The sequence below is a fragment of the Caulobacter sp. GW821-FHT05F04 genome (genome assembly GCF_059419665.1).
Window position 1 is genome coordinate 505117 of the sequence record NZ_JBWKSF010000004.1, and the last position, 55933, is coordinate 561049.

Here is a 55933-nt window from a genome sequence, read left to right on the forward strand (position 1 = left end):
CGGCGACACCAGGCGAAAGGATCGCCAGCCCGCCCACCAGGACCGACATGATCAGGGCGACCTCGGTGGTCAACCCGGCGTCCGGCTCGGCGCGGGCCCGCCAATAGCTCAGGGCCGCCAGAACGGCGACTCCGGCCGTTACGACCGCCAGAAGCATCGGCCCGCCGACGGCCAGGCTGACCGCTCCGGCCAGGGAGGTGACCGAGAAAGTGCGGATCCCGGCCGCCGAGGACGAGGCTCGCGCCTGCTTGCGACGCTCGCGCTCGGCGCCGATCAGCAGACCGACTCCAAGAGCGACGGCCAGGTTCAGGATGGGGACATCAGGAATGGGGCTGGCTCCGATGGCGCGTGCTCAAGACTAGGATCGGTTCAGTGCTAGACCTTTCCCGCCGAAACGACAAAGGCCCGGCGGGGGTGTCCCGCCGGGCCTTGTCTCGTTCGGTGCGCTCTGGATCAGAAGAAGCGTTCGCCGATCCGGATCGTGTCGCCCGGCGCCACCTGGGTCGACGGCTCGAGCGCGCCCTTCGCCTCGGTCGTTTCGCCATTGTGCTTGATGTAGACGCTCTTCTTGTCGGCCCGGTAGGTGAAGCCGCCCGCAGTGGCCACCGCGTTCAGAACCGTCAGGCCGGCGGTGTAGGGATAGGTGCCCGGCTTTCCAACCTCGCCCAGGATATAGAACGGGCGGAAGGTCAGGACCTCGGCGCTGACGCGCGGCTCCTTCAGATAGCCGTCGCTCAGCGACTTCTGCACGGCGTCCTGGAACTGGCCGACGGTTAGACCGCCCGCCTTGATCTCGCCGATCAGCGGCAGCGACATCAGCCCGCTGCCGGTGACGAAGAATTCGCCCGACAGGGTGGGCTCGCCGTAGACGGTCACCCGGACTTTGTCGCCGGCGCCGAGCAGGTAGTCCATCGACTGCGTCGCCGGAATGGGCGTGTCGCTGACCAAGGGTTGCTGGGCGCGCGCCACGCCACCCCAGCCGCCGGCGGCGATGCAGACGACCAGCGCCAGCATCGAAAAGAGGCGCGAGAGTTTCGAAACAACGATCATCGCGAAGCGTCTCACCTTGAACGTTTAGAACCTGGGGACTTCTCAGGCCTGGAAATTAAAACGCCACATCGCACGTGACCGTGACATGAACAAGATCAAGACTCAGGTCGCGCGCGCTTTACTGAACTGAATGATCTTAGGCTCGCCGCCATCAAGTCTAACGGCGGTCAGGACGCCGGTCGCATAGGCGCCTGTATCGACATTGATCCGCTGGCGTCCGACGAAAGCCTCCTCGACCGGCGTGTGGCCGTGGACGACGGTGGCCTTCAGCCCGTGCGGGTTGTCGAGGAATTCGTTGCGGATCCACAGCAAGTCGGCGGCGACCTGGCGCTCCAGCGGCAGACCCGGGCGCACGCCCGCATGGACGAAGACATAGTCGCCATAGACGACCACCAGCTCCAGCTGGCGCAGAAAGGTCTCGTGGGCCGGTGGGAGGGCGGCGCGGAAGGCCTGACGGGCCTGCTCCCATACCTCCGGCTCAGCGCGGCCGACCGGGCGCTGCACGCCGTAGGACGTCAAGGTCTCGCCGCCGCCATATTCGATCCAGGAGGGTCCGGCCATCGGATCGTCGAGGAAGTGCAGCAGCGTCTCCTCGTGATTGCCCATCAGGGTGCGGAATTCGAAGCGGCCCTCGGCGGCCTGCGCTTTCAGCAGGATCAGCCGATCGATCACCGCCGAGGACTGAGCGCCGCGGTCGACATAGTCGCCCAGCATGACCAGCACCGGCGGGTCCTCGCGGCCCGTGGCGCGATAGTCTTCGGTCACCGCCCCGATCAGGCCGTCCAGAAGGTCGAGCCGCCCGTGCACGTCCCCCACGGCGTAAACCATTCGACCGCCCGTGGACGACGCGCGGCGCGGCTGGGATTTCGGACGAAAGAGGGACTTGAACATCGGACTCGTCAGGACGGCGATAAACGCCAGGACCAAGAACCCTGATTTTGCCCCAGCCGACGACGTAGTTCAACGACGCATTCAGCAGTTAATTCGCAATTCATCATGCTCATTTCCTCTCAATTTACCAAGTATATTTCTTGTTAATTGTAGTTAATTTTAGAATTACCACAGTTAAACATTCGAATTATACCATCTAAATTCAGCTCAAATTTGCACCCCAAATGAATACTGACCTCACGAACACAGCGAGGTCAGCATGTTCAAGGCACGTAACATTGTTCTGGGACTCGTCAGCGCCATCGCCATGATGACCGGTGCCAACGCTCAGGCCGGCTCGGCCCCGTTCATGCCGCGCGGCGAAGGCGTCGGCGCTCCGATGGGTTTCGCCGACCTGTGCCGCCGAGACGCCAACGCCTGCGGCGCGCCGGCGAGCCAGCTGGCCTTCTTGGGCGGCGCGGTCGGCCTGATCGCGACCTCTTCGGTGGGCGCGCCCTCGCAACATCATTTCGAGGCCGCCGCGTCGACCGCGTCGACCGACGAGGACGGGGCGAACCTGATCACGGTGGAGATCGTCCGGGCCTGGACGCCCGCCACGGTCGAGGACTTCGTCGCCGCCGGCCAGGCGCGGCCCGCCGCCGCCGCGGTCGTCACGACGCCCGCCGCCGCCGTGAACGCGCCCCAGGGTCTCGCCTGGACCACGCGCACCGACCGCGAACAGGTGAAGCTGCTGAATCAGGTCAACCAGCTGGTCAATCGCACGGTCAAGAAAGCTACGGACCAGGATCTCTATGGCGAGCTCGAATACTGGTCTCTGCCGCGACTGGTGAACGGCAAGCTCTACGGCGACTGCGAGGACTATGCGTTGGAGAAGCGCCGTCAGCTGATCGCGGCTGGCGTGCCGGAAACGGCCTTGTCCATGGCCGTCGCCTTCACGGCCCGCGGCGAAAGCCACGCCGTGCTGATGGTCTCGCTAGAGAGCGGCGACTGGGTGCTGGACAATCTGACCCCTTGGGCGACCCCCTGGGGAGACCTGAACTATCGCTGGGTCGAGCGCCAGATCCCCGGCACCGCCCTGTGGACCATGGTCACCTGATCGACCGTCAGGCCTGAATGCGAAAACCCCCGGACCATCAGGTCCGGGGGTTTTCTCGTTGAGCCTCTTCGCACGAACGAAAACGCCCGCTCGATGATGAGCGGGCGTGCGGACCAACCTTAGGATCGGCCTGGCGTGAATGGAGAGCCTAGAAGATGTGGGAGACGGTCAGCGCCAAGGCGCCCCACAGCCCCGCCGAAATGATCGCGCCCATGCCCAACCCCAGCAGCGGGGGGAGGCGTTTGGCGCGAGTCGGCGCGACGGCTTCGACTTGGGCAAACGAGATCTTGGCTTCAATCATCGATCACACTCCTGATACGATGACTGTAATGCGGCGCAGCTAATCGCCCGTGAATGAACAGAGTCTACGCGCGTTAAGCATATATATGAGGTCCGTGGATTTTTCCCGGCGACGCTTTACAGCGTTTGCGCTAGCCTGAGGTCGTCGGAACTGGAAACCAGTCGCGACGCGGTGGGGAACTCAGAGGGTTGTCTGGTGGACGGGGGAGCCCATATCGAATTTCTCTCGCCAGAATTGCATGGTCCGCTACCGCGGGTAGCCGTGGATCCCTGCAAGCGCGCGCTGGACGTCATGGCCTCCGCCTTGTTGTTGTTGCTGTTCGCGCCGCTCCTCCTGCTGGCGGCTCTGCTGGTCAAGCTTGAGTCCCCCGGTCCCGCCCTCTTCCGACAGACCCGTGGCGGCCTCGGCGGCGCGCGCTTCCAGATTCTCAAGCTGCGCACCATGCACTGTCGCGAGGACGGGCCCGAACTGACCCAGGCGCAGCGCGGCGATAACCGGATCACCCGGATCGGCCGCCTCCTGCGCGCCAGCAGCATCGATGAGCTGCCTCAACTGCTGAACGTGCTGCGCGGCGACATGTCCCTGGTCGGTCCCCGCCCCCATGCCGCGGTCCATGACGAATATTACGGCGTGCGCATTCCGGACTACTACGCCCGCTACCAGGCGCGGCCGGGCCTGACCGGCTGGGCTCAGGTCAAGGGCCTGCGCGGCGGCACAGAGACGGTCGAGGCCATGCGTCGCCGGGTCGAGGCCGATATCGAGTATATCCAGACCTGGTCGATCCTGAAGGACGCCCAGATCGTCCTTCTCACCATTCCCAGCCTGCTGATCGCCGAGAACGCCTACTGAGCCTTGGTCTGGGCCAGGGAAAGGCGTTCGGCGACGATCAGGAACGCCAGCGCGAGTCGGCCCGAAGGGCTGCTGATGGTGCTGACCACGCTCCTCAGACGCCACTCGCCGCCAGGCCGGCCAAACTCGATACGCGCCTGATAGACGACCTGATCGCGCACGGCGTCCGACAACTCGGGCCAGTGCTCATAGGCCAGGCGCGTTCGACTCCGGAAGAGGCTGGTCTGCAGCGGAGCGACGGCGAACGAACGGCCGAGCGCGACATTGGCCGCGGCGATGTCGCCCCGCTGGAAATCGACGGCCGCCTTCCGAAGCCACGCGGCGCCGGATCCAGGACGCAGGGCGACTTCGCGACGGCTGAGGCCTTCCAGACGCGCCCGCGCCGTCGACCCCGCCGGGGAGGCAAGACCGGTCTCGATGCTGCTCGCCAGAACCTCCGCCGAAGCCGTCGGCATGGCGGAGAGGTCGCCGCCGAACCGTGACGCCGCCAAGGGAAGGGCGAACAACAAGGAGATCACGAGGGCGACGCCCGCGAAAGCCGTCGTTCCCCAGTCAGCCTTTCGCTCGGCGCGCGCGCGACGCGGCGCCGAGGTCGCGGTCATCGCGCCGAGCCCCACGGCGAAGACCGCCTGCAGAGCCGGGACCTGAACGGCGAAATCCGAGAGGCCATGCAGCAGGACGACCACCGTGGCGGCGATCGTGGCGCGCGCCAGCGCTCCGATCGTGCCCGGCCTGATCGCGTCCTGTCCGACACGCCAGAGCGCGGCGAGCAGCCAGGCCAGCATGACGACGGAGCCGACGATCCCGCCCTCCTCCAGCCATTGGAGGTAGAGGTTATGCGTGGCGCGCACATCGAACAGGACGTTCAGGTTCCCAGTGGTGGTGATCAGCTGATTGACGACCGGAAAAGACCCGAGACCGAACCCGAACCAGGGCGAAGACTGGAAGGCCTGCCAGTGGGCCTCGAAGATCGCCTTTCGAACGGCGACGTCGCTGTCGAGGTGCTCCAGGCGCGCGGCCGTCAGATCGGCGCTGCGCATGGCCACGCCGATGACGATCAGCAGGGCCGCCGCGCCGCCAACGATCGCGATGGCGCGAACCCGTCGCCCCTGGGCCAGCACTTGCCATGTCAACAGCACCGCTAGACCGACCACGGTGGCGAAGATTCCGCCCCGCGAGGCTGTCAGCGCCAGGGCGACGGCGAAGACCGCCGCGGCGGCCAGGCTCAGGCTGGCGTTCAGGTCCATCCGGTCGAGACGCAGGGCGCCACCGGCGCGCTGGATGGCCTCGGAGAAGAACATCACGGCGAAGACAGCGCCTACGCCCATCAAGGTGGCGACGGAGTTGGGGCTGAACAGGGTCGCCGTCAGACGTCGCCCGGCGCGCAGGCTGACATGGTCGATGATCGCTATCGCCGCGAAGGCCGCGAGCCCGAGCAGCAGCCACCAGACCAATGTCCTGCGCCGGGTCTCCGACGCGCCGACAATGCGGGCCGCCAGGAACAGGCAGGCCAGGTTCACGAGGCTCACGAGATTGAGCATGAGGGCGGAGCGGTCGACGGTGATCGCACCGCCATTCCGGTCCAGATAGTTCCAGACGGGGTGCGCGCCGCCGGGCCCGAACGGCGTCAGGGGCCAGGCCGTGACGGCCAGCAAGCCGATGAACAGAAGGCCGGGCCAAGGCGCGGTCAGAATGCTTGGGACCTTTCGCGCCCAGCCGCAGGTTCGCAGCAGGATCAGGAGAAAGGCGGCCTGGAGCACGCCGAAGACAGCGGCCATGGCCACGTCACTGGCCCCGAATGCGATGATCTCGGCCAGGACCAGAACGACGAGGGCGCCGATCGCGACGCCCTCGGATGTCTGCAATTTTCGCGTCCTGGCCGCCCCGGGCGAGGACGCTCCCCCGCCCGTGCGTGTCCTAGTCCGCATAGTACTTTCGATAGTTCGCGTAATAATAATAGGAGTCGCCGTAGCCGTAGCGGGACTGGGCCTTGAGATCCATCTGGGTCAGGGCCACGCCGGCGATAAAGGCGCGCGTGCCCTGCAGCAGGGCCAGGGCCGACTGCACGGCCTTTACCGGCGTCTTCTTCCAACGGACCAGCATCACCACCGCGTCGGCGTGCGGCGCCAGGATGCGGGTGTCGGCGATGGCCAGCAACGGCGCGGTGTCCAGCAGCACGATCTCGTAGCGATCGCGCAGGTCCTGCAGCAGCTTGTGCATGGCCGACGAACCGAGCACGTCGCGCGGCGTGTAGGCCGACTTGGCCAGCGGCAGGATGTGCGCGCCGCTCTCATCCATGATCACGGCCTGATCCAGAGTGGCGACGCCATTGAGAACCTCCAGCAGACCGATCGAGGCCGGCTCCTTGAGGAACTGGCTGATCGCGCTCTGGCGCAGGTCGCAGTCGACCACCACCACCTTGGCTCCCGAGGTCGCCAGGGTGCGGGCCAGGCAGAAGGTCGTCGTGGTCTTGCCTTCGCCCGGCAAGGACGAGGTGACCGCGATGACCTTCACGGGCTCGCCCACCTTCGAGAACAGGATCGAGGCGCGCAGCTTGCGCAGGCTTTCGGCGAAGCTGGAGAGCGGTTTGGCCAGAAGATAGTCGGCCGGCGTCATGCCCTTCAGAATCTTGGCGTCGTCGACCGTGGTGCCCAAGGTCGGGACGGCGCCGAGATAGGGCAGGCCCAGACGGCGCTCGACCTCATCCTCGGTGAACAGGCCCGCCATCAGGATCTCGGCCAGGACGATCGCGGCCACGCCCGCGCCCAAGGCCAGAACCAGGCCGAGCGCTAGGTTCAGCGATGGTTTCGGATAGCTGGGGCCGGTCGGAATTTTGGCCGGCGACACCACCCGGGCGTCGGCCTGCTCGATGCCGTCCGAGGCCGTGGTCTGCTTGAAGCGGGCCAGCAGGCTCTCGTACAGGGTCTTCACCGACTGCGCCTTACGCTCCAGCTCGGCCAGGCCGATGCTGGCGCGGTTGTTTCCCGCCAGCGTTCCCCTCGAGGCGGACACGCTGGACGCCACCGAACCGGTCCGCTGACGTGCGACCTGGGCCTGGGCTTCCAGATTGGAAATGATACGGCGGATTTCGGCCTGGATCTGGCCGTCGATGTCGGCCAGCTCGCGCTTGGCCTTCAGCAGGTCCGGGTGACGATCTCCATAGCGTCCGCCGAGATCCGCCACTTGGGCGCTCTTCTCGGCCCGCTGCTTGCGCAGCTGCTGCACGACCGGCGAGTTCAGGGATTCACCGACATCCTCGCCCGTGCTGCCGCGCGCCAGTTGCTGGCGCGCGATGTTCAGGCGCGCATCGGTCTCGGCCTGCGCGGCGCGGCTCAGGGCCAGTTGCTGGTTCAGGCCGGAGATTTCCTGCTCGGTCAGGGTCGCGCCTTCGGCGCTGAGCAGGTTGTTGGCGATCTTGTACTGCTGAACCGCCGCGTCCGCCTGCTGGACCTGGTCGCGCAACTCGCCGACACGGGTGTCCAGCCATTCATTGGCCTTCTGGGTCGCGTCGAACTTCGCCTCAAGCTGTTCGGTCAGATAGAGGTTGGCGAAAGCGTTGGCCAGTTCGGCCGCGCGCTTCGGATCGGTATGGGTATAGTCGATCGCGATGAGATAGGTCAGGCCCGCGCGGCGAACCTTCAGCCCCCCCAGCACATTGTCGACGATACGTTCGCGTCGGCGCTGCAACTCGATCGGATCCGTCGGCGTGGCCGTTGTCGGCGACGCCGCCTTCTTCAACGAGGAGAACCAGGCCTTCGCCCCCTTGGCCTGCGCGAGGTAGGGATTGAAGTAGGGGTCTTCCTCGAGCTTTAGATCCTTGACGACGCGCCCCGCCAGGGAGCGCGACTTCAGCACCTCGACCTCGGTGTCGACGACGGACGAATCCGCCGGCAGGCCCGAGAGCACCGCGCTCATATCGGTGACCTGTTCCCTGCGGACATCCAGCATCACCTGCGCGGTCGCGGTGTAGCGCGGCGTCTGTTGCAGGGTGAACAACACCACCGCCGCGAACACCACCACCGCCACCGCCGCGAAGAGTCGGAAGCGTCGCCTGAACGTCGCGATCACGATGTTCAGGTCAAAAGACAACGCTCCGGTGTCATTCACCGGAGCGTTCGAAGTTTCAAAACCGGAGCCGTCCATGGATACTCTCAGTAATCGGCAAACCTTGCCGTTTTGTGGTCGTTGCTAGAACTGCAGCGCCACGGACGCAATCAGCTTGTTGTCCTTGAACGACGAAGCCTTGGCCAAGCCGCTCGAGTCCTGCTTCAGGTAGTTGTACGTCAGGAACAGGCCCACGCGACGGTTCAGCAGGTAGGTAGCTGTCGCCGAGAAGTTGTCGCGCTTGTCGCTGCGATCCACGCCCTTGTAGTTGTCCTTGCCGTGCGTGTAGGCGCCGGACAGCAGCACGTTACGCAGCAACTCGTGGTCGATCGACGCGCCGATGTTGTTGGAAATGAAGCCGGCCGAACCCGTCGCGGTCGATTCCTCGATCGTGCGCGAGCCGTTCAAGCCGACGGTCGTCAGCTGGGTCGGGAACCACTCCAGGCGCCCCGCGGCGCTGAAACCGCTGATGCTCTTGTAGAGGGCGCTGTTGTCGTAGGACTGCTTCATGTAGCCGACCTGAACGTCGCCACGCACCAGATCGGACGCTTCGAAGTTGGCGCCGACGCCCAAGAGATAGCCGTCCGACGAACGATCGGTCGCGCCGCTGAGATCATAGTCCTTCTTGTTGCCCGTGGCCGTCGCATAGACCGCCGTGTCCGGACTGACCGCGTATTCGGCCTTTGCGCCGTAGTACAGTTCGTTGCGGTCACGCGTATTCTGATTGAACGCCGCGCCCTGATCCTTGTAGTTGAAATCCTTGTCGTCAAGGCGGCCGGTCAGGCGCAGACGATTGAATTCCTTCACCGCAGTCAGGTTGGTGGTGGTGAGGTTGTACTCGACGGGCTTGGGCGTCGCGCCGGCGGGCGTGCCGGCCGTGATCGCCGAGCGCGGCTCGATCAGGCGCTGATACTGAGCCGAGCCGGAGATGTTCGAGCCCCGCACCACATCAATGCGACCGTTGGCCGCGAGCGTATATTCTTTGGCGTTTTCGGTCTTTTCGTCGCCATAGCGTATCACGTTGCCGCCCGCGAAGAAGCCGAGCGCGTTGCGCGACCAGTTCGACCGGACGGCCACTTCCGGCTTCACGCGCCAGATGTTGTCGTCGATCTTGCCCGCCGCCACGGCGTAGATGTTGTCGTTGTGCTCAAGGTCGACAGTCACGCGCGGATAGACGGTGAAACCGCCAGCCTTCTGGCCGGTAGCCTCATAGTCCGGTCGCGGGCGCTGACGAACGGAGACGTTCTTGTCACGCTTGAAGTTTGAACCGAGATCCTGCGCCTGAACAGCTTGTGGCGCGGTCAACGCGATACAGGCCGCAATGGCCGAGCACGTCAGAAGTCGCATAGCTTAATCCCCACCAAGGGTCGGTCGCCGCGCGTCGTGGCGCGCCAATCCGCCCGAATTTAAATCTTAGCCGCAGTAGGTCGCGATCACGCCCGCGCAGGGGTCGAACGCCGCCGGGGCCGTCGGGGCCGCCGCCGTCAGCCCGCCCGCACCGGGAGGATTGGCCGTCGGCGGGTTGACGAGGCTGGGCGCATCACCGCCCTGCGTCGTAGCGGCCGTGATGATGTTATTGACCTGCGTGACAACGGCCGTCGCGACCGCCGCCGGGACGGCGCCCGCGGCAACGGCGCTGTTGAGGGCGGCGCTAACGGCAGCCGCCGTCGCTCCCTTGCTGATCGCATCCTGCATCACGGCGGTGGTCGCCGCCTGAAGGATACCGGACTGCTTCGCCTTGGCCGCGTCGACCTTATCCTGAGCAGCCTTTTTCTCGGTGGCGGGCGCGGTGGCCGGAAGCGCGTTTAGCGCGGCCTGAGCGGCTGCGCCTTCATTCTGGGCGGCCACGAATTCCGGGGACTTGGTCGCGTTCGTTATGGCCTGGGTGACCTGCGCGGCAATCTGCGCCTGGGTCGGCGCGGCGGCGTTCGCGACAGACAGGAGGGTCGTCGGGCCCATAGAAAGCGGGGCAATCGCCATGATGGCGCCCAGGGTCAAGGCGCGTATGCGGTTAGAAGCCATGATTGCTCCCTCCAATTGAACGGCGTCCCTTTAGGACAACGTGAATAAATGCTCTAGCCCAGATAACGCGGTCTCGTCTTTTCCTAGCGACACCGTTCCCCGAAGAACACACTCAAGGCGCAATCTATGGGAGAAAGATAACTTGGTCGACGGTTTACACTTAAAAGTATGACGCGGTACCGCCGCCCAGCAGACGCACAGATAACATGCCGGGCGCATGGCTAGGCTTAGACTAACCATGTGGGACCGAGAATGGCAATGCTGCACTGCGAGAATCGGCGGCCGGCGCCGAGAATCTGATCGCTTTCGCGTCCGGGGCGATTAATTTGTCCGAATATTCCGCAATGGATCTGGTTAAGATTAAGCCGCCGCGACAGTCACGCCGGGAATTTGTCGCCGCTGCACAAGACATCCGTACCAGCCGAGACCGGCATAGGTCTCGTAGCCCGGCGTCAACGCATAGCCGACCGTGATGTCGCCGTCGGCGTAGCTGCCCATCGCACCGCTGGACACATCCAGCGGAAACACCTCGGTCAGGACGCCCTGGTTGTCGGAAGAGGCCAAGACGCGACCTTTCTGGTCCAGCAGCATGACGCGCGAACGCTCGCGCTCCTCCGGGGTCAGGCGAACGCCATCCACCACGGCCTGGGCCTGAGGCCGCCAGTCGAAATGGACGCCCAGCACGCCCAGGATCTTGCCCTTGGCCTGGCCGCCCTCGCGAATGGCCGTGGCGTAGGTGGCCACGGGCGCGTCGCCGAGGGCGCGAGCCTTCTCGATGTCACAGGCCACGAAGTCGTCGCCGGTCGCGGTGCGCATGCCGTCGCGGAACCACTTGGCGTCGGCGACGGACTGGCCGACCACGCCGGGATACTTGCCCGGCCGGCCATTGGCGACCACCCGCCCCTTGGTGTCGCAGATCCACAGGTCGAGATAGACGGTGTAGGCGTCGAGAATCACACCGAGGCGCTCACTGGCGTGACGGCTGGCGGCGGGATCGGCGTCGGCCAGGCAGGCGACCACCGCCGAGTCCGTGGCCCACCAACGGACGTCGCAGGTCCGCTCATAGAGATTGCGGTCGACGATCTCGATGGCGTTCAAAGCCAGATCGGCCAGGCGCTGGCCGCGCATGTGACCCAGGATCGCCCCGCCGATCGCCGAGAGCTCGTCGAGGTCGGCCCGCACCTGGCTTTCCAAGGCGGCGGCCACGGCGTCGATCTCGGTGGAGATCTTCTTGAATTCCTCGGCGACGATGGCGAAGCCCTTGCCGGCCTCGCCGGCGCGCGCCGCCACGATCAAGGCGTTGATCGACAACATCTTGGCCGCGCGGTTGACCCGGGCGATCTCGCCGATCTTGGCGCCCGCCACGCTGGACAGACGCTCCGACAAGTCCAGTATCCGTTCAGGACGAAGACTGACGTCTTGTTCCATCACAGGTAAGCCCCCACGCAAAACTTCCGTCCAATCGACTCACTTTACGCAAAATGACGCCCTCGTCATCGCCACGCGATGACACCGTTGGCCACACTCAAACAGGGACGGACTTCGTTAACGAGAAAACGCCGGATCGCCTTCGATTTGGGCGCCCGGCGCTTATAAAGACATCGCTCTTGGGCCGACTCATCCAAGCGGAGAACCAGCGCCGCTGATAATCCTCAGCTTTTCCATCCGCCAGTTCAAATCCGTTGAGACGCCTGGGCTCAGTCAGAATGAGGCCCGACATCCCCGACTGGCTGTTCACCCTGCCCGAGGCGGAATACCTGCGCCGCTGCGCGCCCGATCACATCGCCGCCGGATCACGAAGCCGCCCCTGCCGGACCGAAGGACAGCCAGCGTCCCATCAAAGGCTGCTGTTCCACGCCCGGCTTGGCATAGTCGCAGACGCCTTCGGGGAAGATCTCGCGCAGCTGCGCCAGCTCCTCGGGCTTTAGCGGCTTGACGTAGTCGGCCGGATCCAGTGGCTTCAACTGGCACTTGAGCACGTCGTTGGCCAGGGGCGCGCCAGCGACGATGTAGGGGTTGGCGTGCGGCGGATAGAGCCGGTTGCAGGCGGTGTCCTGTCCCCAGATCTGGCGCTCGGCGATCTTGCCGCCGTCCTTGTCGAAGCAGGCGTCGACCAGCGCGAGCGGCTTGGCGGCGACCACACGCTGGCGCGGTGTCAGTCCTGGCGGCGCGGCGCGCAACGCCCGCAGCCAGGCGTCCATCTGGTCGAGGGCTTCCAGCAGCACCGGATTGTTCAGACTGAACAGGCCCCTCCTGGAACTGTCGGTCAGCAACACCTGATTGTCGGCGTCGCCGTTGACGCGGATCAGGCGCTCGCGGAATGAAAACGAGTGAAAGCGCTGGTGGGGATCACCGTTGTCGAAGTCGGCATAGGCGCGGTAGTCGATGATCGGGACCGAGGCGAGACCGCCGCCGCCCGACAGGAACCGACCGCTGCGATAGCCCAGGGCGATCGCCGCCAGGTCGCCGCGCGTTCGCTCCGGGGTGAACTTCGCATCGATGTCGACCCCGCCGATGTTGCGATTCAGGTCCACGAACTGCGCCGCGCTGATCGCGCCGGCGTTGAAGGCGGTCAGCCCGTATTGCACCCCGACATTGTCCAGCGGTCGACGCGCGAAGCCGGTCGCGGGATCGACGCCAAAGCCGGCGCGGCCGTGGTCGTAGATCGAACAGCGCGCACCGCGCGGATTGCCCTTGGGATCGTACAGCAGATCCTTGGGCACGGCCTTGGGGCAAACGTCGGTCGGGTCGATACGATCGCCGCGATCACCCTGTTTCTCCAGCGAGGTGTAGTCGGGCAGGCCCGAGGCGGCGACGATCTGGTCCTGGGTCCAATCGGTCTTCGCCCCCGCCTTATAGTAGCGATAGACCAGCTTGGCGCCGAACGAATGGACGCTGACCGCCGCGTGGCCGACATCGGGAAAGCTGCAGCCCACGACGACGCCGTCCAGCAGGCCCGGATAGTTGTCGGCGATCTGCTCGGCCTGGTAGGAGCCGCCCGAGCAGCCCCAGCCGATCGTGCGCTCGGGTAGACCGAAATGCTCGATGAAGCGCTCCTTGACCATCATCATGGTCTCGGACGCCAGCAGGTCGTTGCAGTTGTTGCCGAAGACGTTGAGCGTCGAGGAAGCCACCGCATAGCCGCGCGCCAGCATCTGGTGCTCCAGCACCCCGCCGGTCGTCTTGCCCTGCACGTACATGCCGCCCGGACAGCCGCCGCCGAAGGTGTAGACCAGGCCTCGGTTCCAGATCCGCGGCGGCCGCGTGGGCGACAGCGCCGGTCCGCGCGGGTCGTGCAGCACCGCGATCTGGTAGATCGAGCGGTTCACGACGCCGGTCTCGACCCGCACGATATAGGGATGACGTCCGCCGGCCGCGTCGATGATCTCGTCGAGGTCGCCGGGCAGGCCGTCGGTCGGCAAGGCTTTGAAGTCGCCATCCTTCTGGCGATAAACATAGTCCACCCGGGTCGGGACATCGCAATCGGCGCTCAGCGCTGGACCCAGCTTCTCGCCCGTTCCCGCGAGGGTGAACTCCTCGGTCTGGCAGATGAACGGCGTCTCGTGCGGGCCCGAGATCACCGGTCCCTGGGCCGGCCAGTTGGTCAGGGTCAGTCGCGCCGGGGTCGCGCCGGGGCGGCTGACCTCGAGGATGTTGTCGCCCAGAGCCAGGCCCGAGACGACCCCGACCAGCGCCCCGCCCGATCCACGCTGGAAGGCCGCGTCGACCGGGCGGCCGTTCAGCGTCACGCGGACGCCGGAGGGAGCGCTGACCTCAACCAGGGCGTCGCCGCCCGTAACGAGGTCGTTGTGAGAGGAGAGCACGCGAATACGGGCCGCGTCGCCGGTCTGGACATGCTCGCCCGAGACATAGGGCTGAGCGCTGGCGCCCGCTCCCCAGACCAGAACCAGTCCCAGCATCATGCGCCAGAACATCGACCGCGGAATCCGCATGGTGCGCCCTCCCCTACTCCTCGCCCTAGCGACGCAGCCGCAGGCCGACCTTGAACATCGGTCCGATCACGTCGTACTGCGGCGAGGCGTTCAGGCCATAACCCCAGCCGAAACCCTTGGGTGGCTTGACGTTGAAGACGTTGTCGGCGTTGGCGAACACCTCGGCCTCCCCGCCCAGACCCTGGAACGTGTAGTTGACGTTCAGGTTGGTGTAGAGGCGCGCGGCGACGTGGTTGTCGTCGATCTCGTTGGGCGCCTTGAAGTCGTTGCTGACCACGCCGCTGGACAGGTAGCGATTGACCACCGTCACCCGCAGCGGACCGTTCTTGTAGAAGGCGCTGGATTGCACCGTCCAGTGCGGCTGGCGGTCGCCCAGCGAGCCGGCCAGGTCCAGAGCGGTGACGCCGTCATTGGTCTCGAACTTGCCGACATAGTTGGCCAGCATCCGCAGACCGACCTCGCCGTCCCAGCCGGAGACCAGGTTCGACACCGGCATGCGATAGGACGCCTCGATGTCCAGGCCGCTGGTCTCGAAGCCGGCCAGGTTCAGGTTGGTCGAGCGGATCTCGATGATGTCGCCGCCCAGGCGGGTGATCTGGCCGCACAGCTCCGCGTTGCCGTTGAAGCAGCGATCGACGATCTGCTGCACCGCCAGGGTCGAGATCGAGTCGCGGATCTTGATCTGGTAGTAGTCGACCGAGGCCGAGAAGCCGGAGAAGAAGCGCGGCTGGAAGACGACGCCGCCGGAGACGGTGTCGGCGATCTCCGGCGTCAGGGCGGCGTTGCCGCCACCGATCTGCTGCAGGTTGACGGTCACCGAACCCGGCTTGAACCGGTCGATGACGTTGGCGCGGGCCTGGGTCGCGCCGGTGTACAGTTCCTGCAGGCTGGGCGCGCGGATGTCGCGCGACCGGGTGAAGCGCAGGCGAATGTCCTCGATCGGCGTCCAGGTGACGCCGGCCTTCCAGGTCTCGACGCGGCCCGAGGTGGAATAGTCGGTCACCCGACCCGCCAGGTTGGCGTCGGCCTGGCCCAGGCCCTCGCTCTTGAGCAGCGGCACGACGAGTTCGCCGAAGGCCTCCTTGACGTTGTACGAGCCGCCATAAGGCTTGGGATTGCCGATGCCGAACGCGCTTTCCCGCGACAGCGGGTCGGAGACGGCCTTGATCTCCTCGCGGCGATACGAGGCGCCGGTCGCGAACGACACCGGCCCGGCCCAGGTTGAGAACAGGTCGCCTTGCAGCGAGCCTTCGATGACGTGCTGGGTGTAGCGCTGGCGGGTGAACTGTTCGCCCAGCACGTAGTCGATCGCCGCCTGCGAGGCCGCGCCCTGGCCGAAGATGTTCAAAGGCGCGCAGCCGTTGTTCGGATTGGTCAGGGTCGAGCGGCAGACTATCGTGCCCGGCGCGATGCCGGCGGCGTTGCCAGGCGGCGCGACCACCGCATCTACCGCCAGGTTGACGTTGCCCTGGGCGGTGACGCCGCCACGCGAGGTGATCAGGTTATCGTCGACCGTGCCGAAATAGGTGTTCTGGCCGAACTGGTAGTAGGCGTTCCACTTCCAGCCGCCGCCCAGCGCGCCGTCCAAGCCGGTGACGAAGCGGTAGGTGGTGTTGGTGTTCTTGATCCGCGAATTGCCGGTCCAGTCGTCGTTCATCCGGCCGATGTTCAGGAGGGCGGGCCCAGCCGGATTGCCGCCGCCGGCGCCCGACATCTGGGCCTTGATGCTGGCCGGCAGGAAGGCGTTGTCGGCGCTGACCGACAGCCAGGTCGTGGCGCTGGTGCCAAAGCGGTAGGGCGGCACCGAATAGGACGGACCAACATTGCTCTTGGTGTACATGCCCTCGACGAAGGCGCTGAAATTGTCGGTCAGCTTGTAGTCGGCGTGGCTGAACAGGCTGATCCGGTCCGACGGGTTCACCGCTTTGATATTGTCGTAGATCTGGGTGTAGTCGCCGTAGAGATCGGTCGCCGGGGCCAACATGTTACCGGTCGGATTGACGTAGGTCCCATAGATGAAGCGGTGGGTGGAGCCGCCCGGACCGAAGGCCGTGCCGGCCAGCGAGCAGTTCGGGATATTGGCGCCGGTCGCGGTGCGGCAACCATTCACGAGGCCGCCCGTCGACATATAGGCGGCCACGATATTGCCCGCGACCTTGACGCGGCGCGGCTGGCCGTTGGTCGCCGTATAGGCGGGATTGTTGATCACGCCGGGCCGCGCCGCCAGCCAGCCGCGGTCCATCAGGTTCTGCGGGCCGCCGACGAAATATTCCGCCGAGGCGATGATATGGCCGCGCGCGTCGGCGAACGAGCGGCCGACGGCGGCCGAGATCGTGCCTTCGCCGTTGTCGCCGTGGCTGGAAACGCCCGTGGAGATCTCGGCCTTGAAGCCGTCGAACTTGGTGTCGAGCACGAAGTTGACCACGCCGGAGACAGCGTCAGACCCCCAGGCGGCCGAAGCGCCGCCGGTCACCACGTCGATGCGCGAGATCAGGGCGCTGGGCAGGATGTTGACGTCGACGATGCCGTTACCGGTCGAGGGCACGACGCGGCGGCGGTCCAGCATGACCAGGTTGCGATTGGCGCCCAGGCCGCGCATGTCCAGGCTGCCCTGACCGCCATTGGCCGAGCCGTTGCTGCCGCTGCGCGCGCCGCCCTGATTGCGGAAGACCGGCAGGTTGCGGGAGACGTCGACCAGGCGCGTGACGGCCTGCTCCTTGAGCTGCTCGCCGCCGACGACGGTCACGGGAGTCGGCGCCTCGAAGCCGTCGCGAACGACGCGCGAGCTGGTGACGACGATGGTCTCGACCGAGGTCTCGCTGTCCGCGGCCTGAGTGACGGCTTGCGCTTGGGCGTTGGCCGCCGTGGCCATGGCCAGGCAGAGCATGGACGCACTGGTCCACAGAGTGTGTTGACGCATGTTTCGGCTCCCTTTTCCCCGGAGCTCTTGGCCGCCGCTTTCGCGGGTCGGTGAGCTCTTCATAGGGTTTGTTCTAGTGTGTGAACCTGACAGCAGCCTTGCGGCCCAAGCTCAGGCGACGAGAGGTCAGGCGATGAACGGAAAGGCTCCCACGAGGCCGCCCGCGATCAGCAGCACCAGCGAGGTGGCCACGGCCCAGCGGACCGTGAATTTCTGGTGCTCGCCGAACTCCACGCCGGCCAGGTTGACCAGCAGGTAGGTGGACGGGACGAGCGGGCTGAGCAGATGCAGCGGCTGGCCCACCAGCGAGGCGCTGGCGATGGCCTGGCGGCTGACCCCATAGTGCGAAGCCGTCTCGGCCAGGATGGGCAGCATCCCGAAATAGAAGGCGTCGTTGGAGATGAAGAAGGTCATCGGCAGGCTGATCAGGCCGGTGATCGGCGCCATGTAGGGTCCGAACGCGGGCGGGATAATCGCCACCAGCCCCTTGGACATGGATTCGACCATGCCCGTGCCGTTGAGGATGCCGGTGAAGATGCCGGCCGCGAAGATCAGCGATACAACCGCCAGGATGTTGGCCGAATGCGCCGCCACCCGCGCCTTCTGAGCGTCCAGATTGGGATAATTGACCACGGCGGCGATGCAGAAGGCCACCATGAACAGCACCGGCAGCGGCAGCAGACCGATGATCAGCACGACCATCAGGGCCCCGGTCAGAGCGGCGTTGAACCATAGCAGCTTGGGCCGGCGCGCCTCGGGATCGGACGAGACCGTGAACGCCCCGCCCGCGACATCGACAATCTCGGCGACGCCGGCGTCGCCCACGACGGTCTGTTCGAACCGCGGCGTGTCCTCGCCCAGCACCAGGCGGCCCAGCCGCTTACGCTCGAAGCGTCCATAGACGAAGGCCAGCCCCAGCAGCCAGACGAACGCGATGACCATGGCCGGCACCAGGGGCAGGAAGACGTCGGCGGCTTCCAGTTGCAGCGCACTGGCGGCGCGGGCGGTCGGCCCGCCCCAGGGCGTCAGGTTCATCACGCCGCTCGACAGCATGATCAGGCAGGCCATGATCAGCGGATTGAGGCCCAGGCGCTTGTAGAGCGGCAACAGCGCGGCGGCGGTGATCATGTAGGTGGTCGAACCGTCGCCATCCAGCGAGACGAAGGTGGCCAGCACCACCGTGCCCATGACGATCCGCACCGGGTCGCCGTGGACCATCCGCAGCAGCGCCCGAACCAGCGGGTCGAACAGGCCCGCATCGATCATCACGCCGAAATAGAGGATCGCGAACATCAGCATCACGCCGGTCGGCGCGATGCTCTTGATGCCCGACAGCATCATGGGCCCCAGGCCGGCGCCGAAGCCCGCCAGCAAGCCGAAGACGATGGGAATGAAGATCAGCGCCACCAGCGGCGTCAGGCGCCGCGTCATGATCAGCACCATGAACGTGGCGACCATCGCGAAGCCGAAGAGAGAAAGCATCAAAGCCGTCGGCGCCAAACCCCGCCCCTACCCTAAGAATCGTCCTGGGCTTCGGCGTGCCGGCCAGGGCTGTTTGAGGGCACTGTAGGGCGGTTGGCTTGCAGGAACCTGTCGTCATCAAATCGGCTGACGACGACGTCGCGCTGGCCCTACTATCGCGTCAGGGGGCGACAGAATCCCCCTGGGGGAGACAGCGCGGCCGTGGCCTTGTCGAACGTGATCGGCCTTCGCCTGTTCGGGCCGGAGGCCCGCCAGTCGGTCTTCGATCGCCTTCGCGTGATGCTGGCCGGCGTGTTCCTGATCGGCGGAGCCCTGGCGCTGGTCGCCGCCTTCCTGTTCTCCCGCACCGCCGCCAACGAGGCCTATGACCGCTTGCTGATCAGCGCGGCCCTGCAGATGGCCGAGACGGTGGCCGTCGGCGAAACCGGCGTCACCGCCAACCCGCCCGATGCGGCCTTCGAGACCCTGGCTCAGGCCAAGAACGACCGGGTGTTCTACGTCGTGCGCGATCCGCGCGGCCGGGTCATCACCGGTACGCCGAACCTGCCTGGGCTGGCGACCTCGCCGGAACTGAATCGCCCGCGGATCGGCGACGACGAGGTTGGCGGCGCGCCGGTGCGGACAGCGACCGTGGGGCGCTACGTGACCACGCCCGCCGGCGGCGGCTGGGCCAGCGTCGTCGTCGCTCAGACCCACCTGGCGCGGAACACCTTGGTCTGGTCGCTGATGCTGAAGATCGCGGCCCTGGTCATCTTCGTCAGCGCCCTGGGTTTCTTCGCCGCCCTGGCCGCCGCGCGGCGCGCGCTGCTCCCCCTGTCACGCATCGAACAGGCCCTAGCGGCGCGGGAAGCCAACGACGTGACGCCGCTGGAGGTGGAAAGTCCGCGCGAGACCCAGGCCCTGGTCGACGCCATCAATCTGGTCATGGCCCGGTTCGACGATCGGATGTCGCGTCTGCAGACCTTCGTCGGCATCGCCGCCCACCAACTGCGAACGCCGATCGCCGCCTTGATGGCCCAGGTCGAGCTGCTGGACGGCGATCGCGCGGCCGCCGCTCGCCACGCCAGGATCGAGCGGCTTCGCGAGCGCCTGATCGAACTGGGACGCCTGACCAACCAGCTCCTGGGCCACGCCATGGTCATCTACCGGGCGGGCACCATCACGCCGACGGTCGTCGACCTGTCGGACATCGCCCGCAAGGCGTTGAACGACGGCGTTCCCCGCGCCTTGGACCGCAATCTCACCCTGGCCTTCGACGCGCCGGATCCGGTCATGATCCTGGGCGACGAGGTCACCCTGCGCGAAGGCCTGACCAACCTCGTCAACAACGCCGCCCTGCATGGCGCCCGCGCGCGGCTGGAAGTCGGCGTCACCCACGAGAACGGCGAGGCCGTGGTCTGGATCTTCGACGACGGTCCCGGCATCGGGCCGGACGACTGGGCCGCGGCGCTCAAGCCCTTCACCAGTCCGCGCGGCGCGCGCGCCGGCGCCGGCCTTGGCTTGGCCATCGCCCAGGAGATCGCCGTCGCGCACGGCGGCCAGCTCGAACCCCGGCGCGGCCCGGACGGCTTCGAGATCCGCATGCGCCTGCCCGCCGTGGAGGCTCCATGAAGCGCGCCCTGCCCTGGCTGTTCGGCCTTGTCGTGCTGGTCATCGGCTGCATCCTGGTCTGGCGCCGCCCCGAACCGCTGCAGCCGCCCTATCCGCGCCCCAGCGTCGGGGCGCAGACGCTGTTTCCGGCCCGCGATCTCGGCGCACGGTTGCTGACCATCGAGGGCGCGACGGACGTCAGCTTCATGCGCCCGTTCATCGTCGCCTTCCAGGCCACCCACCCGGACGTCTCGATCCAGTATGTCGACATGCTGAGCAGCGAGCTGCTGACCCGGGCCCAGAAGGGTTGCGATCGCGTCCAGGCCCAGCCGGACCTCTATGTCACCATCGCCACCGATCACTTGGTGGCGCTGGCCAATCACGGTTGCGGACGCCCCGCGCCCAAGGCCGTGGCCGCCCTGGCCCCGGCCGCCGCGCAATGGCGGCGCGAAGTGATCGCCTTCAGCCTGGAGCCGGCCGTCTTCGTCTACGACAGCCGCGCCTTCCCCAAGGGCGAGCCGCCGTTGAGCCACTTGGCGCTGGTCGAGTCGTTGCGCGCCGATCCCCGGGCGTGGCGCGGCCGCATCGGCACCTACGATATCGAACAGTCCGGCCCCGGCTACAACTACGCCAGCTTCGACGCCCGCCAGGCGGCGATCTACGGCCGGCTGATCGAGAGCTTCGGCCGCAGCCTGGTGCGGACCTATTGCTGCTCAAACGAGATGGTCGACGCCGTCGGTCGCGGCGAGATCCGCATGGCCTATAATGTCCAGCTCTCCTACGCCTATGCCGGCCAGCGACGCTACGGCCATGTCGGCGTGGTTCTGCCGTCCGACTACCAGGCCATCCAGACCCGTTCGGTGATGATGAGCCGTGACGCCCGCAACCCCGGCGACGCCACGGCCTTCGTCCAGTTGCTGGTCTCGCCGCGCGGTCAGCTCATCGCCCGCGAGCAGGTCCAGCCGCCGCGAGGCGCGATCACCCGGGGCGCGCTGTCCGAAGCCGAGCGCGCCAGCCAGGAAGTGGTCGGCTCCTCGCTGCTGTCGCTGCGCGATCCGGCCAAGCGCGGCGCCTTCATCCGCGAATGGCGCCGGGCGCTCTATCCGCCGCCTGAGGCGCGGACGCCCTAGAGCATTTTCCGACGAAGTGGATACCGGTTCGTCGTCAGAAAATGCGTTAAAACAAGATGCTAGAGCATTTCACCGATCCAATTGGATCGGAAAATGCTCTAGCTGGCGGCGACGATCTGATAGCCAAGACCGCGATGGGTGCGGATCTCGGCAAGGGAGCCGGCCAGCTTGGGCCGCAATCGGGTGATGATGACCTCGACCGCGTTCTCGGACGGCTCGGCGGCGTAGTCGAAGATCTGGTCCAGGATCTGGGCCTTGCTGAGGATCTTGGCCTGGTTGGCCAGCAGCACCTCCAGCACCGACAGCTCCCGGCGTGTCAGGTTGATCGGCGCGCCCTTCACGGCCGCGATGCGGGCGGCGCGGTCCAGGCTGACGTTCTGGCAGGCCAGCACGTTGGTGCGGTCGCCGCTGCGCCGCCGCAACAGGGACCGCGCCCTGGCCTCCAGCTCGCGGAAGTCGAACGGCTTGACCAGATAGTCGTCGGCGCCGTGATCCAGCACGTCGACGCGGTCGTCGACGGTCGAGCGGGCGGTCACCACCAGCACCGGCGTCCCGCAGCGCCGGGCCCGCAGGTTTCGCAGCACCGTCACCCCGTCCATCTCGGGCAGGTTCAGGTCCAACACCACCAACTCGTAGGTGGCGTCATGCAGCAGGTCGTCGGCGCTGACGCCGTCCTGCGCCCAGTCGACCGCGTGGCCCATCCGCGCGATGCACGCGACGATGCCTTCTCCGAGGTCGGCCGTATCCTCGACGACGAGAACCCGCACGCTTCACTCCCTTTGTCCGGCCCTCGCTTCGTGGGGCCTTTTTATCAAGTCTGCCCAAGTCGCCTGGCGCGCGCCAGGCCTGGGAGACTCAATGCAAGGCAGACGATACCGCGCCAGTCTGACAGCTGGCTGTCAGGTTGGGGCGGCAGAGTGCTCGCCGCCGGGGGACAGGGTCACCACAACGAAGGACCTCGCCCCGGCGCGTCGATTGGGAGGCAGATTTGAAATTGACGAAACACCTGTTGGCCGCCGCATGTCTGGCGGCGCTGGCGCCCGTGACGGCCGGCGCCCAGACCGCATCGACATCGCAGGCGACCGTTCCCACCCCGCTGGCCCACGCCGCGCCCTATGCCGAGCACGTCAGCACGCCCTCGCGTCGGGCGGCGGTAGAAGCCGGCCGCAAGCGGATCGCGGACTACATGGCCCAGCGCGGCGTGCCGGGCCTGGCCATCGCCGTGTCGATCGACAATGTCTTCGTCTGGTCCGAGGGCTTCGGCCTGGCCGATGTCGAACAGGGCGTGCCTGTCACCCCATCGACCCTCTTCCGCACCGGCAGCGTCGCCAAGCCCATGAGCATGGCTATCGCCGCCCGTCTGCACGACCAGGGCAAGCTCGACTTCGACACGCCCGTGCAGAAGCTGGTCCCGACCTTCCCCGTGAAAAGCAAGCCGATCACCTTCCGGATGCTGGCGGGGATGCTGGGCGGCCTGCGCCACTACCGCCTGGGCAGCGACGACTTCTTCAACGCCGTCAAGTACGACAACCTGCTCGGCTACGTCGATACGTTCAAGGACGAGCCGCTTGCCTTCGAGCCGGGCGCGAAATTCAACTATTCCAGCCTCGGCACCAACCTGCAGGGCGCCATGACCCAGGCCGCCGGCGGCAAGCTCTTCCCGGATCTGGCCCAGGAACTGGTGTTCGAACCGCTGGGCATGGTCCACACCCTGCCTGACCGCAACGAGGAGATCATCCCCTACCGCGTCCGCTACTATGAGCGCACCGGCGGTGAGCACACCTATCGCATCCGCCAATCCTCGTGGGGTGACGGCGGACGCGGCGTGCTGCTGAACGCCCCCTACAGCGACAACAGCAACAAGTTTGCCTCCGGGGGCTATCTGACCACGCCCGAGGACCTGGTCCGCTTCGGTCAGGCTCACCTCGCGCCCGGCTTCCTGAAGGCGGCCACGCTGAAGGAGCTCTTCACCGAACAGAAGACCACCGACGGCAAGGGCGTCGGCTACGGGATGAACTGGTTCATCGACAAGACCCCCGCCGGCGACCCGATCTACTGGCATTCCGGCTCGTCGGTCGGCGGCAACTCGATGCTGCTGATCTATCCGAAGCAGAACCTGGTTCTGTCCATGCAGACCAACCTGACGGACTCCAACCTCAAGGGTCTGCCGCGCGAGCTGGCCCAGCTGTTCATGAAGTGAAGTCGACGCCATCGTTCAACGATTGAATGCACAGATCGCCGTCGCGGACGGTGATCATGGCGGACTGAAGGTGACGATTTGGCTTTGACCCAGACCTCAGTACAGGTGTCCAAATGACCACAGGATATCGCGTTCGCGAAGCAAGGATGTTGCGGATCTATTGCCCAGTCGAACGGCGGACGATCGTTGCTCTGGCCGGCGGAGACGCGTCGGCCATGGAGCGGGACCCAACTCTGGCGAAGATGCGCGGATTCTGCGCGCAGATGGACCTTTAGGCGATTTCGGAATCTACAAATCCGTGGCCGAGATCGTCGCTGGCTGGGAAATCTTCAGACCTGAAACCGGCGCTCAACCTGCATTCGGCGAACCCGGTCAACCAGCAGCGTCTCCGACGGTTATACTGACCACCTACTTCCCCTACGATGCGTCGGCGCATGCTGTGGATCGCTGCCTGGAAGCGATTATGCTTGCTCATCCCTGGGAAGCACCCGTTATCGAGCTTCGCGATGCGTCGCTGTTGGAACGAAGCTAGTTCAGCGACGGCGCCGAAGAGCATTTCGGGCGCCGCCGCCTTTGGCCCGCAGGTCAGGACAAGCCGAGCGGTCGAACAGGCCGGGTTCAGGTCGATGACGCCCCCGGTTGGGGCAAGATTCCATCGGCAAGAAACCGGTTCACTAAGCTCGACGGATTCCACCCAGCGTGGCTTACGCTCTCATCTGTCGTGGATCATTTCTCACTCTTGGTGAGCCGGTCCAACTCTCTACAGAGGCTTAGACATCGACCTCGGCGTCCAGGGCGTTTTCCTGGATGAACTCGCGGCGCGGCTCGACCAGATCGCCCATCAGACGACTGAACATCTCGTCCGCGTCGTCGGCGTGGTTGACGCGAACCTGCAGCAGGGTGCGGGCCTCGACGTCCAGCGTCGTCTCCCACAGCTGGTCCGGGTTCATCTCGCCCAGGCCCTTGTAGCGCTGGATGCTCAGCCCCTTGCGGCCGGCGTCCATCACGGCGGCGACCAGGTCCATCGGCCCCCGGACGGTGGTCGACTTGTCCTTGCGACGGAACACGGCTCGCCCAGAGAAGATCTCAGCCAGAGCCCCGGCCCGCTCGGCCAGGCGTCGGGCGTCGGCGGCGTGCAGGAGGCCATCGTCCAGCACGACGCTCTCGGTGACGCCGCGACGGGTGCGCTTGAAGACATAGGCCGTGTCGCCGCGTTCGCCGGTCCACGGTCCGTCGCCTTCCTCGGCGTAGAGGTCGAGGCGGGTCGCCGCCGCGGCGATGTCGGGGTTGTCGCCCAACAGGCCGGCCAGGGCCGACTGCTCGACGGCGAAGGACGGCGCGCGGGCGGCCAGGCGATCGATATTGCCCTTGGCCTGGCGGCACAGCTGCACCAGGGCCAGCAGGTCCTGGCCGGTGCGGCGCTCGCCCGACGGCAGGTCAAGCTCCGCCCCCTCGACGCCCTCGTCGATCAGGAAGGCGTCCATCTCGCTGTCGTCCTTCAGATAGCGCGAGGACTTGCCCTTGGCGGCTTTGTAGAGCGGCGGCTGGGCGATGTAGATGTAGCCGCGCTCGATCAGCTCCGGCATCTGCCGGTAGAAGAAGGTCAGCAGTAGGGTGCGGATGTGGGCGCCGTCGACGTCGGCGTCGGTCATCAGCACGATCTTGTGGTAGCGCACCTTGTCCGGGTTGAAGTCGTCGCGGCCAATGCCAGCGCCCAGGGCCGTGATCAGCGTGCCGATCTGGTCGGACGACAGCATCTTGTCGAACCGCGCGCGCTCGACGTTCAGGATCTTGCCGCGCAGCGGCAGGACGGCCTGGTTGTCGCGGTTGCGGGCCTGCTTGGCCGAGCCGCCGGCCGAGTCACCCTCGACGATGAAGATCTCGGACTTGGCCGGGTCGCGCTCGGAACAGTCGGCCAGCTTGCCGGGCAGCGAGGTGATGTCGAGAGCGCTCTTGCGGCGGGTCAGTTCGCGGGCCTTGCGCGCGGCTTCGCGGGCGGCGGCGGCCTCGGCGATCTTGCTGACGATGGCCCGGGCCTCGTTCGGGTGCTCCTCGAACCAGGTCGCCAGACCTTCCTGCACCAGGCCTTCGACGGCCGGACGCACCTCGGACGAGACCAGCTTGTCCTTGGTCTGCGAGCTGAACTTGGGGTCCGGCACCTTGACCGACAGCACGCAGGTCAGGCCTTCGCGGGCGTCTTCGCCGCCGACGCTGACCTTTTCCTTCTTGGTGATGCCCGAGCTCTCGGCATAGCCGGTGATGATCCGGGTCAGGGCCGCGCGGAAGGCCGACAAGTGCGTGCCGCCATCCCGCTGCGGGATGTTGTTGGTGAAGCACAGCATCTGCTCGTGGTAGCTGTCGTTCCACCACAGGGCCAGGTCGACCTCGACCTTGTCCTTGACGCCGCGCACCACGATCGGGGTCTTCAGCAGCGGGGTCTTGACCTTGTCCAGGTGACGGACGAAAGCCTCGATGCCGCCGTCATAGTGCAGCTTCTCTTCCCACGGCTCGGCGTCGCGCAGATCACGGAAATAGATCGTCACGCCCGAGTTCAGGAACGCCAGCTCGCGCAGGCGGTGCTCCAGGGTCTTCCGGTCGAATTCGATGAACGCGAAGGTGGACCGCGACGGGAAGAAGGTCACTTCCGTGCCCGACAGCAGCTCGCCGGCCTTAGGGCCATCCTCGCGCATCGGCGAGTCGCCCGTGACCTTCAGCGAGGTCACCGCGTCGCCGCGCTCGAAGCGCATCTGGTGGGCCTTGCCGCCCCGGTGGATCTTCAGCTCCAGCCAGTCCGACAGGGCGTTGACGACCGAGACGCCGACGCCGTGCAGGCCGCCCGAGACCTTGTAGCTGTTCTGGTCGAACTTACCGCCGGCGTGCAGCTGGGTCATGATGACCTCGGCCGCCGAGACGCCTTCGCCCTCGTGGATGTCGGTGGGGATGCCGCGACCGTCGTCGGTGACCGTCACCGAACCATCGGCGTTGAGGATCACCTGGACCTTCGTCGCGTGACCGGCCAGGGCCTCGTCGATGGCGTTGTCGACCACCTCATAGACCATGTGGTGCAGGCCCGAGCCGTCGTCGGTGTCGCCGATGTACATGCCGGGGCGCTTGCGGACGGCGTCCAGGCCCTTCAGCACCTTGATCGAGTCCGCGCCGTACTGGGCGGCGGCTTCCTCGGTGGTCATTTCGTGGGCCGGCGCTTCGGGAACTTGGTCTTCGGTGTTCTCGGTCATTCGTCTTCCAGGATGGTCAGGCCGGCGTCGCACACGCGAACACCTAGCGCCCGACCCTTGAGATGGTCGAACAGCGACTCGTCCGTGCCGGTGAGGAAGGCCTGGAGCTTGAGCGCCGTGAGTTCGTCGGCCAAGGCGGCCCGACGGGTAAGGTCGAGATGCGCGGCGACTTCGTCGAGCAATATTACAGGATTCGGCGCGGATTCCGCACGCGAAAGTCGCGCCGCCTGGGCCAAAACCAGGTTCAAAATCAGGGCTTTTTGCTCGCCCGTGGAGCATTCCGCCGCCGGACGGTCCTTGTCGACGTGGAAGATGGCAAGATCGCCGCGATGAGGGCCGGTCAGGGCCCGCCCGGCCGCCCCGTCTCGCGCGCGCGCGGCGGCCAGGGCGGCGGCCAGACGCTCTTCGATCTCCGCGAACGGAACCTCGTCCAGCGCCATCTTCTCCCACTCGCCGGTCAGGGTCAGGCGGGCCTGCGGGAAGGGGCGGTCGCCGCGTCCGTCGATCTCGTTCTGCAGGGCCAGCAGCGTGCGGGCGCGGGCCTGGGACAGCAGGGCGCCGGACTCCGCCAGCCGGGCCTCCAGGGCGTTCAACCAGGTCGCATCCGGCGCGCGCCCGGCCTCGGCCGCGTCGGTCAGCAGGCGCATGCGCTCGCGCTGGGCCTTGTCATAGGCGTTGGCGTTAGCCGCGTGGCCGGGCTCGCCGGCGAAGACCAGGCGGTCGAAGAACCGGCGGCGCTCGGACGCGGCCTCCAGAAACAGGCGGTCCTGGGCCGGCGTCAGCCAGATCGGCCGGACGTGGTCGGCCAGGCGGCCCGGCGAGACAGTCTCGCCCTCGATGCGAACGGTGCGGCGGGCGGCCCCGCCCTGCTCGACGCCGGTGCCGATGCGGAGGGGAGCGTCCTCACCGGACTCGACCTCGGCGGCCACGGCCCAGGCCCGGCCGACCGCTTCACCGGGCAACCGACGGCCGACCTCGGCCATGCTGGACCCACGCAGACCCTTGCCGGGGGTCAGCAGGCTGATCGCTTCGAGAAGATTGGTCTTGCCCGCCCCGTTGGCCCCGAACAGATAGACGCTGCGCCCCTCGGTCTCGAGGCGGGCGCGCGCGTACGAGCGGAAATCCGTCAGGGTCAGGGAAAGCAGTGCGGCCGACGCCATGAGCGCCTAATAGCATTTCGGGAGCGATGCGCAGCCCCGCCCTTCAGGCGAAGCTGTCGCGTCGCCCCAGCGCAAGGTGAGCCAGGGTGTGAACCTCGCCCCAGGCCAAGTGCAGGACATGCCGCCCGGAGACGAGCAGCAGGGTCCAGACACCCACGCTCAGCGCGACCGCACCAACGCGCTCCCAGGCGATACGCATGCTCATCTCCACGTCGAATTGGACGCGGGTTGCGCCCCGATAGAGACCGAAAGCGGTCCTAACCGGGGCGAAACTTGGCCGCGAAACCTAACCCAGCTTGTAGCCGCAGAGCTTGTTGCCATCCAGATCGCGGAAATAGGCGAAATAGGCCTTCGGCATCCGCGCGCCCGGCTGGCCCTCGTCCTTGCCGCCCAGTTCCAGGGCCTTGGCGTGGAAGGCGTCGACCTCCTCGACCGTGTCGAAGGCGAAGCCGCCCATCATGCCGTTGCCGACGCAGGCCGGATTGCCGTCATACGGGCCCAGCACCCCGAACATGCAGCCGTCGCCGCGATAGAGACGGCCGCCCGACGGGTGCTCGAACAGCGGTTTCATGCCGATCGAGCCCAGCAGGCCGTCATAAAAGGCCTTGGCCTTCTCCAGGTCGTTCGAACCGACCGTCACGTAGTTCAGCTTGGCCATGGGCCACCTCCCGTTTTCTTACGAAACGGACCTTAGCGCGCTTATGAGCGTTCGCAACATGACCCTCGCGTCAGGGTGGGCGTGAAGACCCGCCGCTTAACGCCTCCGCGGCGTCCCAGACAGCAGAACGGGCGCCCGAAGCGCCCGTCCTTTGTTCTTCAAGACTCTGTCGCGGGATCAGACCCGCAACGGCATCAGCACGTACTTCACGCCCGGATCGACCGGATCGACCACCAGGGTCGGGCTGGCCGGGTCGGCGAAGCGGAACTCGGCCTGCGGGCCGGCGATCTGGCCGCAGACGTCCAGCAGGTAGCGGGCGTTGAAGCCGATCTCGAAGGGCTCGCCGTCGTAGTCGACCTCGACCTCTTCCACGGCCTGGCCGGCTTCCATGTTGCGCACGGTCAGGGTGATGCGGCCCGGCTCGATGGCCAGCTTCACCGAGCGGCTCTTCTCGGCCGAGATGGTGGCCACCCGGTCGACGGCCTTGGCGAACAGATCGTTGTCCAGGGTCAGGATCTTGGCGTTGTCGCGCGGAATGACGCGCAGATAGTCCGGGAACGCGCCGTCGATGACCTTGGAGGTCAGGGCGGCCTGGCCGAACTCGAAACGGACCTTCTGGGGCGAGACCTGCAGGTCGACCGTCTCGCCGGCCGATTCCATCAGGCGGCGGGCCTCGGCGATGGTCTTGCGCGGCACGATCACGCCCGGCAGGCCGGCCGCGCCCTCGGGGGCCGGCATCTCGGCCAGGGCCAGGCGGTGACCGTCGGTGGCCACGGCGCGCAGCTTGGTCTCGCCGCCCTCGTTGACCGTGTGGACGTAGAGGCCGTTCAGGTAATAGCGCGTCTCTTCGGTCGAGATCGCGAAGCGGGTCTTGTCGATAAGGCGGATCAGCTCGTTGGTGTCGACCGCGATCCGGCTGGAGAGGCCGTCGCTGCTCATCACCGGGAAGTCTCCGGCCGGCAGCACCGGCAGGTTGAAGCGCGAGCGGCCGGCCTGGATCACCAGGCGCGGATCATCGCCGCTGAAGCTCAGCGAGACGTCGGCGCCGTCGGGCAGCTTGCGGACGATTTCATAGAGGGTGTGGGCCGGCGCGGTGATCTGGCCGGGCACGTCGATCTGGGCGAAGCCCTCGTCGATGATCTCCATGTCCAGGTCGGTGGCCGAGAAGGACAGGCGATCGCCTTCGGCCGACAGCAGGATATTCGACAGGATCGGGATAGTGTTGCGGCGTTCGACGACGCTCTGCACGTGACCCAGCGCCTTCAGGAGCGCCGCCCGTTCGATTGTAAGCTTCATAGTCCGGTCCAGATCGTGCGGGCGGAATGCAAGGAATCGCCCGCTACCCCCGTTGAGAATGGACCGCCGACATTATCGCAAAGCGCGCAGGGGGAAAGGGGGCGCGCCCGTCATTCGCGCGCCCCGGAGTCCGAAAAACGAAGCTTTCCGCCTCGTCAGGCTTTTTGATCGAACGAACCGCCCGCGTTGTCGCCGTCCGCGCCGGCGCCGGCATACGGATTGGCGCCCGACGACGACTCGTTGGTGGAAGGTCCGGTCGAGCCCTTGGCCGCCACGGCGACCATGGCCGGACGCACCAGGCGCCCCATCAGCTCGTAGCCGGCCTGCAGGACGGTGATCACGCCGCCAGCGGCGACGTCGGTCGCCGGCTGCTCCATCACCGCCTGGTGCAGGTGCGGGTCGAACTTCTCGCCCTTGGCCGGCGCGATCTGCTTCAGGCCATTGCGTTCGAAGGCGGCTTGCAGCTCCTTCTCGGTCATCTCGACGCCAATGATGAAGTTCTTCACCGCCGCATCGGTCGAGTCCTTGGGGCTGTGGGCCGTGGCGCGCGACAGGTTGTCGGCGACGCCCAGCAGGTCGCGGCCGAACTTCTGGATCGCGTAGGCGCGGGCGTCGTTCATCTCGCGCTCGGCGCGGCGCTTGGTGTTCTCGGCCTCGGCGGCGTAGCGCAGGGCCTGCTCCTTCAGAGCAGCCACTTCCAGCTTCAGCGCCTCGATCTCCTGCGACGCGTCGTCAGCTTCGAAGGCGACGTCTTCAGCCGGCGTTTGCTCGTCGGTCATATCCTACAGTCCTTATCCATCCATCATCCGCCCGAGCACCCGGGCGGTATAGTCCACCAACGGAATGACACGGGCGTAGTTCAAGCGGGCGGGCCCGATCACGCCGATCGCGCCCAGCACCTTCTGCCGGCCCGTCATATAGGGCGCCGCGATCACCGAGGAACCCGAAAGCGAAAACAGGCGCGTCTCCGCTCCGATATAGATGCGCACGCCCTCGGCGTCACGAACGTCATCCAGCAGGCCGATCAGCTGGCCCTTCTGCTCCAGGTCGTCGAACAGCTGGCGCACGCGGTCGATGTCCTCGCGCGCCCGGGCGTCGACCAGCAGGTTCCCCTGCCCCCGCACGATCAGCGAGCGGGCGTCGCCCTCGCCGCCGCTCCAGGCCGCCAGGCCGTCCTCGACCAGGCGCGCGGCGGTTTCGTCCAGCTGGCGGCGGGCGATGTCCAGTTCGCCGCCCATCTCGCTCCGCGCCTCCGACAGCGTGCGGCCGCGCAGGCGGGCGTTGAGGAAGTTGCTCGCCTCCTGCAGCGCCGAGGGCGTCACGCCCGGAGCCTGGCGCATCAGCCGGTTCTCGACCTGGCCGTCCTCGAACACCATGACCGCCAGCACCTGGCCGCCGCCGAGCGGCACGAACTCCACATGCTTGACCCCGCCCTCGCGGACGGGCGTGACGACGATGCCGGCCCCGCCGGCCAGGCCGGAAAGAATGGACGAGGCCTCGCCCAGGGCTTCCTCGAACGAGCGGCCCTTCACGGCCAGCCGCGCCTCGATGGCGCGCTTTTCCTCTTCGCCGATGTCGCCGACTTCCAGGAAGCCGTCGACGAACATGCGCAGGCCCGCGTGGGTCGGCATCCGGCCGGCGCTGGTGTGGGGAGCGTCCAGCAGGCCCAGCTGCGCCAGATCCTGCATGGTGTTGCGGATCGAGGCCGGCGACAAGGCCAGGCCGCCCTTGGAAATAGTCCGCGACCCGACCGGCTCGCCGGTCTCCAGATACGACTCCACGACCCGGCGGAAGATGTCGCGGGCGCGGCTGTCCATCTCGCCAAGGCCTGGCGCGGGGACGATCGGACCAGGGAACAGATGAGTCATGCTCTAAAAGGCCATGAAGGGCGTGTCGTTTGGGACCCGGTCAGCGGACAAAAGCGGTCGGCCTCTTTCAACTACGGCTATCAATAGGATAAGCGGCCCCTCACACACATTCAAATATCCCTGAGATCAGGAGTTTCCTCATGCGTCCGTCCGAACGCGCCCCCGACCAGTTGCGCGCCGTCACGCTGGAAACCGGCGTCAACCGCTACGCCGAGGGCTCCTGCCTGATCAGCTTCGGCCACACCAAGGTGCTGGTCACCGCCACGGTCGAGGAGAGCGTTCCCGGCTGGATGCGCAACAAGGGCGCCGGCTGGGTCACGGCCGAGTACGGCATGCTGCCGCGCGCGACCCACACCCGCGGCCGTCGCGAGGCCGCCGTCGGCAAGCAGACCGGCCGCACCCAGGAAATCCAGCGCCTGATCGGCCGTTCCCTGCGCGCCGTCGTCGACCTCAAGGCCTTGGGCGAGCGCCAGATCAGCCTGGACTGCGACGTCATCCAGGCCGACGGCGGCACCCGCACCGCCGCCATCACGGGCGCCTGGGTCGCCCTTCGCCTGGCGGTCAACTACCTGCTGGAAGAGGGCGTGCTGAAGACCGACCCGATCCAGGGCCAGGTGGCGGCCGTCTCGTGCGGCGTCTTCAAGGACACCCCGGTCCTGGACCTCGACTACGAAGAAGACTCGAGCGCCGAGGCCGACAGCAACTTCGTCCTGACCGACGTGGGCGACATCGTCGAGATCCAGGCCACCGGCGAAAAGCGCGGCTTCACCAAGTCCGAGTTCCAGAGCCTGTTCGGCCTGGCCGAGAAGGGCGTCAACGAGCTGTTCGTGATGCAACGCGCGGCGATCGGAGCCTAGGAGCTTCCATCTCCAACTCGCGAGAAGAACGTGGTGGCCGCGCCATCACGTTCGGGTCGCACTTGCCGGAACGGGGTAACGGTCCCAGATTCCTATCTTAAGGATTTCAGGAGTTTCGCGTGACCACCCCGTTCGAAGGCCATGAAGTCGAAGCCCGCCTGCGCCCGTCGGCGGAGGCCTATCGCTTCGACCTCGACCAGGCGCTGTCCTCCATGGTGGCGCTGGAAGCCACCGTGCCCCCCGACGCCTATACGGCCGGGATCCTGGGGACCGAGCGCGTCGGCAACGGCGTTGTCATCGGCCCCGGCGGCCTCGTGCTGACCATGGCCTATCTGATCACCGAGGCCGAGGAGGTTGTGCTCACGCGCAACGACGGCCGCCGCGTGCCTGCCCACGTGCTGGGCCTGGATGTCCGCTCGGGCCTGGGCCTCGTCCAGGCGCTGGAACCGCTGGACCTGCCGGTCATGACCATCGGCAGCGCCAAGGACCTGGACACCGGCGCGCCGATCATCGCCGCCGGGGCCGGCGGCCGCGCCCACGCCGTGGCCGGCAAGGTGCTGGCCCGCATGCCGTTCGCCGGCTACTGGGAATACCTGCTGGACGACGCCATCATCACCGGCCCGGCCCACCCGCACTGGAGCGGCGCGGCCCTGATCGGCCCCAAGGGCGACCTCGTCGGCCTCGGCTCCCTGACCCTGGAAGGCCGCGACAACGAAGGTCTGGCCCGCCCGATCAACATGTTCGTGCCCGCCGAGCTGCTGCCGCCCATCCTGGACGAACTGGCCCGCGGCCGCAGCCCGCACCCGCCCCGGCCGTGGCTGGGCGTCTTCGCCCAGGAGATGGACCATCACGTCGTCATCGTCGGCATCTCGCCCAAGGGCCCGGCCGCCCGCGCCGAGCTGAGAGCCGGCGATCTGATCCTCGCCGTCGACGGCATGCCGGTCTCGACCCTGGCCGAATTCTACGAGACGATGTGGAGCCTCGGCGACGCCGGCGTCGGCGTGCCGCTGAAGGTCCTGCGCGAGGGCGACGCCTTCGAGGTCGAGATCCGCTCGATGGACCGCGCCAGCCTGCTGAAGAAGCGGCGGCTGAATTGACGCCCTCGCCAAATGATAGCGGCCGCCCAATGAAGGGCCCATGGGACCAACCCGACGCGCCGCCGCCGGCGGCGGTCAGGTCAGGGCCGCCAGGGATCCCGCGTCATCGGCTCTGGCTATGGCTAGGGGTGCTGGCCGCCATCGGCGCCTTGGCGTTCGCGCTCTGGCGCGCCTTTCCCGACGCGATGCGGACCGGCGACGACAAGGCCGACCTCGTCTACCAGATCGGCTTGGTGGTGCTGGTCTCGACGGCGCTGCTGCGGGGCCTGCAGGGCTCGATCAGCCAGCACCTGAAATATGTCGCGATCTGGAGCGGTATCATCGCGGTCCTGGCGTTGGGCTACGCCTACCGCGCCGAGCTGGCCGACGTCCCGCAACGGCTCAAGCTGGCCTTCAATGTCGGCACGCCCGTCGCGGTCGGCGAGCGCACCCTGATGGTTCCGCAAGGCGAAGGCGGCCACTACGTCGTCGACGGCCTGGTCAACGGCCAGCGCGTGCGCTTCATGGTCGACACCGGCGCGACCGAGACCGTGCTCAGCCCCGACGACGCCCGCCGCCTCGGGATCGCCGTCGACACGTTGAACTACGGCTACGAGACCGAGACCGCCAACGGCAAGGGCTACAGCGCCGCCTACGACGCCACGAGCCTGGAGATCGGCTCGATCAAGCTCGAGGGCTTCCGGGTGATGGTGAACAAGGCGCCGATGAACGGCTCGCTGCTGGGGATGAGCTTCCTCAAGCGTCTGGACGCCTTCGAATTCCGCGACCGCCAGATGATCCTGAAGTGGCGCGAGGACGAGAAAGGACGCGCCTACTAGGCGCGCCCCTCCCGGCAAGCCCGCGCTTAGCGCGGCTGCGGCGGCGCGACCCAGCCGTCGGCGTTGTCGATATAGGCTTTCCGGCTGGCCTTGTCGTAGAGGCAGAGCTTGGCGTTGTTAGAGCCGCGCGAACGGTCGGAGACCAGCACCGCGACCTTGCCGACGCGGTCGTCGAAGCCGATGATCGGCGAAGGCCGGGCGTTGCGGTAGCCCGAGGCGGCGACGCAGCTGCGGGTGACACGCTGATTGAACTCGGCCCAGGCGCCCGGACTGGAGGCTTGGGCGGAGACGGCGGACGCCAGGGCGCCGACGGCGAAGACAGAAGCGAAGATTACGCGAGTCACGTTCAATTCGATTTTCCCAGGATGTCGAGGCGCCCCCGCCTCACCCCTGAAACGTCCTGCCCCGTCGGTGGTTTCCTCGGGCGCGCGAACTAGTCGTCTTCGTCGTCGTCATGCCCGCCGGCCGGGCCATATTCGAAGGTCAGCAGGTCGCCGGGCTGGCATTGCAGCTCACGGCACAGGGCGTCGAGGGTCGAGAACCGGACGGCGCGGGCCTTGCCGGTCTTGAGGATCGACAGGTTGGCGATCGTCACCCCCACCCGGTCGGAGAGCTCCGTCAGCGACATTCGGCGGTCGAGCAGCACGCGGTCGAGGTTCACGCGGACAGGCATGCTTGGATCGCTCCGGTTCAGATCGTGAGTTCGGCTTCGCGACGAAGGCGGGCGCCCTCGCGGAAGACCTCGGCCAGGACGAAGACGACCAGCACCGAGAACCAGGCGGTCAAGGTGAAGCTGTCGTCGATCACCTTGGCCTTGGGGGCCAGCCAGCGGGCCATGCCCGAGAAGACGTAGCGCCCAACCTCGAGGCCCGCCAGGACAAGGCCGATCAGGCGCAGGCGCACCACGTTGTCGGGATGGAAGGGATCGCCGGCGGTCAGGGTGGCGAAGATCTTGCGCAGGCGCTCGACGATGACCATCCAGCCGCCCAGCAGCAGCGCCCAGGCGGCCAGGGCGCCGGCGAACAGCGGCCCGTCGCGGCTGACCGCCTCGACGGCGTCGCTGATCGGCAACATCGAGGCCAGAAGTTCTGGATTGAAGCTGAACAGCAGGGCGACCAGCGTGAACAGCGACAGAAGGCTCACGAAGATCCACAGCCCGACATAGATCACGTCGAGGATGATCTTCAGAAAACTCGATACGGAGCCTGGGCCCAAGGCGCGCATGGCTGCTTCCCCCCGACAGCGACGCTAAGCAAATTGCCCCGCGTCGCGGCGGGCGTCAAAAAACCCAGTCTCGGCTCTGGAAACCCTTACCCGCCTAGAGAGTCTGCACCACGAAGGCCACGGCCGACACCGGCACGGCCACGATGAGCGCGGCGGTGATGACGGTCATGAGAACCTTGTCGGCGATGCGGAACAGGCGGGCGGCGGACATCGTGTTTCCAGTTTGAGAGACGTGGACGGGGTCGAGCCATTCGGCCTCTATCCACAGGTCAACAGATAGAGCGCGTTTCCGGTTCCGCCAATGTTGTTTATCGAGAAACGATATTAAACTCTGGTAATGATGCACGGTCGCGCGGAACAGTTGCCGTAAGGTCACAGTGGTGTCGACGGCGGTCTCCAAGCCAGGGTAAGGAAGCGCGTTGCCGTGCTTAGGGAGATGTCGGATGGCGCTGAAGCTTGAACCGGGCGCGAAGCTTGTGCTGGCCACCCACAATCCCGGCAAGGCGCCCGAGATCGCCGCCCTGCTGGACAGCCGCTTCGAGATCGTCACCGCCGGCCAGCTGGGCCTGCCCGAGCCGGAGGAAACAGAAGGTAGTTTTGTCGGCAACGCCCTGCTGAAGGCGCGTCACGCGGCCGACCGCTCGGGCTTGCCGGCCCTGGCCGACGACAGCGGCCTGTCGGTCAAGGCGCTGGACGGCGCGCCGGGGATCTTTTCGGCCCGCTGGGCAGGACCCTCCAAGGATTTCGTCGCGGCCATGAAAAACGTCGAGACACGGCTGGAGGAGACGGGTTCCGACGACCGCTCGGCCTGGTTCACCTCGGCCCTGGCGGTGGCCTGGCCGAACGGCCCGGCCGTGGTGGTCGAGGGCCGCGTCGACGGAATCCTGGTGTTCCCCGGCCGTGGGGCGCGCGGCTTCGGCTACGACCCGATCTTCCTGCCGGAGGGCCAGCCCCTGACGTTCGGCGAGATGGAGCCGGCCGCCAAGGACGCCATCAGCCACCGCGCCCGCGCCTTCGCCAAGCTGAAGGCGGCGCTGATTGACTGATCCTTCCAGGGCCCCGCTGGGCGTCTATGTCCACTGGCCGTACTGCGCGCGCATCTGCCCCTATTGCGACTTCAACGTCGTGCGCGACCGGGGCAAGACCGACGAGCAGGCGGCGCTGGCCGACGCCATCGTCGCCGACCTGGAAGCCCAGCGCGCCCTGACCGGTGAGCGAACCTTACTCTCGATCTTCTTCGGCGGCGGCACGCCCTCGCTGATGGATCCGGGGGAGGTCGCCCGGGTGATCGACGCCGCCAAGCGCCTGTGGTCGCCGGCCGACGACCTGGAGATCAGCCTCGAGGCCAATCCCACCGACGCCGAAGCCGATCGGTTCAAAGCCCTGGCCGACGCCGGGATCCAGCGCCTGTCGCTCGGCGTCCAGGCGCTGGACGATGAATCCCTGAGGGCCCTGGGTCGCAACCACGACGCCGGCGCGGCGCGGCGGGCGATCACGGCGGCGACCAAGGCCTTCCCGCGCCTGTCGATCGACCTGATCTACGCCCGTCCCGGCCAGACCGACGCGGCCTGGCGCGCCGAGCTTTCCGAGGCCATCGCCCTGGGCCCCGAGCACGTCTCGCCCTATCAGCTGACCATCGAAGCGGGCACCGCCTTCGACCGCGCCGTCGGACGCGGGACCCTGGTCGTCCCCGACGAGGACCTGGCGGCCACCCTGTTCGAGACCACGCAGGAGATCCTGGAGGCCGCCGGCTTCGACGCCTACGAGGTCTCCAACCACGCCCGGGGCGAGGCGGCGCGATCGCGGCACAACCTCGTCTACTGGCGCGGCGTCGACTATGTCGGGGTCGGGCCGGGCGCGCATGGCCGCCTCGCCTTGCCCGAAGGCCGCGCGGCCACCGTCGCCCACCGCGCCATCAAGAACTACATCGCCGCCGTGAGCGAGACCGGCCTCGGCTTCGCGCGCGAGATGCTTACCCCCAAGGAAGCGGCCGAGGAGCGCCTGGTCCTGGGCCTGCGCATCGACGATGGCGTCAGCTTCGACGAGATGACCCCGCTGGGCCTGACTCCTGACCTGCCCAAGGTCCGCGATCTGGTCGAGGCCGGCCTGCTGGGCGACGATCGCAACCGATTGCGCGCCACCCGCGCCGGCCGCCTGGTGCTGGACCGGCTGACAGGCGCGCTCGCGACCTGATATGCCTGTTTCGGCTAACTCAAGGACACCCGCACGTTGAGCCGTCAGCTTCCCCCGCCAGCCCTGTCCGACGCGCCCCTGGCGCCCGGCCTCTATCTGGTGGCGACGCCGATCGGCAACCTGCGCGACATCACCCTGCGGGCCCTGGACGTACTGGCCGCCTGCGACGTGTTGCTGGCTGAGGACACCCGCGTCACCGGCAAGCTGCTGGCGGCCTATGCCATCAAGACCAAGCTGGAGCGCCACGACGAACACGTGGCCGAACGCGCCATTCCCGGCGTCCTGCAGCGGCTGGAGGCCGGCGAGCGCGTTGCCCTGGTCTCCGACGCCGGCACCCCGATGGTCTCCGACCCCGGCCACCGCCTGGCCAAGGCGGCGATCGCCGCCGGCCATCCAGTGATCCCGATCCCCGGCGCCTCGGCGGTCCTGGCGGCCCTGACCCTGGCCGGCCTGCCGACCGACCGCTTCCTGTTCGCCGGCTTTCCGCCGCCCAAGAGCGCCGCGCGGCGGACCTTCTTCGAGGAATTCGCCAACACCCGCGCCACCCTGATCTTCTACGAAGGCGCCTCGCGGGTCGACGACTGCCTGGCCGACATGGCCGCCGTGTTCGGCGGAACGCGGCCGGCGGCGGTGTGCCGCGAACTGACCAAGCTCTACGAGACCTGCATTCGCGGGCCGCTCGCCGAACTGGCCGCGGATCCGCGCTTCGCGGCGCCCAAGGGCGAGATCGTCATCCTGGTCGGTCCCGGAGCCGAGGAACTCGCCACCGCCGACGACGCCGAGGCCGCCCTGCGCGAGGCCATGGCCCGCCTGCCCCTGGGCGAGGCCGCCTCCGAGGTCGCCAAGGCGCTGGGCCTGTCGCGCAAGGATCTCTACCGCCAGGCGCTGGCCTTGAAGGAGCAGACCTGATGGTCCCCGGCGGTCGCCATGCGCATGTTCGCCAGGCCAAAACTCGGCAGGAGAGAGGCGCCGCGGCCCGCAAGCTGGGCCGTAGGGCCGAGGTGGTCGCGGCCCTGTGGCTGATGGCCAAAGGCTACCGCATCCTGGGCTTCCGTCTGGCCACCCCGCTCGGCGAAATCGACCTGCTGGCGCAACGCGGCAAGGTGCTGGCCGTTGTGGAGGTCAAGCAGAGATCAACGATCGAGGACGCCCTGGACGCCGTGACGCCCACCCAGCGCGACCGCCTGCGCCGCGCCGCCGCCCATGTCAGCGCGCACCGCGTGGCCTTGCGCGATCTCTTCGTGCGCCTGGATCTCATCGCCCTGGCCCCCGGCCGCGCGCCGCGGCACCTTCCCAACGCCTGGGGGGCCGCATGACGCGCGACGAGGCCGAGGCGATCCTGACCAAGGCCGGCGAAGGCCCCGACGAGGGCTTCCCGCTGTTCGAGGCGGCCCTGGCCTGCGCCGTCCATGACGATCCCAGCCGCGACACCCAACCGGCCCTGGATCTGGCCCGCGACGCCGTCGAGCGCTTGCGCCGCCGCGCCGAGGCCGAGTCGCCGGAGGAGGCCGTGGCCGAGACCCTGGCCGGGGATCTCCGCCTGACCGGCGACGTGCTGACCTACGACCATCCCGACAACGCCGACGTCATCGCCATCGCCGAGCGCCGCAAGGGCCTGCCGGTGGCGCTGGGCGTCTTCTACCTGCACGCCGCCCGCCAGGTCGGGCTGGAGCTCTACGGCGTCGACTTCCCCGGCCACTTCCTGCTGCGCATCGAGACCGAAGAGGGTCCGCTGGCCCTGGATCCCTTCAGCGAGGGCCGGGTGGTGCTGCCGTCGGAGCTGTCGCGCCGGGCGCTGCGAACGGGCCTGATGCCGGACGTCGCCTCGCGGCTGGAGCTCCTGATGGCGCCGATCTCCGACCGCGCCGTGCTGATCCGCCTGCAGAACAACATCTTCGCCCGCGCCCAGCAGGCCAAGGACTGGGTCCGCGCCGAGCGCTCGGCCCTGCGCCGCGCCCTGCTCAACCCCGCCGACCACCGCCCCTGGCTTGACGTCGCCGCCGCCCGCGAAGGCCAGGGCGCCCTGGCCGGCGCCCTGCAGGCCCTCTCGCGCGCCCAGATCCTGGACGGCGGCGCGGCCATCGCGGCCCGCGCGGCCCGCGAACGGATGCGGCTAAGGCTGAACTAGAGCACGTCCGCCGTTGGACCTGGGCGCGAGAACGCCTAACTAAGCCGTCGCGTCCAAACGCCAGGAAGAACCCCAGGAGCCCCCATGTCGCTGCGAGTCGCCGTCCAGATGGATCCCGTCCTGGGGATCAACATCGAAACCGACACGACCTTCCTGATGATGATGGAAGCCCAGGCCCGCGGTCACAAGCTGTGGTTCTACACGCCCGACAAGCTGTCGCAGGAAGACGGCCGGGTGTTCGCCCGCGCCCAGTCCCTGGAGCTTTCGACCGTCCACGGCGCGCACGCCAATCTGGGCGAGCTCGTGGTCCTCGACATGAAGGACGACATCGACGTCGTCCTGATGCGCCAGGATCCGCCGTTCGACATGGCCTACATCACGGCCACGCACTTCCTGGAGAAGGTGCACCCCCACACCCTGGTGGTGAACAACCCCGCCGAGGTGCGCAACGCGCCGGAGAAGCTGTTCGTCACCGACTTCCCGGGCGTGCAGCCGCCGACCCTGATCACCTCCGACCACGAGGCGATCTACGACTTCCGCGCCCGGCACGGCGACATCGTGCTGAAGCCCCTCTATGGCGGCGGCGGCTCGGGCGTGGCCCGTCTGTTGGCGGACGATCCCAACCTCGACGCCCTGCTGGAACTGCACGCCATGATCGGTCGCGAACAGGTCATCGCCCAGAAGTTCGTGCCGGCCGTCAGCAAGGGCGACAAGCGCGTTCTGCTGGTCGACGGCGAGCCGGTCGGAGCCATCAACCGGGTGCCGGCCGACGGCCAGGTGCGCTCGAACCTTCGGGTCGGCGGCCGCGCCGAGGCCGTCGAACTGACCCCGCGCGACCTGGAGCTCTGCCGGATCATCGGCCCCGAGCTGAAGCGCCGTGGACTGATCTTTGTCGGCATCGACGTCATTGGCGAGTACCTCACCGAAATCAACGTCACGTCACCAACTGGCGCCCAACAGCTGAAGCGTTTTACCGGGATCGACGCGGCGTCTGTACTTTGGGACCGCATCGAGGACATTCGCCGAAACGGTGGGTAACTCTGCGGAAACGTGGATGTTTCGCGAAACGTTCGTTTTTCGTTCTTGCTCCATTTCACGCGCTATGCTGTGACTTGTGGATAAATCAAATATCCGCAAGGGGTTGGAATGGCCGCCAGGGTGGTCACCGTCGCGTTCGAGGGCGTCGAGGCCCGACGCGTCGATGTCGAGGTGCAGCTGACGACCGGCGCTCAGGTGTTCGTCATTGTCGGCCTGGCCGACAAGGCCGTCGCCGAGAGCCGTGAGCGGGTGCGCGGAGCCTTCGCGGGCCTTGGCCTGTCCTTGCCCGGCAAGCGCATCGTCGCCAACCTGGCGCCGGCCGACATGCCCAAGGAAGGCACGCACTTCGACCTGCCGATCGCCCTGGCGGTGATGTCCGCCATCGGCGTGATCCCGATGGACGCGCTCGACGGCTGGGCGGCCATGGGCGAGCTCTCGCTGGACGGCCGCATCGTACCGGCGGCGGGAGCCCTGCCGGCGGCGATGGCGGCCGGGGCCATGGACCTGGGCCTGATCTGTCCGGAGGCGTCCGGTCCCGAGGCGGCCTGGGCTGGCGAGACCCGGATTCTGGCGCCACGCTCGCTGGTGGCGCTGATCAATCACTTTCGGGGCAGCCAGATCCTATCGGCCCCCGCGCCCGGCCCGATCGTCGAGGGCGAGCGGCCCAAGGACCTGCGCGACGTCAAGGGCCAGGAGCACGCCAAGCGGGCCCTGGAGATCGCCGCGGCCGGCGGCCACAATCTGCTGTTCGTCGGTCCGCCCGGCTCGGGCAAGTCGATGCTGGCCCAGCGCCTGCCGGGCCTGCTGCCGCCGCTGAGCTCCAAGGAGCTGCTGGAGACCTCGATGGTCCATTCGGTGGCGGGCTTGATCGCGCGCGGCGCCTTGACCCGCGATCGACCGTTCCGCGGCCCGCACCACAGCGCCAGCATGGCCGCCCTGACCGGCGGCGGACTGAAGGCCAAGCCCGGCGAGGTGTCGCTGGCGCATAACGGCGTGCTATTCCTTGATGAGCTGCCCGAGTTCGGCGTCCAGGCCCTGGACAGCCTGCGCGCGCCGCTGGAGACCGGCGAGGTGATGGTGGCTCGCGCCAACGCCCACATCCGCTACCCGGCCCGGGTGCAGCTGGTGGCGGCCATGAACCCCTGTGCTCGTGTGGCCTCTTTGTCGCTTGTTCCGCGAAGCGGGAGATGGAGCAGAGCGATCTCCACGTCTTCGCGGCCTATGACGATGCGGTCGGTTATGGCTTCCACCATCTGCCGCTTCTCCTCGGCAGGAAGGTCGCTCCACCGCGCGGTTAGGTCTCTCGCTTCGAGCGCTGCTTCTTCTCTTGAGGCGGTGTTGATGCGGAGCACATCGAGTTCGGCCTGGAGACGGGGCAGCTCGTCTTCGAGCTGCGTCCGACGCTCGGATAGCGGCTTGTGGCGGCGGCCGAAATCCTCCTGGGAGATCTCCTTCGCCACGTAGAGCTGGAAGACGGTCTCGTCTTCGCTCTCGATCCGGCGGAGTTCCGCTTCCGCGCTCTGGATGAGCTGCTCCTTCTCGCGCATCACGTCCTGGGCGGCGCGATCATGCGCGGCGACCTCCTCGGGCGAGATGAGGAAGTGGCGGAGCTGCTCGCGGTACACGGCTTCCAGATCGGCGGCCGGGATCTTGTTGCGGCAGCCTTCGCAGATGTAGGTGGGATGGCTGGTGCGGGCGTACATCTTCTGTCCGCAGGCGCAGTACGCGAAGCCCGCGAAGAGGTGGATGGCGCGGCGGGTGACAGGCGTACGGCGCTCCTTCTGGGCATTGAGCACCCGGACGCAGCTCTCCCACAGCTCCTCAGACAGGATTGGCTCGACCGGCGTGTACACCCACTCGCTCTCGGGCTTGAGGGACCAGGCTTTCGAGCTGTCCGTAGTCTGGGTGTAGTTGGCCCGGTGCAGCCCCTTGGCGGTTGGGTCTTCGAGGAGGCGGGCGATTGTGGTGTCTGAGAAGGCGGAGCCGTTGCGGGTCCGGTAGCCGCGCTCGTTCAGGATGCGTGCGACGGTCTTTTTGCGCTCGTGCTCAAGGAACAGCTCATGCACCAGGACGCGCACGGGGGCCTCCTTGGGATCCGGCACGAGCTGCTTGTCTTTCCATTGGTAGCCATAGGGAGCCCCGCCCCCGAGCGGCTTGCCGAGCTTCGCGCGGATCGGCACCGACGCCTGAACACGGCTGGCGATTTCAGCCCTTTCCCATTCGGCCATCGCTGCGATCATCGTAAAGAAGAGGCGACCGGCGGGACTTGAGGTGTCGATAGTTTCTTGGAGCGAGACGAGGTCCGCGCCTTCGGTGCGGAAGATCTCGGCGAAGTCGAGTAGCTCGCGGGTGTTGCGGGCCAGGCGCGCGAGCTTCGAGAAGACGAGGCCGGTTATGCGGCCGGCGCGGACGTCGGCAAGCATCCGCTGGGCCTCCGGGTGTCCCATGACGGACTTCCCGCTTACGGCGTCGAGGCGATAGACCTCAGCGACGTTCCAGCCCTTGGCTTCAGCATAGGCGCGGGCGCGGCGCTCGTGATGTTCGGGACTTTCGCCCCGCACCTGATCCTCGGTTGAGACCCGTACCCGCCGGAAATGAGGGGTAAGAAGGGGCCAGCGCAGCGTTAGGACACTCGGCGGCAGGAACTGCACCGCCCGCACCACGCCCCGGCAGCTCGCCGCGCCGCAGCGGCAATCCATGCGCCAGAGCGCCTCATCTTCGGTGAGGGAGTAGTCGAAGGTTAGCTCTTCGCCAGCCGCGACATCCCGGATCGCCACGAACTCGCGCGGCTCGCGGAACGCGAGGTTCGGCTCGCATGAATGATTCAGGAAGCGCGCGGGACCGGTGGGATCGATCCAGCGATGCTCGCCGATGCAGATCCAGTTCGGGTTCGCGAGGGCGTCATTGTCGTCAACGCTCTGCCAGACCCGCTCGGCCCCCTCGATTACGAACACCCGCTCCCCGGCCTTGAGCGGCCGGCGCGTGTAGACGCCCAAGCCGATGCGCCCGGTGTCGATAATGGCGAGAAAGCCGTCCTCCTCTCTCCGCACGCCCGCGCTCATCGGGCCACGCGACCCGCTGCCAACGCCCCGACATTCCGGCGGACGCTGAGCGCCGCCACAAGCGCGTGCAGCAGGAGGTTTATGCCGGGATAGATGAGTAGGGCCGATGGTGCCGACGCCATAAGCGTCGCGAGGGCGAGCGCGCCATACGCGGCGGCCCATACTACCCACGGCCACGGGCGCTCTTGGTCCGGCGCGCGATAGGTGCCGCGCAGGATCGGTATGAAGGACGTTATGCTCGTGCCTGCCGCTCCGGCGAGGAGCAGCGCCGCCGCAAGCTCGAACAGATCTGGCCGCACCAGACCGCCCGCGCGTGCGACCCAGACCGCGAGGTATGCGAACGTACAGCCGACATCGAGCGCGAACGCGAGGAGGTCTGCACGGTCCAGGTCGCGCAGCGTCGCCCCGCGTAGAAACGCCAGCGCCGCAACGAAGATACTCGATGCTGCGCAGACCGCCGGGAGCATCAGCAGCGGCCACGATGCGCCCGCCGCCGCCTCAAGCACGACGACGAGCGCGGTCCCATACGCGAACATGAGCCAGCTCGCGGGATTAGGACGGGTCTCAGCGCGCAGCGCATGGCGGACATAGAAGCCGTACCCTGCTGCCTGGAGCGCGCCCGCCACCAGTCCGAGCGCCGCTGCCGGAGATAGCCCCGTCAACGCACCGCGCCTAACGAACGTCGCGGTTTCTGGGCACGCCAACCATGCGCCACTCCGTGCCCCACAGCTCGAAGTCAGCGATGTACGCCCCAGGGACTAGCTGGTTCGCCGTCCATCCGCCGGGCGGCGCGCCGTAGCAGCGCGTTCCCGCCGCATCATTGGCCGAGATGTTCTGGAAGCCACCACGGCGCGGCAGCCGCTGCATGAGCGCCCGTACTTCCACCTTGGCCGTCGTGCCTTCGATGCGCTCAGCCGTGTAGGAGACACCTGCCAAGGCGAAGAAGTCTGCGCAGCGGTACGTGTCGCCGATGTAGTCGTTAAAGCGCTTGTCGCGCATGGCGTCGAAGATTTGCGTGACCGCCTTGCTCCGATCGATCGCAGGTACGCCGCGATCCCGCGTTCCGGCGGACGCCGCTCCGGTGTTGCCTTCGTTACAAGCGACAAGCGCAAGCGCTGCTATGGCGAGCGCCAAGCCGTTGTGGAGAATAGCTTTCATGACCGCCCTGGTTAGTCAGCCGCTCAATACCGGATAATCATGTACTGGAAAATCATGTATCGCAATTTCCGGTATAGCGGAAGGGCTGGTCTCACGAGTTCCAGCCCGCATGTCGAAGTCGGCCTTTACCGACGCCTATGCTTCCGTGGTCGCGGCTGTCCGCACGCTCCGCCTAGAGAAGGGCGTGAGCCAGGTGGAATTGGCCCGGCGGCTCGGGCGGCCTCAGCAGTTCGTCTCGTACTTCGAGACCGGCGTTCGCCGGATCGACCTGGTGGAGTTCGTGGTTATTGTCCGCGCGCTCGGCGGGGACCCGAAGAAGCTGTTTGCGATGCTGGCTGATGCGATGCCTGCGAATGTGGAGATCTAAACCACCACGTCATCCGCCAGTTGATCACCGACATGTTTTCAGAGGGCTACCCGCACCACCGCGCTTTCCACGACCCAACGCGGTCGGTCGAGGGTCGGAATTCCTATAAGGTTAATGCTGCACACGACATTGTGAGCACTAGGTGTAGTACCTAGGCCTACACGCAGGGCAACAAGTTGTGTTTTTATGCTTGTAAAACTAAGCGAATTGCGAGAGGTGTATGAGTACTCGGTTGATTCGCCTATGCGCAGGGGCGTACTTTCGTCAAGTGGCTGGGCGGTATGAGGGCTGTGCTTGTGGCATGGATCGCCGAGCCGTGAGGAGCGGACGTGTGCTGACGCACGATAAAGCTCAGGCCGATGATATCCCCACCCTTCGGGTGGACAGGATTCCCTTAACTCAATCTATGGTATATAGTGCGCGCGGAGAAGTTGGGGCGCACGGTGTCGCGCGCCCCAGGAAGGTTCTTCGACTACGCCAAAACGTAATCGCTGCGCACCATTCGGTGAATCGCCCGGACGTGCCCGATCAGGCTGCGACCGGTTTCGTGCGCCAGCACGGCGTCGGCGAACAGCGCCAGCGCAACCAGGCAAGCCGGCAAAAACGCGGCCTGGAAGGTTTGTGGAAGCGCCATCACGAGCGACGAGGCGGTAGCGCCTTGCAGCATATCACTCGCCAGAAGGACATCGTCTTTCAGCTGGACGATGTTGTGGATGGTGCGGAAGGTCCATTCGTACAGATGCTGGACCTGAACCAAAACGATCGCCGCAAGGCCAGCACTCGTGAAAGGTTTTGCTCGCAAAAAGGCGGCGATATCAGAGATCTTCGAAGGCGTCATGGCGGACTCCAGTCCTCTATAGCCTTTGGAGAAGCACCAGCATCGGGAACATCTTAGCGGAGAAGGCCCTTTACTGGTGAAGCGAAGCCGTCGTCCTCTGGACGACGGCTTTTTTCTTGCGCCGCCGCCACGAGGTGCGTTTCGTTCGTTGTATTATGATCCCATGGCAGTACTCCCCATTTCGCGCTATCGCGGGGGCCGCTGGGACGAGGCACAGCGGCCCCTGGATACAAAAAAGCCCCGCAGGACGGGGCTTTTCAAACAGTCAAAGATCATCGCCGGCGAAAAAGCCGCTGGGCCAATGCCCCCCAGGACGGATAGCGTCTCGATGAAGCTGCATAACCCTTAGAGCCTCCCCCAGATGGTAAATGGTCGCAAGAGGAATCTCTGCCGTTCCCAGAGACGTGATTGCGATACGAACACTCGAATTGAGCGCTCGTTCACCGGGTAGGGCTTCTGGTAAACGGATGCGCGCGGTCCCGAGCGCAACGGCCAAGGCAGCACGTCGTCCAACCCATCTCGGCGGCAGCGACTAGGTCAGAAACAGATCGAGCCTCGACCGGGTTCGCCGCGTAGGTTTCCACTCCCCGCTCTCCCACCGCCCGTACGTTCCTTCATCCACGCCGATCGCTTCGGCCGCCTCCAGGAGCGTCAGGCCCCGGCGCAGCCGCTCCGCCCGGAGCCGCTCGGGAAAGGTGACAGGTTTCGGCCACGGCTCCCCGCCTAGAAACCGAATGATAGCCGGATAGAACCGTGACAGCGGCTCCCGCACGTCCCGCTCCCACCACATCAACGACTTCTCGTCGCATCCAAAGAGCAACGCGACATCCTCGCGTCGCAGGGCGAGGGCTGCCCTCCGGCGGGCGAGCTGCTTCCCTAGGCTCTCTCCCTCAAGCGCCAGAACGCCGGGCTTTCTGGCCTTCAGGAACACCGGAACACCTGCGATCAGTACCCCAACACGAGCATGCCGCTGCGGCCACGGCGGGGCCGGGCGCGGCGCGTGCGGCAAGGCGCCTCGGTGCCAGCGCGAGTACCAGGGCCGGGTCTCGGGCCCGCTGATGGACCGTATCGACCTCACCGTCGACATGCCCGCGGTCACCGCCGCCGATCTGTCCCTGCCGCCGCCCGCCGAAGGCTCGGCCGAGGCCGCCGCGCGGGTGGCCAGGGCGCGGGCGCTGCAGCAGGATCGCGCCGACGCGCTGGAGGTCGCCGACGGCCTGAACGGCCGCGCGGAGGGCGCCTTCCTGGAGAAGATCACCAACCTCGACGCCCCCGGCCGCGCCTTGCTGGCCCAGGCGGCCGAAGCCGGCCGGATCAGCGCCCGAGGCTGGACCCGCACGCTGCGCCTGGCCCGCACCATCGCCGACCTGGAGGGCGCCGACGCCGTCCGCCGCGTCCACGTCGCCGAGGCCCTGGCCTATCGGCGGACCACGACGCCGGGTGAAAATCTAGTAGAGCAAGGTATCGGAGGATTGAACTGATGCCCGCTAGACCGACAGGTATCTGCAAACTTACGGGCGAAGCTGGTCCCTTTATGAAAGCGCACATTATTCCTGAAGCGCTCACGCGTCATGAAGTGCCTGGGCAGCCAATATTTCAAGCGGGCGAGGGAACGCGACCATCAAAACGCAAGACTAGCTGGTACGATCCAAACATCGTGACCGCGAAAGGAGAATCTATACTATCTAAATACGACAACTTTGGCATAGAACTTTTAAGAAGACGAAAATTAGTTTGGAGCGGATGGACCGGAAAGCACCTTAAACTTCGGGATCACGTAGCTATCACGGCTGAATGGGGAGTTAGAATAATAGATAACGAGGACTGGGATCGATTTCGACTTTTTCTTCTGAGCATTCTCTGGAGAGCCGCGATCAGTGAACGGCAAGAATTCCAAGAAATCATTATACCGAAGGCAGATATGGAGGATTTGAAAGAAGCCCTCATCTCTGAAGTTCCTCCTCTTACGAGATTGTACCCAGCGAGCTTAATTCAACTATCCACAAAGGGCCCGCGACATAACCAATCGCCAATAGCGGTGACCAAAACGACCCCACCTGTTGGCCCTAAGCTCGCACAGAATCACCGCTTTTTTAGATTTTTTGTGGAAGGGCTCATAGTTCATTTCGAGATCAATATGACCAGTGCCGCCGCCTCAGGGCTCGGCAAGATGGCTGTTGGAGCCGACGCCGAACTAGCCGTTCTCACCCGCCCGTATGAGGGGTCCTTTCAAGCTGAAAATCTGGGCCAAACCATGCTCGACACTTGGATAGCCTGGCCACAGATGCGACCACACATCCTGCGCTCGATGCACCATAGCCGCTAAGCAAACTCGTCGTTAAGCCGTGGCGGGTAAGCTTGATCTCCATGAGCGATCCCAGACCCGACGATAAGCGCCCCGGCGTCACGCCCGAGCAGCTGGCCACCCTGAGCCACGAGTTCCGCACTCCGCTGAATGGCGTGCTGGGCATGGCGCGCCTGCTGGAAAACACCAAGCTGACCGCCGAGCAGCGGTCCTACGTCACCGCCCTGCGCGAGAGCGGCGACCACCTGCTGTCGCTGGTCAATGACGTGCTGCACTTCGCCCGCCTCGGCGCGGCCTCGATCGAGCTCAGCCTGGCCCCGGTCGATATCGAGGGCCTGCTGCGCCAGGTCGCCGAGCTGATGAGCCCGCGCGCCCACGAAAAGGGCATCGAGATCGCCTGGGCCGTCCCGACGCCCTTGCCGACCATCCAGGCCGACGAGGGTCGCCTGCGTCAGATCCTGCTGAACTTCGCCGGCAACGCCGTGAAGTTCACCGAGGCCGGCGGCGTGCTGCTGACCGCCACGGCCACCACGGAAGGCCGCATCCGCTTCTCGGTCGCCGACACCGGCCCCGGCGTCGCGCCCGAGGCCCGCAGGCGGATCTTCGACGCCTTCGTCCAGACCGACATCACCCACGCCACCCAGCTGGGCGGCGCGGGCCTGGGCCTGGCCATCGTGGCCACGCTGACCAAGGCCATGAACGGCGAAGTCGGGGTCGGCGGCGAGCTGGGCCAGGGCGCCGAGTTCTGGTTCGAAGCGCCCTTTGACGTGGCCGCTCCCGCGCTCCGCGCCAGCCCGCTCGAGGGCCGCGCCGTCGCCATCGCCTCGCCCAACGCCATCGTCCGCGCCGCCACCGCGCGGCAGATCGAGGCCGCTGGCGGCCGGGCCTTCGCCGCCGTCGACATCGACTCGGCCCTGTCGGGCGCGCCGGCCGACGCCGTGCTGCTGATCGACGCGGCGCTTTCGGGGCCTCGTGGGGCGTTAAAGCCCCCAACCGGCCGCAAGGCCGTGGTGCTGCTGACACCCGAGCAGCGCGACCGCATCGAGCCGCTCAAGACCGCCGGCTTCTCGGGCTATCTGATCAAGCCGCTGCGCGCCGCCTCGCTGGTCGTCCAGGTGCTGCAGGCCGGCGAGACCGAAGCGACGCCCGCCACCGAGACGGCGCACGACGACCGCATCTCCGGGGCCGTGGCCCAGGGCGTCCGCGTGCTGCTGGCCGAGGACAATCCGATCAACGCCCTGCTGGCCCGCACCCTGCTGGAGCGCGAGGGTTGCAAGGTCGACCGCGTCGCCGACGGCGAGCAGGCCGTGGCCGCCGCCTCGGCCGGGGCCTACGACCTGATCCTGATGGACCTGCGGATGCCCGGCCTGTCCGGCGTCGAGGCCGCCAAGGCCCTGCGCGCCAAGGGCGTGGCCTCGCCGATCGCCGCCCTGACCGCCGACGCCTTCGACGAGGACAAGCGCACCTGCCTGGCCGCCGGCATGGACGATTTCCTGGTCAAGCCCCTCACCCAGGAAGCCTTGCGTGACGCCCTCAAACGCTGGACCACCTCGGGCGTCGCGAATGGGCTTGGCGGCGGCTGGACGAAAACCGCGACGCGAGCCAAGGTCGCCGGCTAGATCCGGGCGCGCCCCGGACAGGGGATCGCCGCGATGACTGACGAAACGAAGGCGCAGGCCGCGCCCGAGAAGAAGACTCTTCTCCAGACCCTCGCCTTCTTCGGCGAGCGGCGCAGCCTGGTGATGCTGGGCCTGGGCTTCGCGTCGGGCCTGCCCTTCATGCTGATCTTCGACACCCTGTCGCTGTGGCTGCGCGACGCGGGCCTGTCGCTGGCGGTGATCGGCTTCTTCAGCCTGGCCACCCTGTCGTTCTCGTTCAAGTTCCTGTGGGCTCCGCTGATCGACCGGGCCAAGGTGCCGGTGCTGCACGGCCTGCTCGGCCACAGGCGGGCATGGATACTGGTGTTCCAGACCGCCATGATCCTGGGGCTGTGGACGATCTCGACACTCAATCCGGTCACGCAGCTGCCGCTCCTGGCGGCGGCCGCCGTCGCGGTGGGCTTCGCCACGGCCTCGCACGACATCGTCCTGGACGCCTGGCGAATCGAGGTCGCCGACAAGGAAGAACAGGGGCCGATGGCGGTCGCCTATCAATGGGGCTTTCGGGGCGCGATGATCGCCGCCGGCGCCGGGCCGCTGCTGCTGGCCGAACGGTTCGGCTGGAACTTCTCCTACGCCGTCATGGGCTTCGTGGTCGGGATCGGCGTCCTCGCCACCCTGTGGGCGCCGCGCGAGATGGAGCACACCATCCGGCCGATCCCGACCGGCGACGTCCATCAGCCCCGCTCGCTGGAAGCCCTGGAATGGCTCGCGCGCCTCGCCATCCTGCTCGTCGGCGCCCTGGTCCTGGGCTCGGGCCTGTCGGGCGACGCGTCCCTGTTATCCAAGCTGGTCGGCGGCGAGGCCCTGGCCGAGGCTTGGAAGGCCAAGCCCAATGGCGTTTGGCTGCAATTGCTGGGCGTGCTGACCGGCCTGGCCATCGTGGTGGTGGCGGCCTGGCCGATCCCCAAGGTCCGCACCAAGCCCGGCGTCTATATGTCCGCGGCGTTCGGCGAGCCTCTGATCGACTTCGCCAAGCGCTTCAAGGGCGTGGCCGGCCTGATCCTGGCGGCGATCTGCGTCTATCGGGTTTCGGACTTCGTGCTCAACATCATGAATCCGTTCTACCGCGACATGGGTTTCTCGCTGACCGAGATCGCCGAGATCCGGAAGGTGTTCGGCATCGTCGCCTCGATGATCGGCGTGTTCATGGGCGGGGTGATCGTGGCGCGGCTGGGTCTGATGAAAGCCCTGGTGATCGGCGCCTTCGCCCAGCCGATCAGTAACCTGTTCTTCGCCTGGCTGGCCATGAGCGGCCACAGCGTGCCGGTGCTGTTCTGGGCGATCTGCATCGACAACCTGGCGGGCGGAGTCGCGGGCACGGCCCTGATCGCCTACATGTCCAGCCTGACCACGGCCGGGTTCACGGCCACGCAATACGCGCTGTTCTCGTCGCTCTATGCCCTGCCCGGCAAGCTGATCGCCTCGCAATCGGGGCGCATCGTCGAGGGCTCGGCGCTGGCGGCCGAGCACGGCGGGTTCACCGCGCCGCTGAAGGCCCTCTTCACCCACCTGCCGCCCGAGAGTTTCACCGCCGCCGGCGCCAAGCTGGGCGTCAGCGGTCCGGCCATGGCGGCGGGCTATACGGCGTTCTTCATCTACACGGCCCTGATCGGCGTCGTGGCGATCGTGCTCTCGTTCCTGGTGGCGGCGCGGCAGAAGCCGGTCGAGACCGAGGCGACGACCACCTAGGCATCGTGCGTGATCCTCGTCCTTCGACAAGCTCAGGATGAGGATCAGGGCCGGTTCAGTAGAAACCTCATCCTGAGCCTCTCGAAGGACGAGGTTTCCGTCCCGCCTAGACCTTCAGGCACACCACCTGGGCCACCCGCAGGTCGCGACGCAGGCCATCGGCGACGCGGCCGTAGTTCTCGGTGGTGATCGGCTCGCTGGGCGCGAACTCCGACGGCGCGGGCCGGCGGCGCGGACCCAGCAGGGTCTTCAGGGTCTCGGGCGCGGTCGTGTAGATGCGGCCGCGACGCGGAGCCTCGGCCACCGTCACCCCGATCACCCTTCCGGCGCTGTCCAGGGCCGGCGAGCCCGAGAGGCCGGCCAGGGTGCCCTTCAGCGTGTCGGTGCGACCGACCTCGGCCCAGACCAGCACCGGCTCGGTGCGGGCGCCGCGACCGTGGACGACCAGGTTCTCGCGGCCCAGCAGGCGCGAGGCGGCCTCGCCCGGATGGCCCTGCGGGAAGCCCGGGTGATAGGCCCGCGCGCCCCGGCGCAGCGGGGCGTCCAGGCCCAGCGGCACCGACGGCGCCCCGCCCTCGGTGGTCAGGATGGCGGCGTCGGCCTTGGGATCGACATGCACCTTGGCGGCCACGCCGCGACCATCCGCGACGACGATCGCGGCTTGCTTGCAGCCGTCGACCACGTGGCGTGCGGTCAGCCACGTGCCATCGTCGCCGACCGAGAAGGCCGTGCCCGAGCCCGGCTCGGGCCGATCGGGCACCTGGACCACGATCGACGGATCGAACGGCGAGGACGGCCCCAGCGGCAGCCCCTCCTCGCCCGGCACGGGCGGCGGCGGCGGCGGCGCGTCCGAGCGCTCCTGCCGGCCGACGGCGACGATCACCAGGGCGCTGACCGCCGCGGCATAGACCAGCCAGTCGGGAAGCTTGGGGAAATGCACGGTATGCCCCCCGATGCCGCCGGCTCAGCCAGCCACGGCGGCGGCGAGGATCAGGGCGGTGGCCAGCTTGGCCCCGACCAGCAGGGCGGCGGCGGCGACCTCCCCCTCGTGGATCCGCTCGGGCAGGCCCTGCAGCACCATGTCGGTGATGCGGAACACCAGGAGCTGCACGGCGATGGTCGCCGCGCCCCAGATCAGGATCTCGATCACCGAGGTCGAGGCGGTCAGCGAGATGGCCAGAGGAATGGCCAGGCCGACCATCACCCCGCCCAGCGACAGGGCGGCGGCCGAGTTGCCCTCACGGATCAGGGTGATTTCCTTGTGCGGGGTCAACAGGGCGTAGAGCGCCGTGCCCAGGATCAGCATGACCAGGGTCACGCTGGCATGCAGCAGGGTGACCGGGAAGCCGGTGGCGAAGGCCTGGACCTCGGGCGACTGGAGCTGGGACGGCATGGACGCGAACTACCCCGATGAACTTGCGGCCCCCTGACTAACACGGGTCGACAAGTTTTGCGTAGGGGGCGCCCGCGTCGGGGGAGTCGTCGCCTGTTTCTGGATGCGCCCTAAGCCGCCTCGTCCTCGTCATCGCCGAGCATCCCGGCCATGGCCGCCATCGACAGCTTGCGCATCGCCGAGGCGCGGACTTTTTCGCTCTCGCTCTTCAGCTGGCCGCAGGCCGCCAGGATGTCGCGGCCGCGCGGGGTGCGGATCGGCGAGGAATAGCCGGCCTTGTTGAGGATCGCGGCGAAGGCCTCGATCGTCGACCAGTCCGAGCACAGATAGTCGCTGCCCGGCCACGGGTTGAACGGGATCAGATTGATCTTGGCGGGGATGCCCTTGATCAGCTTGACCAGGGCGCGGGCCTCGTCGGGGCTGTCGTTGACGCCCTTCAGCATCACATACTCGAAGGTCACGCGGCGGGCGTTGCTCAGGCCAGGATAGGCGCGGATACCGGCCATCAGCTCGGCGATCGGGTATTTCTTGTTCAGCGGCACCAGGACGTCGCGCAGGGCGTCGTTGGTGGCGTGCAGGCTGATCGCCAGCATCGCCTGGGTGGTCTCGCCCAGCTTCTGCAGCTGCGGGACCACGCCCGAGGTCGAGACCGTGATCCGGCGGCGCGAGATGCCGATGCCCTCGTTGTCGCTGATGATCTCGATGGCGTCGGCCACCTGGCCCAGATTGTACAGCGGCTCGCCCATGCCCATGAACACGATGTTCGAGAGCACGCGGTCTTCCTTGTCCGACGGCCATTCGGCCAGGTCGTCCTTGGCCACCTGGACCTGGGCGACGATCTCGGCGGCGGTCAGGTTGCGGACCAGCGGCTGGGTGCCGGTGTGGCAGAAGCTGCAGTTCAGGGTGCAGCCGACCTGGCTGGACACGCACAGGGCGCCGGCGCGGCCGACGCCGGGGATGTAGACGCTCTCGACCTCGATGCCGGGGGCCATGCGGATCAGCCACTTGCGGGTGCCGTCCTTGGACACCTGGCGCTCGACGATCTCCGGGCGGTTCAGCGTGAAGGCTTCGGCCAGGCGGGCGCGGGTCTCCTTGGCGACGTCGCTCATCAGCGCGAAATCGGTGACGCCGCGATGGTGCATCCAGCGGAAGATCTGGGTGGCGCGCATCTTGGCCTTGCCGTGCTCGACCACGCCGCTCTCGACCAGGGCCGCGACCAGCTGCGGGCGCGTGAGGCCCGAGAGATTGACCAGGGGTTTGGCGACGGGTTGGGCGGGCGTCGTCTCTGAAGAGACGCGCGACAGGTCTAGGGTGACGCTCAAGGGGGTGTCCGGATGCTCGGGGGTCGAGGCGGACATATAGCAGGTCCGGGGCGGTTTTCCAAAAGGGCCGGTCCGCGACGTGCGGCCTTACCCTTCGACAGGCTCAGGGTGAGGCCTACCGCAACGCCCCGGCCTCGACCGAAAACCTCATCCTGAGCCTGTCGAAGGACGAGGTTTTCGCGTCGCTTACACTTTCCGGAACCGGCTTCCCTGGCTGGCCATCAACGCCAGGGCCCAGTCGTCCGGCACGATCTTGGCGATGGCGGCGATGGCCTTGTTCGGGGCGCCGGGAACGCAGATCGAGCGGTTGGCCTCGGCGGCCTCGTAACCGGCGGCGGCGACCTCGTCGGCCCCCAGCCACATCCATTCGGGAACGCCCTGACTGACCTGGCCGCGCGTGCCGTTGACGTCGTGGAATTCGGAATAGGTGAAGCCGGGGCACAGCGCCGAGACGTGGACGCCGGTCGCCAGGTTCTCCAGGTGCAGGCTCTGGGAGAACTTCACGAGAAAGCCCTTGGTCGCCGCGTAGAGCGTGTGGCCGGCCGCGCCGGGGACCAGCCCCGCCAGCGAGGCGACATTGACGATGCGGCCGAACTTCCGCTCGACCATGCCCGGCAGCACCTTGTGGGTCATCTCGCAGACGCCGGTCAGCATCAGCTGCAGGAAGGCGGCCTGGTCGGCCCAGGTGGTGCTGTCATAGGTCCCGGGCAAGCCGTATCCGGCGTTGTTGACCAGGGCGTCGACCACCCGGCCCTGCTCGGCGACGGCGGCCAGGACCGTGTCGACGCCGGTCGGCTCGGCCAGGTCGGCGGGGATGGCGTAGGCCTCGACACCGGAGCGCAGCTTGATCTCGGCGGCCAGACCCTCGAGGCGGTCGGCCCGGCGCGCGGTCAGGGCCACGTCATAGCCGTGGCTGGCGTAGATGCGGGCGGAGGCGGCCCCGATGCCGGCGGAGGCGCCGGTGATCAGGGCGAGGC

52 protein-coding genes and 3 pseudogenes (2 of these 55 running past the window's edge) are annotated in these 55933 nt (G+C 67.0%); 22 read left to right on the forward strand and 33 right to left on the reverse strand.

The window, feature by feature from the left end:
* From AC07R7_RS13810 to AC07R7_RS13820, 3 genes are all read right to left on the reverse strand, one after another.
* Positions 1–343: the 5' end (the start) of an MgtC/SapB family protein gene (locus AC07R7_RS13810; protein WP_494635607.1), read on the reverse strand. 920 nt of this gene lie to the left of the window's left edge; 343 of the gene's 1263 nt are visible here — the first part of the coding sequence; its start codon is at positions 341–343; its stop codon lies beyond the left edge, outside the window.
* 110 nt (positions 344–453) lie between these two features.
* Positions 454–1050, reverse strand: coding sequence for a polysaccharide biosynthesis/export family protein (locus tag AC07R7_RS13815; RefSeq protein ID WP_494635541.1), 597 nt, complete (start codon positions 1048–1050; stop codon positions 454–456).
* A gap of 102 nt (positions 1051–1152) precedes the next feature.
* Positions 1153–1941, reverse strand: coding sequence for a metallophosphoesterase family protein (locus AC07R7_RS13820; RefSeq protein WP_494635542.1), 789 nt, complete (start codon positions 1939–1941; stop codon positions 1153–1155).
* Between the two features lie 259 nt (positions 1942–2200).
* Between AC07R7_RS13820 and AC07R7_RS13825 the strand changes: the two genes are divergently transcribed.
* Positions 2201–3037: a transglutaminase-like cysteine peptidase gene (locus AC07R7_RS13825; protein WP_494635543.1), complete on the forward strand. Its 837-nt coding sequence runs from the start codon at positions 2201–2203 to the stop codon at positions 3035–3037.
* A gap of 148 nt (positions 3038–3185) precedes the next feature.
* On the opposite strand, the gene AC07R7_RS13830 is transcribed toward AC07R7_RS13825, so the two are convergent.
* Entirely contained in the window at positions 3186–3338 is a 153-nt protein-coding gene (locus AC07R7_RS13830) for a hypothetical protein (protein ID WP_492887517.1), read from the reverse strand.
* 195 nt (positions 3339–3533) lie between these two features.
* Between AC07R7_RS13830 and AC07R7_RS13835 the strand changes: the two genes are divergently transcribed.
* Complete coding sequence (locus AC07R7_RS13835; RefSeq protein WP_494635544.1) at positions 3534–4187, forward strand: sugar transferase; 654 nt, start codon at positions 3534–3536, stop codon at positions 4185–4187.
* On the opposite strand, the gene AC07R7_RS13840 is transcribed toward AC07R7_RS13835, so the two are convergent.
* The 8 genes from AC07R7_RS13840 to AC07R7_RS13875 form a co-directional block, all read right to left on the reverse strand.
* A complete protein-coding gene (locus AC07R7_RS13840; RefSeq protein WP_494635545.1) occupies positions 4181–6052 on the reverse strand; it encodes an O-antigen ligase family protein in 1872 nt (623 codons plus the stop codon). The two genes, AC07R7_RS13835 and AC07R7_RS13840, sit on opposite strands and share 7 nt — an antisense overlap.
* A gap of 52 nt (positions 6053–6104) precedes the next feature.
* On the reverse strand, positions 6105–8330 hold the full coding sequence (locus tag AC07R7_RS13845; RefSeq protein ID WP_492887514.1) for a GumC family protein: 2226 nt from the start codon (positions 8328–8330) through the stop codon (positions 6105–6107).
* 45 nt (positions 8331–8375) lie between these two features.
* Positions 8376–9638: an outer membrane beta-barrel protein gene (locus AC07R7_RS13850; protein ID WP_492887513.1), complete on the reverse strand. Its 1263-nt coding sequence runs from the start codon at positions 9636–9638 to the stop codon at positions 8376–8378.
* Between the two features lie 66 nt (positions 9639–9704).
* A complete protein-coding gene (locus AC07R7_RS13855) occupies positions 9705–10313 on the reverse strand; it encodes a hypothetical protein (protein ID WP_492887512.1) in 609 nt (202 codons plus the stop codon).
* Between the two features lie 360 nt (positions 10314–10673).
* On the reverse strand, positions 10674–11741 hold the full coding sequence (locus AC07R7_RS13860; protein WP_492887511.1) for a methyl-accepting chemotaxis protein: 1068 nt from the start codon (positions 11739–11741) through the stop codon (positions 10674–10676).
* 365 nt (positions 11742–12106) lie between these two features.
* Positions 12107–14266, reverse strand: coding sequence for a DUF6351 family protein (locus AC07R7_RS13865; RefSeq protein ID WP_494635546.1), 2160 nt, complete (start codon positions 14264–14266; stop codon positions 12107–12109).
* Positions 14267–14291: 25 nt separating this feature from the next.
* On the reverse strand, positions 14292–17186 hold the full coding sequence (locus AC07R7_RS13870) for a TonB-dependent receptor plug domain-containing protein (protein WP_494635547.1): 2895 nt from the start codon (positions 17184–17186) through the stop codon (positions 14292–14294).
* A 126-nt stretch (positions 17187–17312) separates the two neighbouring features.
* A complete protein-coding gene (locus AC07R7_RS13875) occupies positions 17313–18668 on the reverse strand; it encodes a CitMHS family transporter (protein WP_494635548.1) in 1356 nt (451 codons plus the stop codon).
* Positions 18669–18869: 201 nt separating this feature from the next.
* Here AC07R7_RS13875 and AC07R7_RS13880 point away from each other — a divergent pair, with 201 nt between their 5' ends.
* Positions 18870–20279: a sensor histidine kinase gene (locus tag AC07R7_RS13880; protein ID WP_494635549.1), complete on the forward strand. Its 1410-nt coding sequence runs from the start codon at positions 18870–18872 to the stop codon at positions 20277–20279.
* A complete protein-coding gene (locus AC07R7_RS13885) occupies positions 20276–21388 on the forward strand; it encodes an ABC transporter substrate-binding protein (protein ID WP_494635550.1) in 1113 nt (370 codons plus the stop codon). The genes AC07R7_RS13880 and AC07R7_RS13885 overlap by 4 nt, the downstream gene beginning before the upstream one ends.
* A 98-nt stretch (positions 21389–21486) precedes the next feature.
* On the opposite strand, the gene AC07R7_RS13890 is transcribed toward AC07R7_RS13885, so the two are convergent.
* Positions 21487–22155, reverse strand: coding sequence for a response regulator transcription factor (locus AC07R7_RS13890; protein WP_494635551.1), 669 nt, complete (start codon positions 22153–22155; stop codon positions 21487–21489).
* 242 nt (positions 22156–22397) lie between these two features.
* Here AC07R7_RS13890 and AC07R7_RS13895 point away from each other — a divergent pair, with 242 nt between their 5' ends.
* The gene (locus tag AC07R7_RS13895) at positions 22398–23588 is read left to right on the forward strand and encodes a serine hydrolase domain-containing protein (RefSeq protein WP_494635552.1); all 1191 of its coding nucleotides are present in this window, start codon (positions 22398–22400) and stop codon (positions 23586–23588) included.
* A 298-nt stretch (positions 23589–23886) separates the two neighbouring features.
* Positions 23887–24120 (forward strand): hypothetical protein, encoded by a 234-nt coding sequence (locus AC07R7_RS13900; protein ID WP_494635553.1) that lies wholly within the window; start codon positions 23887–23889, stop codon positions 24118–24120.
* Positions 24121–24358: 238 nt separating this feature from the next.
* Here AC07R7_RS13900 and gyrB read toward each other — a convergent pair whose 3' ends face one another.
* The 7 genes from gyrB to hrcA all read right to left on the reverse strand — a co-directional run bounded on the left by gyrB (position 24359) and on the right by hrcA (position 31806).
* Positions 24359–26824 carry a DNA topoisomerase (ATP-hydrolyzing) subunit B gene (gene gyrB / locus AC07R7_RS13905; protein WP_494635554.1) on the reverse strand — a complete coding sequence of 822 codons (2466 nt, stop codon included), beginning with the start codon at positions 26822–26824 and terminating at the stop codon, positions 24359–24361.
* Positions 26821–27984, reverse strand: a complete 1164-nt coding sequence (gene recF, locus AC07R7_RS13910; RefSeq protein WP_492837672.1) for a DNA replication/repair protein RecF — start codon at positions 27982–27984, stop codon at positions 26821–26823. Before recF ends, gyrB begins: the two co-directional genes overlap by 4 nt.
* A 43-nt stretch (positions 27985–28027) precedes the next feature.
* On the reverse strand, positions 28028–28183 hold the full coding sequence (locus AC07R7_RS13915; RefSeq protein WP_494635555.1) for a hypothetical protein: 156 nt from the start codon (positions 28181–28183) through the stop codon (positions 28028–28030).
* A gap of 87 nt (positions 28184–28270) precedes the next feature.
* Positions 28271–28642 (reverse strand): VOC family protein, encoded by a 372-nt coding sequence (locus tag AC07R7_RS13920; protein WP_492887500.1) that lies wholly within the window; start codon positions 28640–28642, stop codon positions 28271–28273.
* A gap of 177 nt (positions 28643–28819) precedes the next feature.
* On the reverse strand, positions 28820–29938 hold the full coding sequence (gene dnaN / locus AC07R7_RS13925) for a DNA polymerase III subunit beta (protein ID WP_492837675.1): 1119 nt from the start codon (positions 29936–29938) through the stop codon (positions 28820–28822).
* A gap of 155 nt (positions 29939–30093) precedes the next feature.
* Complete coding sequence (grpE, locus tag AC07R7_RS13930; protein ID WP_494635556.1) at positions 30094–30717, reverse strand: nucleotide exchange factor GrpE; 624 nt, start codon at positions 30715–30717, stop codon at positions 30094–30096.
* Positions 30718–30729: 12 nt separating this feature from the next.
* Positions 30730–31806: a heat-inducible transcriptional repressor HrcA gene (gene hrcA, locus AC07R7_RS13935; protein ID WP_492837677.1), complete on the reverse strand. Its 1077-nt coding sequence runs from the start codon at positions 31804–31806 to the stop codon at positions 30730–30732.
* Positions 31807–31946: 140 nt separating this feature from the next.
* On the opposite strand from hrcA, the gene rph reads away from it, so the two are divergent.
* From rph to AC07R7_RS13950, 3 genes are all read left to right on the forward strand, one after another.
* Complete coding sequence (gene rph, locus AC07R7_RS13940; protein WP_492887498.1) at positions 31947–32663, forward strand: ribonuclease PH; 717 nt, start codon at positions 31947–31949, stop codon at positions 32661–32663.
* A 119-nt stretch (positions 32664–32782) separates the two neighbouring features.
* Complete coding sequence (locus AC07R7_RS13945) at positions 32783–33760, forward strand: S1C family serine protease (protein WP_494635557.1); 978 nt, start codon at positions 32783–32785, stop codon at positions 33758–33760.
* Positions 33761–33789: 29 nt separating this feature from the next.
* Complete coding sequence (locus tag AC07R7_RS13950) at positions 33790–34578, forward strand: retropepsin-like aspartic protease family protein (RefSeq protein ID WP_494635558.1); 789 nt, start codon at positions 33790–33792, stop codon at positions 34576–34578.
* Between the two features lie 26 nt (positions 34579–34604).
* Here AC07R7_RS13950 and AC07R7_RS13955 read toward each other — a convergent pair whose 3' ends face one another.
* The 4 genes from AC07R7_RS13955 to AC07R7_RS13970 form a co-directional block, all read right to left on the reverse strand.
* A complete protein-coding gene (locus tag AC07R7_RS13955) occupies positions 34605–34928 on the reverse strand; it encodes a hypothetical protein (RefSeq protein ID WP_494635559.1) in 324 nt (107 codons plus the stop codon).
* 83 nt (positions 34929–35011) lie between these two features.
* Positions 35012–35251 (reverse strand): helix-turn-helix domain-containing protein, encoded by a 240-nt coding sequence (locus AC07R7_RS13960; protein ID WP_492837681.1) that lies wholly within the window; start codon positions 35249–35251, stop codon positions 35012–35014.
* 17 nt (positions 35252–35268) lie between these two features.
* Positions 35269–35802, reverse strand: coding sequence for a DUF2975 domain-containing protein (locus tag AC07R7_RS13965; RefSeq protein ID WP_324112865.1), 534 nt, complete (start codon positions 35800–35802; stop codon positions 35269–35271).
* A 94-nt stretch (positions 35803–35896) separates the two neighbouring features.
* Positions 35897–36013, reverse strand: a complete 117-nt coding sequence (locus AC07R7_RS13970; protein ID WP_492837682.1) for a hypothetical protein — start codon at positions 36011–36013, stop codon at positions 35897–35899.
* 232 nt (positions 36014–36245) lie between these two features.
* On the opposite strand from AC07R7_RS13970, the gene rdgB reads away from it, so the two are divergent.
* The 7 genes and pseudogenes from rdgB to AC07R7_RS14005 form a co-directional block, all read left to right on the forward strand.
* The gene (rdgB, locus tag AC07R7_RS13975) at positions 36246–36848 is read left to right on the forward strand and encodes an RdgB/HAM1 family non-canonical purine NTP pyrophosphatase (RefSeq protein WP_494635560.1); all 603 of its coding nucleotides are present in this window, start codon (positions 36246–36248) and stop codon (positions 36846–36848) included.
* Complete coding sequence (gene hemW / locus AC07R7_RS13980; protein ID WP_494635561.1) at positions 36841–37995, forward strand: radical SAM family heme chaperone HemW; 1155 nt, start codon at positions 36841–36843, stop codon at positions 37993–37995. The genes rdgB and hemW overlap by 8 nt, the downstream gene beginning before the upstream one ends.
* A 36-nt stretch (positions 37996–38031) precedes the next feature.
* Positions 38032–38904, forward strand: coding sequence for a 16S rRNA (cytidine(1402)-2'-O)-methyltransferase (rsmI, locus tag AC07R7_RS13985; protein ID WP_492887493.1), 873 nt, complete (start codon positions 38032–38034; stop codon positions 38902–38904).
* A complete protein-coding gene (locus tag AC07R7_RS13990; protein ID WP_494635562.1) occupies positions 38904–39311 on the forward strand; it encodes a YraN family protein in 408 nt (135 codons plus the stop codon). Before rsmI ends, AC07R7_RS13990 begins: the two co-directional genes overlap by 1 nt.
* Complete coding sequence (locus AC07R7_RS13995) at positions 39308–40123, forward strand: SirB1 family protein (RefSeq protein WP_492837687.1); 816 nt, start codon at positions 39308–39310, stop codon at positions 40121–40123. Before AC07R7_RS13990 ends, AC07R7_RS13995 begins: the two co-directional genes overlap by 4 nt.
* An 84-nt stretch (positions 40124–40207) precedes the next feature.
* Positions 40208–41161 (forward strand): glutathione synthase, encoded by a 954-nt coding sequence (gene gshB, locus AC07R7_RS14000; RefSeq protein WP_494635563.1) that lies wholly within the window; start codon positions 40208–40210, stop codon positions 41159–41161.
* Between the two features lie 108 nt (positions 41162–41269).
* Positions 41270–42307: pseudogene (locus tag AC07R7_RS14005) on the forward strand (YifB family Mg chelatase-like AAA ATPase); the annotation flags it as partial.
* Here the strand turns inward: AC07R7_RS14005 and AC07R7_RS14010 are convergent.
* From AC07R7_RS14010 to AC07R7_RS14020, 3 genes are read right to left on the reverse strand one after another with little or no spacing between them, the layout of a single operon-like run.
* Positions 42265–44223, reverse strand: coding sequence for a recombinase family protein (locus tag AC07R7_RS14010; RefSeq protein WP_494635564.1), 1959 nt, complete (start codon positions 44221–44223; stop codon positions 42265–42267). The pseudogene AC07R7_RS14005 and the gene AC07R7_RS14010 overlap by 43 nt on opposite strands.
* Positions 44220–44849 carry a hypothetical protein gene (locus tag AC07R7_RS14015; protein WP_494635565.1) on the reverse strand — a complete coding sequence of 210 codons (630 nt, stop codon included), beginning with the start codon at positions 44847–44849 and terminating at the stop codon, positions 44220–44222. Before AC07R7_RS14015 ends, AC07R7_RS14010 begins: the two co-directional genes overlap by 4 nt.
* Before the next feature lie 46 nt (positions 44850–44895).
* Positions 44896–45381, reverse strand: coding sequence for a hypothetical protein (locus tag AC07R7_RS14020; RefSeq protein ID WP_494635566.1), 486 nt, complete (start codon positions 45379–45381; stop codon positions 44896–44898).
* Between the two features lie 109 nt (positions 45382–45490).
* Between AC07R7_RS14020 and AC07R7_RS14025 the strand changes: the two genes are divergently transcribed.
* Complete coding sequence (locus AC07R7_RS14025) at positions 45491–45748, forward strand: helix-turn-helix domain-containing protein (protein WP_494635567.1); 258 nt, start codon at positions 45491–45493, stop codon at positions 45746–45748.
* 472 nt (positions 45749–46220) lie between these two features.
* Here AC07R7_RS14025 and AC07R7_RS14030 read toward each other — a convergent pair whose 3' ends face one another.
* Both AC07R7_RS14030 and AC07R7_RS14035 read right to left on the reverse strand, forming a co-directional pair.
* A complete protein-coding gene (locus AC07R7_RS14030) occupies positions 46221–46586 on the reverse strand; it encodes a hypothetical protein (protein WP_494635568.1) in 366 nt (121 codons plus the stop codon).
* A gap of 532 nt (positions 46587–47118) precedes the next feature.
* On the reverse strand, positions 47119–47517 hold the full coding sequence (locus tag AC07R7_RS14035) for a helix-turn-helix domain-containing protein (RefSeq protein WP_494635569.1): 399 nt from the start codon (positions 47515–47517) through the stop codon (positions 47119–47121).
* Positions 47518–47551: 34 nt separating this feature from the next.
* Between AC07R7_RS14035 and AC07R7_RS14040 the strand changes: the two are divergent.
* The 5 genes and pseudogenes from AC07R7_RS14040 to AC07R7_RS14060 all read left to right on the forward strand — a co-directional run.
* Positions 47552–48067, forward strand: a pseudogene (locus AC07R7_RS14040) (magnesium chelatase subunit ChlI family protein); the annotation flags it as partial.
* Positions 48067–48912, forward strand: coding sequence for a hypothetical protein (locus AC07R7_RS14045; RefSeq protein ID WP_494635570.1), 846 nt, complete (start codon positions 48067–48069; stop codon positions 48910–48912). The pseudogene AC07R7_RS14040 and the gene AC07R7_RS14045, both read left to right, overlap by 1 nt.
* 41 nt (positions 48913–48953) lie before the next feature.
* Complete coding sequence (locus tag AC07R7_RS14050; RefSeq protein ID WP_494635571.1) at positions 48954–50510, forward strand: response regulator; 1557 nt, start codon at positions 48954–48956, stop codon at positions 50508–50510.
* A 33-nt stretch (positions 50511–50543) separates the two neighbouring features.
* Complete coding sequence (locus AC07R7_RS14055) at positions 50544–52241, forward strand: AmpG family muropeptide MFS transporter (protein WP_494635572.1); 1698 nt, start codon at positions 50544–50546, stop codon at positions 52239–52241.
* Between the two features lie 9 nt (positions 52242–52250).
* Positions 52251–52336: pseudogene (locus AC07R7_RS14060) on the forward strand (hypothetical protein); the annotation flags it as partial.
* Positions 52337–52347: 11 nt separating this feature from the next.
* Here AC07R7_RS14060 and AC07R7_RS14065 read toward each other — a convergent pair.
* The 4 genes from AC07R7_RS14065 to AC07R7_RS14080 all read right to left on the reverse strand — a co-directional run.
* Positions 52348–53181: a S1 family peptidase gene (locus AC07R7_RS14065; RefSeq protein WP_494635573.1), complete on the reverse strand. Its 834-nt coding sequence runs from the start codon at positions 53179–53181 to the stop codon at positions 52348–52350.
* A 24-nt stretch (positions 53182–53205) separates the two neighbouring features.
* Positions 53206–53634, reverse strand: coding sequence for a DUF350 domain-containing protein (locus AC07R7_RS14070; RefSeq protein ID WP_492837695.1), 429 nt, complete (start codon positions 53632–53634; stop codon positions 53206–53208).
* 110 nt (positions 53635–53744) lie between these two features.
* A complete protein-coding gene (rlmN, locus tag AC07R7_RS14075; RefSeq protein WP_494635608.1) occupies positions 53745–54956 on the reverse strand; it encodes a dual-specificity RNA methyltransferase RlmN in 1212 nt (403 codons plus the stop codon).
* 186 nt (positions 54957–55142) lie between these two features.
* Positions 55143–55933, reverse strand: the 3' portion of a protein-coding gene (locus tag AC07R7_RS14080) for an SDR family NAD(P)-dependent oxidoreductase (RefSeq protein ID WP_125157226.1). 10 nt of this gene lie beyond the right edge of the window; only the last 791 of its 801 coding nucleotides appear in the window; the start codon falls outside the window, past its right edge — the gene reads right to left on this strand; it ends in the stop codon at positions 55143–55145.

What these genes read in the sequence shown, in the direction of transcription:
- AC07R7_RS14050 (WP_494635571.1), top strand. Translation starts at nt 48,954, where the DNA reads ATGAGCGATCCCAGACCCGACGATAAGCGCCCCGGCGTCACGCCCGAG.
- AC07R7_RS13885 (WP_494635550.1), top strand. Translation starts at nt 20,276, where the DNA reads ATGAAGCGCGCCCTGCCCTGGCTGTTCGGCCTTGTCGTGCTGGTCATC.
- dnaN (WP_492837675.1), bottom strand. Translation starts at nt 29,938, where the DNA reads ATGAAGCTTACAATCGAACGGGCGGCGCTCCTGAAGGCGCTGGGTCAC.
- AC07R7_RS13815 (WP_494635541.1), bottom strand. Translation starts at nt 1,050, where the DNA reads ATGATCGTTGTTTCGAAACTCTCGCGCCTCTTTTCGATGCTGGCGCTG.
- AC07R7_RS13870 (WP_494635547.1), bottom strand. Translation starts at nt 17,186, where the DNA reads ATGCGTCAACACACTCTGTGGACCAGTGCGTCCATGCTCTGCCTGGCC.
- AC07R7_RS14070 (WP_492837695.1), bottom strand. Translation starts at nt 53,634, where the DNA reads ATGCCGTCCCAGCTCCAGTCGCCCGAGGTCCAGGCCTTCGCCACCGGC.
- AC07R7_RS13915 (WP_494635555.1), bottom strand. Translation starts at nt 28,183, where the DNA reads ATGCGTATCGCCTGGGAGCGCGTTGGTGCGGTCGCGCTGAGCGTGGGT.
- AC07R7_RS13995 (WP_492837687.1), top strand. Translation starts at nt 39,308, where the DNA reads ATGACGCGCGACGAGGCCGAGGCGATCCTGACCAAGGCCGGCGAAGGC.
- AC07R7_RS13830 (WP_492887517.1), bottom strand. Translation starts at nt 3,338, where the DNA reads ATGATTGAAGCCAAGATCTCGTTTGCCCAAGTCGAAGCCGTCGCGCCG.
- rph (WP_492887498.1), top strand. Translation starts at nt 31,947, where the DNA reads ATGCGTCCGTCCGAACGCGCCCCCGACCAGTTGCGCGCCGTCACGCTG.
- AC07R7_RS13825 (WP_494635543.1), top strand. Translation starts at nt 2,201, where the DNA reads ATGTTCAAGGCACGTAACATTGTTCTGGGACTCGTCAGCGCCATCGCC.
- AC07R7_RS13860 (WP_492887511.1), bottom strand. Translation starts at nt 11,741, where the DNA reads ATGGAACAAGACGTCAGTCTTCGTCCTGAACGGATACTGGACTTGTCG.
- hrcA (WP_492837677.1), bottom strand. Translation starts at nt 31,806, where the DNA reads ATGACTCATCTGTTCCCTGGTCCGATCGTCCCCGCGCCAGGCCTTGGC.
- rdgB (WP_494635560.1), top strand. Translation starts at nt 36,246, where the DNA reads ATGGCGCTGAAGCTTGAACCGGGCGCGAAGCTTGTGCTGGCCACCCAC.
- AC07R7_RS13820 (WP_494635542.1), bottom strand. Translation starts at nt 1,941, where the DNA reads ATGTTCAAGTCCCTCTTTCGTCCGAAATCCCAGCCGCGCCGCGCGTCG.
- AC07R7_RS13970 (WP_492837682.1), bottom strand. Translation starts at nt 36,013, where the DNA reads ATGTCCGCCGCCCGCCTGTTCCGCATCGCCGACAAGGTTCTCATGACC.
- AC07R7_RS14045 (WP_494635570.1), top strand. Translation starts at nt 48,067, where the DNA reads ATGCCCGCTAGACCGACAGGTATCTGCAAACTTACGGGCGAAGCTGGT.
- AC07R7_RS14010 (WP_494635564.1), bottom strand. Translation starts at nt 44,223, where the DNA reads ATGAGCGCGGGCGTGCGGAGAGAGGAGGACGGCTTTCTCGCCATTATC.
- AC07R7_RS14030 (WP_494635568.1), bottom strand. Translation starts at nt 46,586, where the DNA reads ATGACGCCTTCGAAGATCTCTGATATCGCCGCCTTTTTGCGAGCAAAA.
- AC07R7_RS13850 (WP_492887513.1), bottom strand. Translation starts at nt 9,638, where the DNA reads ATGCGACTTCTGACGTGCTCGGCCATTGCGGCCTGTATCGCGTTGACC.
- AC07R7_RS13950 (WP_494635558.1), top strand. Translation starts at nt 33,790, where the DNA reads ATGAAGGGCCCATGGGACCAACCCGACGCGCCGCCGCCGGCGGCGGTC.
- AC07R7_RS13875 (WP_494635548.1), bottom strand. Translation starts at nt 18,668, where the DNA reads ATGCTTTCTCTCTTCGGCTTCGCGATGGTCGCCACGTTCATGGTGCTG.
- AC07R7_RS13865 (WP_494635546.1), bottom strand. Translation starts at nt 14,266, where the DNA reads ATGCGGATTCCGCGGTCGATGTTCTGGCGCATGATGCTGGGACTGGTT.
- grpE (WP_494635556.1), bottom strand. Translation starts at nt 30,717, where the DNA reads ATGACCGACGAGCAAACGCCGGCTGAAGACGTCGCCTTCGAAGCTGAC.
- AC07R7_RS13855 (WP_492887512.1), bottom strand. Translation starts at nt 10,313, where the DNA reads ATGGCTTCTAACCGCATACGCGCCTTGACCCTGGGCGCCATCATGGCG.
- AC07R7_RS14025 (WP_494635567.1), top strand. Translation starts at nt 45,491, where the DNA reads ATGTCGAAGTCGGCCTTTACCGACGCCTATGCTTCCGTGGTCGCGGCT.
- AC07R7_RS14055 (WP_494635572.1), top strand. Translation starts at nt 50,544, where the DNA reads ATGACTGACGAAACGAAGGCGCAGGCCGCGCCCGAGAAGAAGACTCTT.
- AC07R7_RS13990 (WP_494635562.1), top strand. Translation starts at nt 38,904, where the DNA reads ATGGTCCCCGGCGGTCGCCATGCGCATGTTCGCCAGGCCAAAACTCGG.
- gyrB (WP_494635554.1), bottom strand. Translation starts at nt 26,824, where the DNA reads ATGACCGAGAACACCGAAGACCAAGTTCCCGAAGCGCCGGCCCACGAA.
- AC07R7_RS13920 (WP_492887500.1), bottom strand. Translation starts at nt 28,642, where the DNA reads ATGGCCAAGCTGAACTACGTGACGGTCGGTTCGAACGACCTGGAGAAG.
- AC07R7_RS13845 (WP_492887514.1), bottom strand. Translation starts at nt 8,330, where the DNA reads ATGGACGGCTCCGGTTTTGAAACTTCGAACGCTCCGGTGAATGACACC.
- AC07R7_RS13965 (WP_324112865.1), bottom strand. Translation starts at nt 35,802, where the DNA reads ATGCGCGCCTTGGGCCCAGGCTCCGTATCGAGTTTTCTGAAGATCATC.
- AC07R7_RS14020 (WP_494635566.1), bottom strand. Translation starts at nt 45,381, where the DNA reads ATGAAAGCTATTCTCCACAACGGCTTGGCGCTCGCCATAGCAGCGCTT.
- gshB (WP_494635563.1), top strand. Translation starts at nt 40,208, where the DNA reads ATGTCGCTGCGAGTCGCCGTCCAGATGGATCCCGTCCTGGGGATCAAC.
- AC07R7_RS13960 (WP_492837681.1), bottom strand. Translation starts at nt 35,251, where the DNA reads ATGCCTGTCCGCGTGAACCTCGACCGCGTGCTGCTCGACCGCCGAATG.
- recF (WP_492837672.1), bottom strand. Translation starts at nt 27,984, where the DNA reads ATGGCGTCGGCCGCACTGCTTTCCCTGACCCTGACGGATTTCCGCTCG.